The sequence below is a fragment of the Marinobacter sp. CH_CUG1437-1 genome, from assembly GCF_037029655.1.
Lineage (GTDB): Bacteria > Pseudomonadota > Gammaproteobacteria > Pseudomonadales > Oleiphilaceae > Marinobacter > Marinobacter salsuginis.
This window is the reverse complement of sequence record NZ_JAYMEW010000001.1, coordinates 1-57,671: the sequence shown is the minus strand read 5'-3', so window position 1 is coordinate 57,671 and position 57,671 is coordinate 1. Positions and strand designations below refer to the sequence as shown.

The window sequence follows — 57,671 nt, the reverse complement described above, 5'->3', positions numbered from 1 at the left end:
ACCGGTAATGATCACCACATGCACCTGGGAATCGGCGATCCAGTTCGATATCAATGCCCGCACCAGATACACATCGTCAGGCAGGATCCGGCGTGCCACCAGGTTGTGGCCGGTCTCGACCACGCTGTCCTCCAGAAACTGCCCGGAGGTGTCCTGTTCAGGCCCACGAGTATCGGACACGGTCAGCAGGGCAATGTTAAGGGGTTTCATCTCGGTGCTGGGTACACTGCTCATGGAAGGGCTCCAGATTCATTGAAAAGTGGTTATACGCCAGTATCGCCATCACAGCCTTTCAATGGAAGGGAGTAACCCATCAGGGGGAGGCGCCAAAGGCCTGTTGTGGCCGGTTTGGCGTGAAATTGCCGTTAATTTGTGCAGTGCACTTGACATTCGCCAGTCAGGTGGCCGATGATCGCTCTTGCCCGGCGAACGGTTGTTCCCACTCTCTGGCTAAAGTACCTTATTCCGGACTCCATCTACACCGGTTGCTCCAACTGGCCAGCACCAAGTTCAGCGTTTTACTACGATCAATACGTTCAGGGGCGCCCCTGTCATTCCAATATTCGTTTACTTCCATTCCTGAAAATCCAACAAACTATGAATCTTACTGAACTCAAGCAGAAATCCGTGCCCGAATTGCTCGATATTGCGCAAGAGATGGGCCTCGATAACCTGGCTCGTTCGCGCAAACAGGATGTGATCTTCACCATTCTGAAGAAGCACGCAAAAAGCGGCGAAGACATCTACGGCGACGGCGTACTGGAAATTCTGCAGGACGGCTTCGGCTTCCTCCGTTCCGCCGATGCCTCCTACCTGGCAGGACCTGACGACATCTACGTGTCTCCCAGCCAGATCCGCCGTTTCAACCTGCGCACAGGCGATACGGTTGCCGGCAAGATTCGCCCGCCCAAAGACGGCGAGCGCTATTTTGCCTTGCTGAAGGTCAGCGAGATCAATTTCGACAAGCCGGACAACGCCCGCAGCAAGATTCTCTTCGAGAACCTCACGCCGCTGTTTCCGGACGAGCGCCTGAAGCTCGAGGCCGGTAATGGCAGCACCGAGGACCTCTCTTCCCGAGTACTGGATCTGGTGGCGCCGATCGGTAAAGGTCAGCGCGGTCTGATCGTGTCTCCGCCCAAGGCCGGTAAGACGCTGCTGATGCAGAGCATCGCCCAGTCCATCACGCGCAACAACCCCGAGTGCCACGTGATGGTGCTGCTGATTGATGAGCGTCCTGAGGAAGTGACCGAGATGCAGCGTACCGTGCGCGGCGAAGTCATCGCCTCCACCTTCGACGAGCCGCCGGCCCGTCACGTTCAGGTGGCCGAAATGGTGATTGAGAAAGCCAAGCGTCTGGTCGAGCACAAGAAAGACGTGGTCATCCTGCTGGATTCCATCACCCGCTTGGCTCGTGCCTACAACACGGTAATCCCGTCATCTGGCAAGGTCCTGACCGGTGGTGTTGACGCCCACGCCCTGGAAAAGCCCAAGCGCTTCTTCGGTGCCGCCCGTAACGTGGAAGAGGGCGGAAGCCTGACTATTCTCGCCACGGCGCTTGTCAACACCGGCTCCAAGATGGACGAGGTGATCTACGAGGAGTTCAAGGGCACCGGCAACATGGAGATCCACCTGGATCGCAAGATTGCCGAGAAGCGGACTTATCCGGCCATCAACATCCGCAGCTCCGGCACGCGTCGCGAGGATCTGCTGATGAGCGAGGCGGATATCCAGCGGGTCTGGATCCTGCGCAAGCTCCTGCACTCCATGGACGACGATACCGCGGCCATCGAGTTCCTGCTGGACAAGCTCAAGGACACCAAGACCAACGACGAGTTCTTCCAGTCCATGAAGCGTCGTTGATGTCTTCCCAGTCAGAGCGCCTTGTGAATAACTGGTGATCTGCTGAACGAGGTGGGGACCTGCTTTCCCAGACTGTGTCTTGCCATGGATGGCAAGACCAAGCCCCCAGGGATGGGTTCACGGCGTGTCTGGGAAAGCAGGTCCCCACCTTGTTCTAACTCCGAAAAAAGCAGTCCAGCGAACAAAGACCTCCGTAGTACTGGCATATCTGAACGGAGTACCCGATGAAATACAACGACCTGCGAGACTTCATCGACCAGTTGGAAAAGCTGGGCGAGCTGAAACGGATCAGCGTTGAGGTCGACCCCCACCTGGAAATGACCGAGATCTGCGACCGCACCTTGCGGGCAGGTGGTCCTGCGTTGTTGTTTGAAAATCCCAAGGGCTATGACATGCCGGTGCTGGCCAACCTGTTCGGGACACCGAAGCGGGTAGCGTTGGGCATGGGGCAGGATAACGTCACAGCGTTGCGGGACATCGGTAAGCTCCTCGCGTTTCTCAAGGAACCGGATCCTCCCAAGGGTTTCCGCGATGCCATCGAAAAATTGCCGCTGTTCCGGCAGGTGATGCGCATGAGTCCGAAGGTGCTGCGGTCTGCGCCCTGTCAGGACGTGGTGATCGAGAAAGACCAGGTGGACCTGTACCAGATTCCGGTTCAGCACTGCTGGCCCGGCGATGCCGGCCCCCTGGTGACCTGGCCACTGGTGATTACCCGTGGGCCCCATAAAGAACGCCAGAATCTGGGCATCTATCGGCAGCAGGTCATCGGCCGTAACCGTCTGATCATGCGCTGGCTGAGCCATCGCGGCGGCGCCCTGGATTTCCAGGAATTCCAGAAGGCCAATCCGGGGCAGCCCTATCCGGTTGCCGTGGCCCTCGGGGCCGACCCGGCGACCATTCTGGGGGCAGTAACGCCCGTACCCGATACCTTGTCGGAGTACGCGTTTGCCGGGCTGCTGCGAGGCAGTCGGACCGAGCTGGTGAAGGCAGGTCTGAGTGATCTGCAGGTGCCGGCGAGCGCGGAGATTGTGCTGGAAGGCTTTATCTATCCGGACGACATGGCGCCGGAAGGGCCGTTTGGCGATCACACAGGTTATTACAACGAAGTGGACCACTTCCCGGTATTCACCGTAGAACGGGTCACCCATCGCAGGGATCCGATCTATCACAGCACCTATACCGGTCGCCCGCCGGATGAGCCGGCAATTCTCGGAGTGGCTCTGAACGAGGTCTTTATTCCGATTCTGCAGAAGCAGTTCCCGGAAATCGTGGATTTTTACCTGCCACCGGAGGGCTGTTCCTACCGTCTTGCAGTGGTGACCATGAAGAAACAGTACCCCGGCCATGCCAAACGGGTGATGATGGGCGTATGGTCGTTCCTGCGGCAGTTCATGTACACCAAGTTTGTGATTGTCACAGATGACGATGTGGATGCCCGTAACTGGGAAGACGTGATATGGGCGATTACCACCCGGATGGATCCCACCCGTGATACCACCCTGGTGGACAACACGCCCATCGATTATCTGGATTTTGCCTCCCCGGTCTCCGGCCTGGGTTCCAAGATGGGGATGGATGCCACCAACAAGTGGCCCGGTGAGACAACCCGTGAATGGGGTGAGCCCATCACCATGACGGATGATGTCAAAAAGCGCGTCGATGAGCTGTGGGATACCCTGGGCATTGAAAGTCCGGCATCCCGCCCCGACTGATATGGGCAGTAAACACAGGGCAGTGCGGATTTTGCCCTCTGGTATCGCTTTCACCACAGCACCGGAGGCAGATTTGCTCAGCGCTGCCGCGCAGGCTGGCATTGCAGTGCCGGCGGCCTGCCGCAATGGGGTGTGTGAAATCTGCGAGGCCCGATTGCTGGCCGGCAGCGTACTGAATACCCGAAACCAACAGACTATAGAGGTCGGCGAGCGCATGATGATGTGCCGAAGCATCGCGCTCACGGACCTGGAACTGGAGATATCCGCCGTTATGGCAGCTGGAAACAATCAGCCTGGCAAGTTTCAGGCAAAGGTCGTGGACGTACGTTCCATCAGTCACGATGTCTATCGCGTTGAGCTGCAGCTCCCGCGGCGTCGGGAACTGTCGTTTCACGCCGGGCAGTATCTATCGGTCAATCTACCGGATGCCGACCCCTGCTACTTTTCCATCGCCAGCAGCCCATCGGCCCAGAACATCGAATTGCACATTCAAGCGACCCCGGAGTGGGTGTCGGCACAGAAAGTCATTGATGCCCTGACCTCGGGCGGTGAAGTGACGGTGGAACTCCCCCACGGCAAGGCATGCCTGGCTTCGGCGCCAACGAAACCTCTGCTGCTGGTGGCCGCGGGTACCGGTTTTGCCCAGATGAAAAGCCTGGTGGATTACCTGCGGGAAACGTCCTACGATCAGCCGGTCAAGCTCTACTGGGGAGTGCGCCGGCACGAGGATATGTACCTTCGCGCCCTGGCACAGCAGTGGCAGGAGGAGTGGCCCCGTTTCACGTTCCTGCCGGTGGTAGGGGACGATGAAGACAACGATTGGGCAGGCCATCACGACCAGCTGGTTCGGGCTGTTCTGGCTTCCGGAATGGACTGGAACAATGTCGAAGTCCATGCCAGCGGTTCGCCCACCATGGTGTACACCCTGATGGATGCGCTGGTGGATGCGGGGCTGCCTGAAGAGGCGTTCTTCTCTGACGTGCTGGAATACGCGCCAAGGACCTGAATCAGGCCCTTGGCATCGGCAGTTCCGGCAATCCGTTATCCTTGGCCAGTCCCTGCATAAGCAGTTTGACGCTGGCCTCTTCCTCGCCCATGTGGGCATTCAGGCGGCTCAGCTCAGCCAGAGCCTCCCGGCTGCGCTTCAGCCGCAGGCTGGTTTCGAAATATTCCCGGGCCTTGCCCCAGAGTTCGTTGCGCAGGCTCAGTCGGCCCAGCGCCAGCAGAAGCTCGGGGTTGTTCGGCCGGTCTTTCAGCCACTGTTCTGCCAGCAATAACTGTTCATCTGGCTTCTGGCCTTTTACCCGCCCATAGAGGTTGATCAGTTCGTCACTCCAGTGGTTGCGCAGCACCTTACGCAACAGCGTTTCGGTCTGTACCTCGTCGCCAAGGCCGGCCAGCAGACGGGCATAATCCCGAATAGTGTATTCGTCGCGGCGCAGAAAGCCCGGGAGTTCATCCCAGAGCCGGGTTAGCGGTTCCAGCGACGCATCGGGGTCCTGTTGCTGCTGGCGCCGACAATCCTCGGCGGCACGCTCCAGCAGGTTGTGCCATACCTGACGCTCGAGATCATTGAGTTCGGCTTCCGACAGTACGCTGCGTTTGCGCAGCTCGGGCAGTAGCCGGGACAGTTCGCGCCAGTCCTCCAGGCGCAAATAGGTGTTTTTCAGCAGCTTGAGCACAAAGGGGTGATGGGGTGACTGTTTGCGCAGGCGAACCAGCGTGGCCAGGGCCTGCTCCAGCCGGTTGCCGGCCAGTTGCAGTTGGGCCTGGGTAATACCAACCGCCATGTCGGAGCCGGGGGTGCTGTCGAAGGCTTTGCGCAATAATTCATCCACCGCCTCGTGATCACCGGATTCGAACGATGCCTGGGCCGCGGCCAGATAATTGATCAGGGGCGTATCGGCATGGCTGGCGGAGGATGTCAGCAGTTTTCGGGCTCTCGGCCAGTTGCCTTCGGCCAATGCCAGAAGCCCCTGGGTGGTCCGCCGCCGGGCGCGGCGTTCGTTGCCTCGGGCAATCCAGCCAGCTACCAGGCCGGTGCTGGTTCTGAGTCGGCGGATAAGGTTGATGGTCAGCACGGTCAGCACGATGAGGGCCACGATCAGGCCCAGCCCCACCCAGAAGTTGGTCTCAATCAGGTAATGGCCCAGGCTGATTCGGATGTAGCCCAGATCGTATTGCAACCCGAGGGACAGGCCGGTGCCGATCAACAGCGCCAGCAGGATGATGAGTAACAGGCGAATCATGAATCGTCGCCTCCATTGCCACCGCCGGTATTATCCTCGCCATCTCCGTTGTTGGCGTTCAGGCGTCCGGCCAGCCGTTCCTTGAGGAGGTCCAGGGACTGACTGATGTCGGGCAGCTCGGGGTCCACGTTTTTCTGGGCCAGCTCGGCCAGGGTGTCACTCAGGGCTGCTACCCGGGGATTGCTGGCGTTGTACCAGTCATCAATGGTGGTCCGGGCTTTGGTCAGCGCCCGCTCATACAGGGGCTGATTGCCCCGCAGGACCGCCATCTCGGCCTCTTCCAGCATCAGCTGCAGGTTGAGGCGGGCATAGGCGCTCTGGTCCGGCGACAACAGGGGTTTTACCGGCTCGTCCATGCGACGCACAACCACCACTTGCATCAGGGTGGCTTTCACCTTGTTCCAGGCCTGGAGAAGGGCACCCGGCTCGCCGCCGGCGTCAGCTTCCTGTTCCGCGCCGGCGTTGACAATAAAGCCGGGGGCGTTTTCGCTGATCAGGGCCTGGTCGGTGAGCTGGTGAATGCTGTCGATGGCGGCTTCCAGTTTCAGGTAAAGACCGGTCCGATCCACGCCGGTAAGGCCCTTGAGCGCCAGGATTTCACGGGCGAGCTGCTGGCGCACCGGGTAAACACCGATGTCATCGGATTCCGCCAGTACTTCATCGGCCGCTTCCAGGGCCGACATGGCGCCGCGAATGTCTTTTTCGATCATCAACCGTTGATTGGCAATGCGCAGCAGGTATTCCGCCTCTGCCAGTAGCCAGTCTGTGCGTGTGCGGTTGCCGGCTTCCAGCAGTTCACGGGCGTTGTGGTCGATCTGGCGCTGCTGGGTGGCAATCAGCTCTCGCTGGCTTGCCAGTTTCTCTTCCAGGGACTGCAGACGCTGGCTCTGCTGGCTGCCGCGGTCGCCATATCGGTCTTCAAGCTGGGCGGTGTCCTGTTGCAGGCTCTGAAGTTTCTGCATCACGGCCTGGTGATTGTTCCACTGCTGCCAGCTCCAGAGGGCCAGGGCGACAGCGATAATCAGCGCAATGATGGCGACGAGCCCTATTGGCCACAGTTTCTGGCGGGCGGGTGGTTCCTTGGAAACGGTTGCGGGCAGTTGATTCGTAGTGTCTGTCACGGGCGTCCTTACTTGGCTTTTCCGGAGCCACCGTCCCGGCCGGCAAGTTGCGCTGCAACCGTGGCCACGATGTCGTTATCGGCAAGGCTTCCTGGTATACACGGATTTGTGAATCCCGCGGCCCGGGCCTGTTCGGCAACCCGATCTGCGGGAACAATCAATAACCTATCGTATAGATTATGGCTGCTATTCGCACATAGTGCGATGAGATTGTTCAAGGTTTCTCCGGACAGGGCGACGATGGCCTCCGGAGCAAAGGTGCCGAGAGTGGCCCGGATCTGCTCCGGCGAGTGGTCCGGGCGAAAGCGGCGATACAGAGGCAGGAGGGTGACCCTGGCGCCCCGGGATTCGAGTGTTTCCCGGATCAGTTCCCGGCCGGTTTCACCGCGGGCGAGCAAAACCCGTTCGCCTTCGAGGTTTTGCAGTGACGGAAGTGCCAGGAGCGCCTCGCTGGTCCAGCCCTCTGGCGGTCTGCGCGGACTGAGGCCGTGCTCGGCAAGCACCGATGCGGTGCCAGCGCCAACGCCATACCAGCGGATGCCCATGGGCAGCTGGGGCCACCAGGTGTCAACCTCCTCAAGCAGAAGGCGGGCGGCAAACGGGCTCACGGCGATCACATGGGAGAATTCATCCAGACTCAGGATAAGCGTCCGCCGCTCGGGTGTTTCCGGCAGAGGTTCCCGGTCAATCAGGGGCAGAATCTGTACGTCGGCCCCGGCGGAACGAAATCGGCTGGCCAGGCGCGAGGCCTCGGGTTCAGGCCGGCAGATCAGTATCCGCCGGCCGATCAGGTCAGGCTCAGGTTGGTGTGTGGCCATAGATTTCAGCCAGCACCTTGTCGGCACCGAGAGCCAGAAGGTCCTCGGCCAGTTCCCGGCCCAGGCGCTCGCCTTCGGCCCTTGGTGCGCGGCCCTCGACCCGGAAGATCTGGGTGCCATCAACGGCGCCCACCAGGCCCCGCAGCCAGATCGTGTCATCATCCTCAAGCAGCGCATAGGCGGCGATTGGAACCTGGCAGCCGCCCTCAAGGCGACGGTTCAGGGCCCGCTCGGCAGTGACACGATCCCAGGTGTCTTTGTGCTTCAGGGGTTCAAGCATGGCCAGGAGTTCCTGATCATCCACCCGGCATTCGATCCCGAGCGCCCCCTGGCCGACCGCCGGCAGCGAGACGGTGTCCGGCAGGCAATACCGGATGCGCTCGTGAAAGCCCAGACGCTTCAGACCTGAGCTGGCCAGCACAATGGCTTCGTATTCGCCGGCATCAAGCTTGGCCAGCCGGGTGTTGACGTTGCCGCGCAACACGCGGATTTTCAGATCCGGGCGATAGGCCCTGAGTTGGGCCTCACGGCGCAGGCTCGCCGTACCGACCACGGCACCCTCGGGCAGGGCGTCAACGTTGTCGTAGTGGTTGCTGACGAAAGCGTCGGTCGGGTCTTCGCGCTCACAGATCGCCACCAGTCCCAGGCCTTCCGGAAACTCCATGGGCACGTCTTTCATGGAGTGCACAGCCAGATCGGCGCGGCCGTCGAGCATGGCTTCTTCCAGTTCCTTGACGAACAGGCCTTTGCCGCCGATTTTGGCCAGTGGCACGTCCAGTATCTTGTCACCCTGGGTCTTGATCTTGACCAGTTCCACGGTGATGTTGTCGTGCAGCCTTTCCAGCTCGGCCTTGATGAATTCCGCCTGCCACAGCGCCAGTGCGCTGCTGCGGGTTGCAATGCGAAGGGTACGTTTGGACATGACACTCACTGTCGGTTCGAAAAAAATGTTCGCCAAGGTTACCTTGTGGCGGCAGAAAAGTCCCGTGGCGACTAACTCTGGGGAGCGCTACGGATTCAACCTGGCTGGTGTTCCTGAAGCCATTGGCGCACGTTGCTTGTATGGCGGCGGCTCACCGGCAGCTCGCCCTGACCATCCCTGAGCACGACCAGGTTGTGGCCATCCGGTGTCCGTTTCAGTGCCTGGATAAACCGGACACCCACCAGCGTGTTCCGATGGATTCGCAGCAGGGTGCTCGGGTAACTGTTTTCCAGCTCCTTCAGGGTATAGTCGCATACGGTTTCACCCCGAGTGTGGTGGATGGTGACGTACTTCTGATCCGCCTCGCAGTAGAGGATTTCCGACAGATCGATCAGCTCGGTGCCCCGGTGGGTGCGCACCGCCAGCTGCTCCTGGTTCTGTGCCGCCTGTCCGTTCAGGGCCTGCAGCTGTACCCGGTTGATCCTGCCGGCCCGGGCCAGGGCATCCGCCAAGGCCTCCTTGCGAACCGGTTTGAGCAGGTAGGCGATGGCCTGCACGTCAAACGCCTGGATGGCGTAATGGTCGTAGGCCGTGCAGAAAATCAGGGCAGGCGGATTGGCCAACTGGCTCAGGCGGCTGGCAGCCTCCATACCGTCCATGCCGGGCATTCGGATGTCCAGCAACAGTATATCCGGCTCAAGTTCCGCCACCTGCTTCAGAGAGCTGTCACCGTCGGCAGCTTCGCCACAGACCCTATAACCCGGGAGCGCCTCCACCAACCGGCGGATGCGCTCGCGGGCCAGGGGTTCGTCATCGGCGATCAGGACACTGCGGGTATCAGGCATGACTGGTCTCAATTTCCTAGTTCATGAACTCATGTTTTTGGGGCTTTTTGTTCGCCGGCCTTTTGCCGGGGCAATCTCAGGGTAACGGTATACACGTCGTTCTGGTGGCTGTGTTTTAACACCGCCGGTTCGCCAAACAGCGCCCGGAGCCGGGACTGTATGTTGGCCAGCGCCATTCGGTTGCCCTCGTGTTGCCGGTTATTCTGGTCCGGCTTTGGATTCTGTACCAGCAGGTAGACAAACTCGCCTTTGGCCTGGGCTTCAATTCGCACGGTGCCACCTTCCGGCCGGGGCTGGATGCCGTGGTAGATGGCGTTTTCCACCAGCGGCTGCAGCGTGAGCGGGGGAATGGCCTGTTGTTCGAGGCCCTTCTCAATCTGCCACTCCAGCCTCAGGCGGTCGCCCAGACGTAGCGCCTCAATGGCCAGGTAACGCTGGCACAGGGCCAGCTCCCTCGACAATGGAATCAGTTGGTCACCGGTGCGGAGGCTGGCGCGAAACAGTTCCGACAGATCCAGGACCGCCTCTTCCGCCCGTTCCGGGTTGGTGGCAATCAGACTGGCAATGGTATTCATGCTGTTGAACAGGAAGTGGGGCTGAATGCGGGCCTGAAGCGATGCCAGATGCGCCTGCATTTCCGCTTCACGCTGCTGTTGCCACTGGTGCTGCAGGTAAAAATAACGCAGCACCATGAGCACGATCAGCAGTGCCAGCAGCATTTTTTTGGCCACTCCCTGCCACACGGCCACGCCATCCTGAGGGTGCAGTACGCTGTCGGCAAACAGGCTGAACGCCAGCACATCCAGCAAAACAATTGCAACAATGGTGGTTGTCGCCCCAGAGACGGACATCCGCGCAAGCCGTGCGCGCAGGAGGCAGATCAGGGCAGCACTGGTGAGGGTGGTCCACTGCACGAACAGCGACAACAGCCCGAAGTAATTCCAGTCAATCCAGCCCCGCTCCGCCTGCACTATGGCGAGCACCAGAACCAGCAGTTCACTGGTGACCAGCAACAGAAACACGGCCCTCACCCGGCACAGGTCCGGAACGAAGAACTCGCTCGCAGTCATGTCTTTGTCCCCGTTACGGGGTGTCTCCTTTACCCGGGTCAGAATGGTATACTCCCGCCACGTTCAATGTACCCAGTTCCCGCCAGATGATGCCGGGCTGTCAGCAGGAAAGATAGACCATGACGGATCAGAAAAAGTCTGACCAGACCACAAGCTCTGAAAAACCCTGGGGCGGACGCTTCAGTGAACCCACCGATGCCTTTGTTGAAAAATTTACCGCATCCGTGGGATTTGACCAGCGCCTGTACCATCACGACATCACCGGCTCCATTGCCCATGCCACCATGCTGGCCGAGGTTGGCGTGCTCACCAGTAAAGAGCGGGACCAGATCATCGAGGGTCTGAACGGGGTCAAGGCAGATATCGAGGCCGGCAACTTCCAGTGGTCCGTGAGTCTGGAAGACGTGCACATGAACATCGAGGCACGCCTGACCGACCGTATTGGCATCACCGGCAAGAAACTCCACACCGGTCGCAGCCGTAACGACCAGGTGGCCACCGACATCCGTCTGTACCTGCGGGACGAAATCGATGTCATCGCCGAGGAACTGAAGCGCTTGCAAGCAGGCCTGCTGGACCTGGCCGAGCGCGAGGCGGACACCATCATGCCCGGCTTCACCCATCTGCAGACTGCCCAGCCGGTGACCTTCGGGCATCACCTGTTAGCTTGGTACGAGATGCTGGTGCGGGATGCCGAGCGCTTGCAGGACTGTCGAAAGCGGGTGAACGTGATGCCCCTGGGCGCGGCTGCGCTGGCTGGCACCACCTATCCTATTGATCGGGCCATGACCGCCCGCTTGTTGGGCTTCGATCGGCCCACCGAGAACTCCCTGGACTCCGTCAGCGACCGAGATTTCGCTATCGAGTTCTGTAGCTTTGCGGCGCTGTTGATGACACATCTGTCACGGTTCAGCGAGGAATTGGTGCTTTGGACCTCTGCCCAGTTCGACTTCATTGACCTGCCGGACCGGTTCTGCACCGGCTCGTCCATCATGCCCCAGAAAAAGAACCCGGATGTGCCGGAGCTGGTCCGGGGCAAGACCGGTCGCGTTAACGGCCATCTGATCAGTCTGCTGACCCTGATGAAGAGCCAGCCGCTGGCCTACAACAAGGACAACCAGGAAGACAAGGAGCCGCTGTTTGATACGGTCGATACCGTTAAGGGCTGCCTGAAAGCCTACGCCGACATGATTCCGGCGATTCGCTCAAAGGCCGATAACATGCGGGTAGCGGCCAAGCGCGGCTTCTCCACCGCCACCGATCTGGCGGATTACCTGGTGAAGAAAGGCGTCCCCTTCCGGGATGCCCATGAAATCGTGGGCAAGTCCGTGGCGTTCGGTGTGGCTGAAGGTCGCGACCTGTCCGATATGACCCTGGAAGAGCTGCAGCAGTTCTCCGATCGTATCGGCGCTGATGTCTTTGATGTGCTGACTCTGGAAGGCTCGGTCCAGGCCCGTGACCATCTGGGTGGCACTGCCCCGGACCAGGTGCGCGCGGCGGTTGGCCGGGCCCGCGCTCAACTGGGCTGAAGCGTTTCCCCGGGGCGGAACGGCTAGCCGCCGATTCGCCCCGTTGTCAGGTCCACTGCCGCGGGGGTGAGTTCGTCAAGCGGTTGTGGACGGAACAGCCGGTACCCCTGACCGTAATGTATGCCCAGGGTCCGGACCTTGCGCAGGGCGTCGTCGCTCTCGATAAAAGTGGCCACGGTGATTTTGCCGGCGGCCTCGGCAATCCGGTGCAGGGCTTCAAGCATCACCTGTTGCACCGGGTCCTCCTCCAGCTGCTGAACCATCCTCCGATCCAGTTTGATGATGTCCACCGGCAATCTGGCGGCCAGGCTATAGCTTTCAACCGACGCACCGGCGCCGTCCAGGGCGACACGGAAACCGGCCCGATGCAATGCGTCGCACAGAACGGCCACGTCATCGGGGTACTGGGTGGCATGGGCTTCCCTGATTTCCAGGCAGAAACAGCCGGGGTCGAACGCTGAATCACTGAGCGCATCGGCCATAAAATCCGCGAAGGTATCGTCCAGAACGCTGGCCAGGGACAGGTTGAAGCCGCAGTACTTCAAGCGCGGTTCCAGCAACGGCTGATTGCCCAGCCAAGTCAGGGTTTGTCGGATCACCTGGCGATCCAGCCGTTTGGCCAGGTCAAAGCGTTCCGCGATCGGCAGGAAGTCGTCGGGCTTCAATGATGCTTCATTCTGTGCGGTCGTCGGAATCCGGCAAAGGATCTCAATATGGTCGCCCCAGGTGGGGCTGGCCACCGGCCGCATTGCCTGGTATTCGAGAATCAGGTTGTGATTATCCAGTGCGTCGCGGATCTGCTCGACCCGTTTGCTGGCGGTGGATTCGTCGGTCTGGTGGGCAATGGCCCTGGCGGCGTGCACCCGGTTTCGCCCGGATGTCTTGGCGGTATGGCACAGATCTGCTGCCTGGCTCAGAAGCTGCTCCGGGTCTCCGGGAAGGTCGCTGTCCAGAATCAGTAGACCGCCTGAAGCGGTGGTCTGGAGCTTGTGCCCCTGCCAGTCGAAAACAAAGTCGCCGATCAGATTGAGGGTTTCCTGGGCAATCTTGCGGGCCCGGGCTTCCGGACAGTTCTCGATCAGAAGTGCGAAGGTGTCGCCGGCAAGTCGAGCCAGGGCATCGCGCTGGCGCACCCGTACGCCCAGGTTTCCGGCCAGTTCCCGGAGATAGCGGTCACAGGTTCCGCTGCCGGCCAGATCGTTGAAACGCTCGAATTCGTCAAGATCCAGGTAGAGCAGACTGTCGCAGGATTCCCGATGGGTCTTCTGCTCCAGGGTTCTCAGCAATCGGGCGATGAATGCCTTGCGGTTCATCAGGCCGGTAACCGGATCGTGGCGTATCCGGTATTCCTCGCTGGAGGCATGATTCAGCTTCGGTTCTATGCGACGGGCCACGTGCACGGCGCCGGTGACGTCGCCCTGGTCGTTGGTCAGGCGCTGGTAGTGGAATTCATGCACCGGCAACTCACGGGATTGCTGGGCCATGGGCATCTCAACCACAAAGCTGTCGCGTTCGAAGGCCCGGTGCCAGAGCCGCTCCATCAGCCTTCGTTCGTTCGGGAACTCGTTCAGGAGGTCGCTCAGATTATCGCCCACTTCGGGGTGCCGGCCGAAGGTCTCGTAAAACTGCCTGGCCCAGGGGGTATTGAAATGGAGCAGGTTGAATGAAGCATCGACGGCGACAACCAGATCCGGGGTGGCGCTGGTGGTGGCAGCAAGCATGGTGTTCGCATGCTGGCGGGCTTTGTCGAGTTGCATGTCGGCGGTCCGGTCCACCAGGGTGCCGCCGAGCCGTGGAATCCTGCCACCCTGCTTCAGTGCCCGACAACTGAGCGTCACCCGCCGCTGGTTCTGCCGCGAGGTGACGATATCAAGATCAAGGGAAAACGCCTCTCCCGTGCGGAGGCAGCGACGGAACATGGCTCGCACCCGGGGCTGTCCGGTCTGGCAGTAAAACAGCGCCTGCTCGGGGGTGATCTCGGCGCCAGGTCTCAGTTCGAGAAGCTGGAACATACCCTCGGTCCAGGTCATTTCATTGCTTCGAGTGTCCAGTTCCCAGATCCCGAAACCGGCACTGCTCTCGGCGGCCCGCAACAGCCGGGAATCCCTGTTGGAGCTGTCGCACAGGGTTATCGTGGCGCTGGCTGCCTTGTCGGAGTCTCGCATGTCCAGCCGCAGGGTTAGACTGGCGGTATAGAAAAAGCCCTCCTTGTGCCGGAAGGTCACCAGGACATTCTGGCCTCTCTCGATTCGATGGCGGTTGGCGGGTGCGAAGGGATCGTCCTGGCGTGACGCCAGTATGCGGTGCACCGGCTGCCCCTCCAGTTCGCTGGCGTCATAGCCGAGCACCGCCTCGGCCTGATGGTCGGCGAACAGCACTTTGCCTTCATCGTCGATGCGTAAAACAGTCTGGCGCTCAGACGCCGGGGACTGTTCCGATCGGTAGCGGCGGATGATGAATTCTTTCACAGCGGATGAGCCTCGCGCGTTCTCCAGCTTTTATTTTTCTAAAGGTTTTGCCACGATGCCGACATCATACTCATACTGATGCTGAAAAGAACCTCTCTGCGGAGCCGCCTTGACCGCCCACGTTGCCCCGATTTCCCTCGACTTTGAGGAGGGAATAGATCGCAAGACCCTCCGTCGTCTGAGGGACCGGTTTCTACTGGTCAATCAGCAGCGCTGGAATCGCGCCCATTCGGCGTTGTCCTATCGCCAGCAGATGGTGCTGGAAATTCTGCCCCTGGCGTTTCATCTCAACCATCCCGCGTTGCCCGGTTATCTGGACAGCGATTGCCCTTATGGTTTCAGTAATTACAAACCTTCGCCGGCCACGATCAATGCGGCGCGGCGGCTGGCCCGAACCTTTTCGCTGAAGGATGAGGGCAAGCGCAAGCCGGATCTGGACGCCGTATTCCTGATGGGCAGCCCGGGAACCCTGGGTCACTCCGTGGCCAGTGACCTCGATGTCTGGCTCTGCCACCGCAGCGATTTGCCGGAGCGGGGCATTCGCTGTCTTGAACGCAAGGCCACCAAGCTGACCCGCTGGGCGGAATCGTTTGGTGTGGAGCTTCATGTTTTCGTTTTCTGTGCCTCGGACTGGCGGGCCGGCCGACAGCGGGCGGAAGTAACCGGCGAAAACTGTGGCAGTGCCCAGCATTTCCTGCTTCTGGATGAGTTCTACCGGACCAGCATCCATCTGGCCGGCGCGTGGCCCATGTGGTGGCTGATTCCCCCGGAACAGGAGCAAAACTACGACGACTGCATGCGCAAGCTGGTCGATTTCCGGTTTGTGCGCGCCGAGGATTACATCGATTTTGGCCCGGTACCGGGGATCCCCGAGGCAGAATTTCTTGGTGCCGGTGTCTGGCAGCTGTACAAGGGAATTGACGCGCCCTGGAAGTCGATCCTCAAGCTGCTTCTGATCGAATGCTATGCGCGCACCACCGGCGAGGTCTTGTTGTCCGCCGAGTTCAAGCGGGCCGTGTTCCGGGGAGAGACCGATGCCGACAGCCTCGACCCTTACGTCATGCTTTACAGCCGCCTTGAAGGCTGGCTTGCCGGGCCAGAAGTGGCCTCGAGACTGGACCTGATCCGTCGGAGCCTGTACCTGAAAGCCGGTTTGCCGCTGACCCGGTCGGAGGCTTCAGGGGAGCAGTGGCGCGCTCGCCTGTTGCGCCAGCTAGTGACAGATTGGGGCTGGTCCGAGAGTACGCTTTCAGAGCTGGACGAGCGTCAGCGCTGGCGGGCGGAGGATGTCACCACCTTGCGCCGAACCATTGTCAACGAATTGACTCATAGTTACCGATTGCTGTCGAAAATGGCCAGGGAACATGGCCAGCGGGCTGCTATCAGTGCCAACGATATCAACCTCTTGGGCCGCAAACTCTATGCGGCATTTCAGCGCAAAGCCGGCAAAATTGAGCAGATCAACCCCGGACTGGCCCCTTCACTGGCCGAGGAAAACCTGGCGTTCCATCATCAATCGGAGCAGGGTGGCGATTCCAATGGCTGGCTCCTGTATCGGGATCTGGAAGATCCGGCCGATGCGTTCTGGCAACCCGTCATTCGTCGCTCGGGTAATCTGGCGGAACTGATGGTCTGGTGCTACTGCAATGGTCTGCTGACAAGATCGACACGACTGAATGTACGTTCGGGAACCAGCATTGCCTCGGTCAGCGAATTGCGGGAAATGCTGGACGCGCTGTCCGCGTTCCTGCCCTTTCCGGTTCCGCCGGCCGAGCGGGAGGCGCTGTCCCGGGGTGTTCGCCCCCTTAGAAACCTGCTGCTGGTCAACGTGGGTGTCGATCCCCAGGCGCACCTCACGGAAAAGGGGCTCCACAAGCTCAGCTCACGGCATGATTCTCTTGGTTTCAGTGGCGGTCGGGAGAACCTGGTGATCAGCATCGACCAGATCACCTTCAACAGCTGGCACGAGGTGAGTCTGCAACACTACGCGGCCGGCGATACCCTGATCCAGTGCCTGAAGAATATCCTCGCCTCGGTGGCAGCAAATCCGGCTGAACTGCCCGGCGTTCAGGTGCACTGCCACAACCGGGGCCACGGTTCTGCAATTGCCCGCCGGGTTCAGGAACTGTTTGCCGATGTGCTCAGACCCTTCTTCGCCGGCGGTGCCGGCCCGCATCCCCTGCGCTATGTGATCGAGATGGACCGACGCTACTTCCTGCTCCAGTTCAATGGCCTGGAGCCGGGATTCGTGGCCCTGGAGAGTTTTGAAGCGTTGATGGAGCACCTGGCAATGCCCCAGGAACGCTACCTGCCGGTGGTGTTCGATCGCTATGCGCTGCAGGAGGAGCCGGCCCTGCGGGCGGTTTGCCTGGCCAGCGAACCGGATAATATCCAGGTGTTCTACCGGATTATGGGCGAACGGGCGCGGCTCTGGGTGGTTGATGAGCTGGGTTCGGTGTTCAGCTGGGAGCAGGCGGTGACCAGCCGCCGGCACCTTCTGGTACCGGTTCTGCGGTTTCTGGATAACCTGATTGAGCGGAGGCTGCTGCGCCACACCGACTCGGCCGGAGTAGTTGCAGGCGTTCAGTGTTACGAAATTATCCGGCGTGACGGGATCTGGCGCGCCGAATACCGTCCCGAATCGGATTCGGGCGTACCCCTGCCCGGGTTTGAGGTTCAGGCCGTGGGTATCCATGAGGGGGACAGTCGGCTGCGATTCGACATCTTTTGCGGTGACCAGGAATTCAGCGTACAGGAGTATGGTGACCAACTGATTCCGGCGGTGGCCCACTACATCCGGTCCCTGCGCCAGAGTGACGAGGGTTACCCGGTGTACCTGACCGACGTCCATCTGCCCCACGACCTCGACCCGCGTGTCTATCAGCAGGACATCCAGACCAGTCAGTACCTTTATTACCGGTCTGTACTGGAGGACTCTTTGAACCGGCACCTTGCAAACGCGCGCTGACCTCGCGGCCCGGGGCGGGTGTCAGGTATACTGCGTCCATAGTGAACTCAGGGGTAGGTAGCCGATATGCGAGCGTGGACTCTGCCGATCATGGTGCTGGTGCTGGCTCTGACTGTGAGCGGTTGCGGCCAGAAAGGTCCGTTGTACCGTGACAGTCAGGCCGCATCTGCGAATTCTGCGGCGGATGCGACCCAGGACCCGTCAGACAGGGAAGAAAACCGCGAGTAGCACGCCGGCCTCCCGACCCCGTACAACGAATCAGGAAACTCATGGATCATTTCAACTACCGCGACGGCGAGCTCTACGCCGAGGATGTCCCTGTCTCTGCCATTGCCGATCGTTTTGGCACTCCGGCCTATGTCTACTCCCGCGCGACGCTCGAGCGGCACTATCGGGCCTACGACGATGCCCTTCGGGATCATCCGCATCTGGTGTGCTACGCGGTAAAAGCCAACAGCAATCTGGCCGTGCTGAATGTTCTGGCCCGGCTCGGTGCCGGCTTCGATATTGTTTCGGCCGGTGAGCTGGAGCGGGTGTTGAAAGCCGGTGGCGACCCATCCCGGGTGGTCTTCTCCGGCGTCGGCAAGCAGGAGTGGGAAATGAAGCGGGCGCTCGAGGTGGGCGTACGCTGTTTCAATGTCGAATCCGACACCGAACTGGACCGGCTCAATGCCGTGGCGGGCGAGCTCGGCGTGAAGGCACCGGTTTCTCTGAGGGTGAACCCGGATGTTGATGCCGGTACCCATCCCTACATTTCCACGGGTCTGAAAGAGAACAAGTTCGGCATCGACATTGCCGAAGCCCCACAGGTGTATGCCCGTGCCGCCGGTATGCCGAATCTCGAAGTGAAGGGTGTTGACTGCCACATTGGTTCTCAGTTGACCAGTGTGTCACCGTTCCTGGACGCCCTTGACCGTGTGCTGGCCCTGATTGATTCCCTGGCGGAGCAGGGCATTCACATCCATCATCTGGATATGGGCGGTGGCCTGGGTGTTACCTACAATCAGGAGCAGCCGCCGCAGCCATCGGACTATGTGAAAGCGCTGGCCGAGCGCATGGGTGACCGGAAGCTGGAGCTGATTCTCGAGCCGGGCCGTTCCATTGCCGCCAATGCCGGCATTCTGTTGACCAGGGTCGAGTTCCTGAAGTGCACCGAGCATCGGAACTTTGCCATCATTGATGCCGCGATGAATGATCTGATTCGTCCGGCCCTGTACAGCGCCTGGCAGGCGATCATTCCGGTCAGGCCGCATCAGGAAGGCGAGGAAAAGGCCTGGGATCTGGTCGGCCCGGTGTGTGAAACCGGCGACTTCCTGGGCAAGGATCGTCATCTGCGCCTCCAGGCGGGGGATCTGCTGGCAGTTCGCTCTGCCGGTGCCTACGGCTTCGTCATGAGTTCCAATTACAACACGCGGAACCGGCCGCCGGAACTGATGGTCGATGGCGACCAGGTGCATGTGGTTCGTCGCCGTGAAACTCTCGAAGACCAGCTCGCACCCGAGAGCTGCCTTCCTGAATGAGCGGGGGCGAGGAGATGACACAGCAACGCCGGAATCAGGGCCCCACGCTTCGGTTCACCAAGATGCATGGGCTGGGCAACGATTTTATGGTGGTGGATGCCATCAGCCAGCCGTTCCGTCTGCGGCCGGAGATGATCCGGGAACTGGCCAACCGGAATTTCGGGATTGGCTTCGACCAGCTGCTGGTGGTGGAGCCGCCCGGTCTGCCGGATGTCGATTTCCGTTATCGAATTTTCAATGCGGACGGATCCGAGGTGGAGCAGTGCGGCAACGGGGCCCGGTGTTTCGCGCGATTCGTTCGCGACCAGCGCCTGACCAATAAAAAAGTCATCCGGGTTCAGACCGCGAAAGGCGTGATTGAGCTTCGCGTGGGGTGCGAAGGCATGGTCATGGTTAACATGGGTGTGCCCGAGTTCAATCCGCCGGCGATTCCGTTTGCCGCCGACCGCCGCAAGGACGTCTACACCGTGGATGTCGATGGCCAGACAGTGGAACTGAGCGCCCTGTCCATGGGTAATCCCCATGGCGTATTGCTGGTTGAGGATGTGGAACAGGCGCCGGTGGAAACGCTGGGGCCCAAGCTCGAGCGCCATCCCCGATTCCCGGCCAGGGCCAATATCGGGTTCTTGCAGATCCTCGACCGCACTCATGTTCGCCTCCGGGTATTTGAGCGCGGTTCCGGCGAGACCCTGGCCTGTGGCAGCGGCGCCTGTGCCGCGGTTGTTGCCGGCTGCTTGCGTGGTCTGTTGGACTCCCGCGTGGAGGTGGAGTTGAGGGGTGGCAAACTGGTCATCGAATGGCAGGGTGAGGGGTCCCCTGTTATGATGGAAGGGCCTGCAACCAGTGTATTTGAGGGGCAGTTGAGGCTGCCGGGTGAATCTGGTGGTCGCCGCCGCAGGAGCGGTCGCCCCCATAAACAAAGATCCTGACAGCCAGGAGTACTCCATGACAGAACAAACGGCCCGACAGAAGGCCGGTGAGCTCACGCGGGAAGAGGTGGCGGACTACCTGCGAGCCAACCCCGATTTCTTTATCGATCAGGACGAACTGCTGCGCAGTCTTACCCTGCCACACGACAGTGGTCAGGCGATTTCCCTTGTGGAGCGCCAGGTGCATCTGTTTCGGGAGCAACGGGACACTCTGCGCAGGGAGCTGGTGGAGCTGGTGTCCATCGCCCGCCACAATGACCGGTTGTTCGAGAAGAGCAAGCGCTTACTGATGCAGGTGATTGAGGCTCGGACCCTCAACGACATGGCCTCGGCCATTGACGACAGCATCCGCGGCGATTTCGGCCTCGACTCTGCCTCCGTACTGTTGTTCACCGATGTCGAACTGCCCGAGGCCTCCCAGGGTGCATTGCATGTGGTGAGTCCCTCCGTGGCCCGTGAGCGACTGGGTAGCCTGCTGGAAGGCGAGAGGGCCGTATGCGGCCAGTTCCGTGAGAGCGAGCGGGAGTTTCTGTTCCCGGACCGGGAAGAACCGATTGCCTCCGTGGCGCTGGTACCGCTCAGACATGATGAGCTGGTAGGTGTGTTTGCGGTCGGCAGTTGCCAGCCGGGCTATTTTGACCAGAGCATGGGATCGCTGTTTCTGAGTTACATCAGTGATACCCTCAGCCGCCTCCTGCCCCCCATGGTGCAGCGGCACACCATGGCTGCGCCGGTCACCGATATGGCGACGGAGTCCCGCTAAGGTGTCAGCGGTTCCGGAGCGTCCTTCGGTGCCCCAGGAGCTTGTCGGGCCGCTGACGGAATTTATCCGGCATCTGGCTTCTGAAAAACGTCATTCCCCCAGAACCTGCGAAAGCTACCAGCGCGATCTGCAACGTCTGGCAAGCTGGCTGAGCCAGAGCGGGTTAACCGCCTGGCACCGGGTCACCAATCACGATCTGCGCCGCTATGTGGCAACGCTCAGCCGGGAGGGTCTGTCAGGCCGGAGCATTGCCCGGCACCTTTCCGCGACCCGACGTTTTTACCAGTTCCTGCTCAGGGAGAAACTTGCCTCGGATAATCCGGCGCTGGATATCCGTGCCCCCAAGAATGGTCGGCGCTTGCCTCGAGTGGCAGACGTGGATCAACTGAATCATCTGCTTGACTGCCAACCGGACGACCCTCTGGAGGTCCGCGACCTGTGCATGTTCGAGCTGATGTATTCCTCTGGGCTGCGGCTGGCGGAGCTGGCAAGCCTGGATCTCGATACCGTCGATCTGCGCGGTGGAGAAGTCCGTGTGCTGGGTAAGGGCGGCAAGGAGCGGCTGCTGCCCGTGGGGCGCAAGGCAATTGCCGCCATTCAGGCCTGGCTGCAGCACAGAGCCGCGCTGGCCAGTGACGGTGAAGCCGCGTTGTTTGTCAGCCAGCGGGGCGAGAGGCTCAGCCACCGCAGTATCCAGGCCCGCCTGAGCCGCTGGGGTATCAGCCGCGGCGCCGACCAGAAACTCCATCCCCACATGCTGCGACACTCCTTTGCCAGCCACATGCTTGAATCCAGTGGCGACCTGCGGGCCGTACAAGAGTTACTGGGGCACGCCGACATTGCCACAACCCAGGTCTATACTCATCTTGATTTTCAACATTTGGCACGGGTTTATGACCAGAGTCACCCCAGGGCGCGTCGCGATAAGTATCATGGCAAGACCAGTGACGAGAGTTCCTGAAACCGGCAACAGGCAGTTCAGGCGTTTTCAAACATCAACAGTACAGCAAGGATAGGCGGGAGCGCTTCATGGCATCGGATCAGTCCTGGAAGGATAAATACCTTCGGGAACTCGAGTCTGCAGAAAACCGGGAAAAGCAGTGGAAGGCCGAGCGTAATACTCTTGAGCGCATGTTGGTTCGAACCAGTCTGGCATCGGAAGGCCAAACGCCGGAATTGGACCGCCTGTTGGTGCGAATTCGCAAGGACCTGCGGAAGAACCGGGTGGATGTGGAAGCCTGGAAGGAATTGCAGGATCAGATTGACCGTCAGGTCGCCCTGCTCGATGAGCGTCAGACGGCCAACGACAGGAAGCCTTCCTTTTTCACCCGCAAGGCCCGGGAGCCAGAGCCACAGCAGCAGCAACAGACGGTCCCCGAATCTCAGCTCGAGAGCCCTGAACAGGCTGAGGCAGTGCCGGGCAATACCCGGGATATCGAGGACAATGCCCAGCGATTGCGCATTGCCCGCCGGGTAGGCCAGCTGTTGGGTCAGGTGCTGACCCAGGTCTCTCTGGAGCCCGCAGCCGAGTCACGGGCTCGCGCTCTGCAGCAGTCTCTGCTGGCCAGTAATGATTGGGATGAGCTGCGGGAAGGGCTGAACCAGGTGGCAGAGCTGGTGATAGCTGCCGTCACCCGGAGCAAACGCGAATTCGAGGCCTTTCTCAAACGACTGGACGAGCGCCTGGAGGTGCTTCGGGAGCATTTTGCTGTCCAGTCCTCGGCCCAGTCCGGTCGGCTGGATGCCTCCGAACATTTGGATCGCGAAATCCGTGAGGAAATCGAGCGGGTAGGTCAGCGGTTGCAGGAAAGTGATGATCTGCAGGATCTCAAACAGTCGGTCAGCCGTCACCTTGAATCCATCGGTCAGGCGGTCGGTCGCTTTCGAACCCAGGAGTCGGAGCGCGAGCGTGCTCTTTCCGAGCAGCTTGAGGCAATGCAAGAGAAAGTAGCCGCCATGGAAGCTCATTCCGAGCAGATGCAGGAGCAGGTCCGCAAGGAGCGATTGCGTGCCATGACCGATCTGCTTACCGAGTTGCCTAATCGTGAAGCCTGGCAGGAACGCCTCTCATTCGAGTACAACCGCTGGCAACGTTACAGTCATCCTTTGACCGTGGGTGTGCTGGATATTGATCTGTTCAAGCGGATCAACGATTCCTATGGCCACAAGGCGGGGGACCGGGTACTGCAACTGGTTGCAAGGGAGTTCAGAGAGCGCCTGCGCACCACTGACTTTGTGGCCCGTTTTGGCGGCGAGGAATTCGTGGTGCTGTTTCCAGAGACCGAGCCGGCAGACGCCAGCGTAGTCGTCGATAAATTGCGGGAGCATGTCCGCAAGCTGCCGTTCCACTTCCGGGGCGAGCCGGTGAGCGTGACCTTCTCGGCGGGTCTGGCAGGGTTTATTGCCGGCGACACCGAAGAGTCGGTGTTTGACCGCGCTGACCGCGCCCTCTATCAGGCCAAGGACGCGGGCCGCGATCAGGTCATGATCGGCGATAGCACCGCCGGTCAGTGACGCATCATCGCGTCCAGTTCGTCGATCACCTCTGCCCAGTCGCTGTCCTCCTCGAGGCCTTCTTCCAGGAAGTGGGACTGGCTTTCGGACCAGATGGGCGCGTCCTGGATGGCAACTTCGCTGGGCAGGGGCGAGTATTTTGCAACGAAATCCTCGATGCTTTTGGCGTCAGACGCCAAGCCAAGTTGTTCGAACAGGGTGCTGAGGGTGTGTTTGCTGGTATCCATGGACATTCGTCTCCCGATGACCGTTTGGCTGAATGAAATCAATGGCGTTTGCAGGTATTGTTCCCTGAAATGTAGCGGAACCCCTAAGGATATCCAGTGAAGGTTACCCTTGCCTTTGTACTATGCTGCCTGTTGGCGCTGTTTCAATCCCCGGTACGGGCGGAACCGCCACAAGCATCGCCGGCCCCTGTGCTCGGCAAGCAGGAGCTGAACTGGCTGGAAGACCAGGAGCGTTTTCGGATCGGCCTGCGGAGTGACCAGGTGCCGCTGGTTTTCGATACCGGTAACGGTGTCCTGGCCGGGACCTACATTGATTACCTCGCCCGCCTGTCGGATAAGCTTGGCGTCACCATGGAGCCGGTTGTCCTGGAATCAGGGCGGGAAACCGGCCCGGTTCAGAGTGAGCTGGCAACCGATGCGGTTCTGACCACCCGGATGCCCGGAATGCCGGTGGTCCCCGGCCAACGCTTTACCGACCCGTTGATGTCCCTCACTTACGGCCTGTTCGTCAGTGCTGGCGATGCTGCCATTCGTACCCTGGCCGATCTGGAAGGCAGCCGGATTGCCGTGATCGCCGGTGACCCGAACCAGTACCCCATGCTCGACCCGGTTGAAGAGTTCACGCCGGTTCCGGTTGGCAATGTCAGCGAAGCCGTTGGGCAGATTCTTTCCGGGCAGGCCGATGCTTTTCTCGCACCAGTGCCAGTGGTTTCGGATTACCTGCAGTCGGCCATGGTGAACGGTATTGGTCTGTCGGTTCTGCTCGACAACAGTACAGTAGATGTGGTGTTGCAGGTGGATACTGATCGCGACCGACTTTATCAGGTGCTGAACAGGGCCATTGCTGCGATCAGTCACCATGAACACCGCACCATCCGCCAGTCATGGCTTCAGGCCGACCAGCCGGCGATGGAGCGAAGCGGGCTCGAGCTCTCTGAATCGGACATCGACTGGCTCAAGCGCCATCCTGATCTGAAAGTCGCTTTCCGCTCGGACTGGCCCCCGTTCGAATATACCCAGGATGGCCGGCCTACCGGCCTGGTTCCGGACCTGCTGACACGGCTCGAAAGCGAGCTGAATGTCCGGTTTACCCGTGCAGTGGCGGGGAGCCGCATGGAGGCTGAAGAACAGCTCCGATCAGGTGAAGTGGATATACTCCCGGGATTGTCCCGAACACCGCGGACGGAAGACGCCTTTTTGTTCACCCGGGCCTACCTCACAGTGCCCATCGCTCTGGCCATCCGCGATGACGGACGCTTTATCGGGGACCTTCGCGAACTCCGTAGCGAACGGGTGGGTGTGGTGAACCGGCATGCAGCCCATGACTATCTGCTGATTAACCATCCAAACCTGGACCTGTATCCGATGGATAGTGTGGAGGAAGGTCTTCTGGCGCTGTCCAATGGCGATCTGGACGTCATGGTTACTCACATTCCGGCGGTCAGTTACACCGTTGCAAGGCTGGGGTTGTCGAATCTCAGAATCACGAGTATCACGCCCTACCAGTACGATTTGAGGCTGGCCGTGCGCAAGGACAGTCCGGAACTCCACCGGGTGCTGAACAAGGCGCTGGGCAGTCTCGAGGCCAGCGAAACAGAGTCCATCTACAATCGCTGGATCCACCTGGATATCGAGCAGGAAACGGATTACACCGTGGTTCGGCGGGTGGTGCTGATTGCCATTCTGGTGGTGCTGATTTTCCTGTATTGGAACCGGAAACTTTCACGGGAGGTGGATGAGCGTATCCGTTCCGAGAATGCTCTGCGCCGGAGCGAGGACGAACTGCGCGCCGCCAAACTGGAAGCCGAACGACTGGCCCGGGAAGCGGAGGCGGCCAGCCTGGCAAAGAGTGAGTTCCTGGCCAACATGTCCCACGAAATCCGCACGCCGATGAACGCGGTGATTGGCTACAGCGATCTGCTCAGCAACAGTGTTACCGACCCGCAGCAACGGAACTACCTGGATGCTATCCGGGCGGGAAGCCGAAGCCTGCTGATGCTGATCAACGACATTCTGGACCTGTCCCGGATCGAAGCAGGAAAGATGAGGCTCGACTATTCCGCGGTGTCGGTGCGTCGTCTCCTGGACGATGTTCGCCATATCTTCGATCTGCGGGCCCGCGAGCAGGGCATCACTCTGGAAGTGAGTGTCGACTCACGTATGCCCGCTGCCATGATGCTGGACGAGACCCGTCTTCGGCAGGTCCTGTTCAACCTGGTCGGCAATGCCATCAAGTTTACCCATGATGGTGGTGTGACGGTTCGAGCCACCGCGAAGCCGCTCAAAAAACGATCCGACAGCGTGGAACAGAGCACAGAGGCCCCGGAACGCCAGTTCTACAAACTGGTGGTCACGGTCAGCGATACCGGTATTGGCATTCCACCGGACCAGGTTGACCGGATCTTTGATGCCTTTGAGCAGCAGGAGGGGCAGAATACCCGGCGCTATGGTGGTACCGGTCTCGGATTGGCCATCAGCCGGAAACTGGCCCGGATGATGGGCGGGGAGCTGGAGGTGGAGAGTGAACCGGGCACAGGGTCGGTCTTTACGGTAACGCTGCCACGGGTAGAAGCGACGGTGGAGCAGGCGGAAGACGAGGGAGCGCCGAAGGAGTCCGAACGACTGCTGGCCCAGACCCTCAGCATGCAGGAACGGGGTTGGCTCAGGGAACAGCTGGCGGCTGACTTCGGTGATGAGTGGGAGTCCGTCAGGGAAAGTGGCGATCCGGAACAGATGAAAGACTTTGCCCGACGGGTGCTGGCCTGGGGCCAGCGGTTCCGCTCAAGGTCGGTGACACGATACGGGGAAAAGCTGCTGGCGGACGTTGAAGCGTTCAACCTGGATGCGGTCAACAGCGCCCTGGAAGCCTTCCCGAAACTGCTCGGTCGGGAAGAGTGAGCTACCGGGCGCCTCAGAGGCAGTCGAACTGCGAACGACGATCGAAAGCGACAGAGACCATGTCATAGCCGGAATCCGACAGCTGTCGGATCAGCTCGCGGTCCTTGAGCAGGGTCATACAGACCTTGTGTACACTGGCCTGAAGTTGTTCCGATTCCATCTCATTCGACGCCAGTCGGAAATCGACAATCAGGTACTTCCGGTCAACCGCGGCGCTGGCAGGGATATCCTGTCGTTCAACGCTCTCGTAACCGATATAAGTCGCCTGGGCTTCCGGGAACACCCGGCTCATGAGCACGTCGAGGTTTTCACCATGAGCGAGAGGTGCCGACAGCAACAGGGCTGCGACGACGAGGCGAAGCGAATGTTTTATAGTCATTGGAGGCCACTCCCTGGTGACAATCCGGTCAGTCTGTAACCAAGTGTAAAGTTTGGTTACTGTTGATTATTGCAGAGTCTGTCGCATTTTGCGTGATATGTGACATAAATTTTTCAATTGTTTGCACTCTCGATACAGTGATGGACGGGGTCTCGGGCTCCCTGTGCGCGACACGATCAACTATGATGTAAAAAAAGGACGTTAAGAGGAAAACGCATGTTTCAGCTTGTCTTTAAAGGGGAATGTGTTCCCGGAACGGATCTGGAAACCGCGCGCAATAACGCCCGCACGCTGTTCAAGGCCTCGCTTGAGCAGGTCGACCGTATGTTCAGTGGTCAGCCGGTGGTTATTCGTAACAAGCTGGAAGAGGTTCAGGCCGAAAAGTACCGTGCGGTTCTGAGGAAGCACGGCATGGTTGCTTACGTCCAGCCGATGGCTGACGCCCGCCCTGCCTCCAATACTGCACCCAAGCCTAGACCTGCGGCGCCGGCGGACCAGCCCAATCAGCAGCAGGAGTCTGTAGCTCCTCCGGCGGAAGCAAAGCGCGGTGGAGTCCCCGAAACCGAACCCGGTGATCGCCTGCCGGTGGCGGGCGAAAAGGTGGATACCATTCTCTCCGGCTCCGGCCTGAGCCTGGATCCGGTCGGAGTCACCCTGGCAGAGAGTACCGAAGTGGAACCTCCCATGTTCCAGCATCTGGACGAGTGGAGTCTGGCGCCGCCCGGCAGTGACCTGGGCGTAGACCGTGATCTGCCCCCGCCGGTGGTACCCGATGTGTCCCATCTCTCGCTGGCGGACGACGATTCCCCCGAGCGGAAATGAGCCAGCTGTGAATCGGCGCAACCGTTGGGCAACGATTGCGCCCTGGCTACTGACCGCGATCCTGCTTCTTCTGGCACCATTGGCGCCGGCTGAGGAACGGCCCCGGGTGGGGCTGGTGCTCAGCGGCGGTGGCGCCAAGGGGATGGCCCATGTGGGCGTGCTCAGGGTGCTGGAGGAAATGCGGATTCCCGTTGACCTTGTGGTAGGCACCAGTGCCGGTTCTGCGGTGGGCGCCCTTTATGCCAGTGGTATGCCGGTCAGTGACATCGAGCAGCGCTTTATCGAGATGGACTGGCTTTCCAGCTTTCGAGACGACCCTGGTCGAGTCTACAAACCGGTTCGGCGAAAGCAGGATGACTGGCGGTTTCCGGTGGTACCGGGAATTGGTGTTCGCGCCGATGGCCTGCATGTCGGTGGTGGGCTGATCGCCGGCCAGAACCTTGGGTTCATCCTCAACGAGTTGACGCGCAACGCTGCCCTGGTTGAGGATTTTGACCGGCTTCCCATTCCATTCCGGGCCGTTGCCACGGACCTGGAAACCGGCGAGCAGGTGGTTATCGGTGAGGGCAACCTGTCCGAGGCCATTCGGGCCAGCATGAGCATTCCAGGCGTTTATGCGCCAGTGGAGCGTAATGGCCAGCTGCTGGTGGACGGTGGCGTCGCCAATAACCTGCCAGTCAGCGTTGCACGGGAAATGGGCGCTGACGTCATCATCGCCATAGATATTACCGACAGCCTGATGCAGACCGACGAACTGCGGGGCGCCTTTTCCGTGGTCGGTCAGCTTACAACCATCATGACCCGACGAAACACCGATCAGCAGCTGGATTTGCTGGCTGAAGGTGATGTTCTGATACGACCGGACCTGGAAGGTTACACCTCTGCCGATTTCTACGATGCGCCGGTACTGTTTGAGCTGGGTGCCAGCACCGCCAGGGAGCATGGGGTCGAATTGCGGCCATTATCCGTCTCCCGCAAGGCGTGGGCAGCCTGGCGAGATAGCATAGCGGCGCAGGACGCCGGCGTAGAGATTATTTCACGCATCGACATCGAAGACAGTCGTCGGCTGGCCCGCGACTTTCTCAAAGAGCGAATCCGACAGAGAACCGGCGAGCCCCTGAATACCGCGCAGCTGGAGGCCGATCTCAAACGAATCTATGGCCTCGGCTACTACGAAATCGTGTCGTACTCCACGTCCTCGTCGCCCGACGGTACGGTTCTGACCATCCGTGTCCAGGAGAAGAGCTGGGGGCCAAACTATCTGTCTTTCGGACTTAACTATGAGGATAACTTTGACGGGGAAACCCGTTTCAATCTGGCCTCGTCCCTTCGCATGACCGAGTTGAACGAGCTGGGTGGGGAGTGGCAGACCGGTGTTCAGCTCGGCACCGAACCCTGGCTGCGCACCCAGTGGTATCAGCCCCTGGATTACGGCTATGAACGATTCCTGGTGCTCGGTGGCGAATATTCCCGGGATACCTTCAGCCAGTTCGACGCCTCGGGCACGCGAATAGCGGAGGTGGACGTGACCTTCCGAAAAGCGGATCTGGCTCTGGGTATGGAAATCGGCGGCAATGCCGAGATCCGGCTGATCTATGCCCGGGGCTATGCCACGGTGGATGAGCAGATCGGCCAGCCGGTGGCCCCTGAGGGGTCCGTGCATCAGGGTGGAATGGCCCTGCAACTGGTTCATGATTCGCTGGATGATTCCTTTTTCCCGCAGGCTGGTGGCTTCGCCGGCCTTCGGGGGCGTTTTGAGCGAGAGGGTCTGGGATCCGACCGGGAATTCGATTCGGTAACCGGTCTGGCGTTGGGTACCGAGAGTTGGAAGCGGCTGACGTTGACCGGGCTGGTGTATGCCCATGCGGTAACCAAGGGTACGCCAGGCATTGAAAACGCGGTTCGCCTGGGAGGTTTTCGCCGCTTGTCGGCGTACGCGCCCGGCGAAATTACCGGAGACAATGCCCTGATGGTCTCCGCCTATGCCAGCCAGACGTTTGGTGGGCCACTTCTGCCCTGGTTTGTGGGTGCCGGATTCGAGGCGGGCAATGCCTGGTCTTCGCTGGATGCTGCCAGCTGGGACAGCTCGGTTAAATCCTCCAGTGTGTTTGCCGGTGTGGATACCTTCCTAGGTCCGGTACAACTGGCCGCCGCCTACAACAACGAGGACAATTGGACGGCCTACCTCAATATCGGTTTCTCGTTCACCCAGCTGTTTTACTGAGGCCCATCACGCGGTCTTGTTGCCGGTCTTTTCGATGGCGGTGAGAACCTGCTGACACTGTTGCAGAGCGAAGCGGTGCAGTATTTCCGCCAGGCGGTCTTCATCCCGGTCCTTGATCGCGCTGATGGATTGCTCCATGTGCGACAGGTTGTCTTCAAGCACCTGGTTGCCTCCCTGTTGGAAGGCGACGAAGGCACAGCGCTTGGCCGACGGCCAGAGGTCATCAATGGCGGAGACAATAAAGTAGTTGTCGGCATAGGCCAGCGATGCCTTGGTGTATTCAATGCCCAGTTCCAGGAAGGCCATCAGATCGTTTTTATCGTAGCAGGCCTTCATCTGGTCATAGAGACTTTCCAGCCTGGCCATATCATCAGCCTGCCAGCTGCGAACCAGCTTGCGGCCAGTGTGGGTGAGATACAGTTCCAGGGTTTCGTAGAGGCTGCGAACGAAAAACTCGTCCAGGGGTGTCACGAACGCGCCCTTGCGCGGAACGTTCCGGACGAGGTGCCGCTTCTCCAGCAGCAACAGCCCTTCCCGGATGGATCCGTGGCTGACATCCATCTGCTTGGCCATGGCGCCCTCGTAGATCCGTTCTCCGGATCGGAGCTGGCCAAAGGCAATCAGGTTCTCAATGTGGCGGGCGACCTGTTCGGTCAGTGTTTCTCTGGGTTTGAAGGCATTCATGGTGATCTGTCGCTACTGCGTACTGGCTGAATCGTGTAGGCATAGTCGCACATCGGGTATTCCGGAGCCAGTGATCGGAAAGTCTAGAGCAACGGTGCCAGCAGGCGGACTGCACGGCAAGCCAGGCGGAAGAGTATGGAGCGGTCCTTGTAATCGCTTTCGGTCATCAGCCGGGAGCTTTCCAGATCCTGTTCCAGCATGGATTCGACGCTGCGAATGAAATGCGGTGCTGTGGTAATGGCGGTGATCTCGAAATTCAGTCGCATGGAGCGGTTATCCATATTGGCCGTTCCCACAGCCGCATAGCGATCATCCACCAGGATCACTTTCTGGTGCATGAAGCCCGGCTGGTAGCGATAGATGCCGATTCCGGTCTTGCAGGCCTGGACCAGGTAGGAGTAGGCGGCCAGACCGATCAGGCGGCTGTCTGATTTCTCCGGAATCAGGATCCTCACGTCTATGCCCCGAAGCGCCGCCAGTTGCAGCGCATTCATGATCTGGAAGTCCGGCACGAAGTAGGGCGAGGCGATCCAGAGCCGGGATCGGGCGTTGTTGATGCAGTTCAGGAAGAACAGGGTACAGGTTTCCCAGGTGTCGGCCGGGCCGGTTGGTAGCATCAGCACCTCGTCATTCCCGGGCTGATTGGCGACCGGCTCCCAGTCAAGGCTGGGAAAATCGTTGCTGGCCCAATTCCAGTCCTCCAACCACGCCAGCTGCAAGCCGGTAACGGCCGGACCTTCAATCCGGCAATGGGTGTCGCGCCAGGGCTCCTGATCCATGGCGGTGCCAAGGTACTCGTCTCCCAGGTTGATGCCGCCCACAAAGCCGACCTTACCGTCGCAGACCAGCAGCTTGCGGTGGTTCCGGAAATTGATCTGGAATCGTCGCCTGCGGATGTTACCGTCCCCGAACGAGGCAATCCGGGCGCCGGCGGCGGCGAGCTGCTTCAGGTAGTTCCTCGGTAGCCAGACGCTGCCAATATCGTCATACAGGAACCAGACCTCCACACCCTGGGCCAGTTTGCGTTCAAGAATCGATTTGATTCGACGGCCAACCCGGTCTGACCGCACGATGTAGAATTCCAGCAGGATGTAGTGCTCGGCGTCTTCCATGGCTTCGAACAGGGCGTTGAAGGTGGCTTCGCCGTCCCGCAACAGCGTGCATCGATTGCCGTCGGTAAACGGTTGGCGTCCCAGCCGGCAGAGCACCTGGAGTTCGTCTGTGAAACGGTCGCTGGTAGGGACCGGGATGGAGGTGGTCTGTTGCTCGAACCGGTTCAGCAGGTTGGTCAGTGACCGGTCTCCGAGACGACGAGCCTTCACGTAGCCACCGAAACGATTACGTCCGAACAGGACGAACATGGGGACCGCAACGTAAGGGACTGCGATCAGGCCAATGATCCAGGCGATGGCACCCTGGGTAGTGCGATAGGTCAGCAGAATGCGGTAGACGCAGGCGAATGCGCCCAGGTAAAGAATGCCAACGGCAATCGCAACCAGAGACAGGTCGTCCACTATCGCTCTCCTTTGCTGGTGTCCGGCTCCTGGTGTTCTGCCTCTGGGCTTGCCAGGTGTCTCGCACGGTACTCGGCCGGCGAGGTGCCGGTCCAGCGTTTGAACGCCCGGCTGAAGGCGCTGAGTTCAGAGAAACCGAGCAGGAAGGCAATCTCGCCGAGGGCATACTGATCCCCCGCCACATACCTGAGCGCCTTGTCTTGCCGGACCTGTTCCACCAGGCCCTGAAAGCTCAGACCCTCCTTTTTGAGTTTTCGGTACAGAGTCTGTCGGCTCATGTGGCACTGCCGGGCCAGCGTGTCGGCATCAATCTTTTCGGTTGCCATCTGCTTTGATATCAGCCGGTGAATCTTGCGGCCAAAGGAGCGACGGCTCTGCAGCCTGGCCAGCAGGGAATTGACCTGTTTCAGCACAGCTGAATAGACATACGGGTTACGGCGGGGAATCGGATGCCCCAGGTGCCGGCTGTTGAAGGCGAGTCTGGTGATGCCGCAGTCAAACCGGACTGGCCCGCCGAGAAGCTTTTCGTATTCGTGCGCGTACACGGGCGCCGGGTGGGCAATTTCCACCCATTCGGCCTGAATGCCCGGGTGGATGAAATGACGGGTGCGGGTGATAGACGCGGCGAGGGTGCGGTCCATATCCTGCCGGCAGTAATGTTCGGCCCTGTCTGGCTGCCAGCATAGGATGGCCTGGTCAGCGGTCTGCTCAAAGCTCAGGAATACCGACTCATTAATCAGCCGATGCAGGCGGACATATTGGGTAACAGCCTCACCCAGTGTGTCGCAGTTGAAGAATACATGCCCCACCAGTCCCATCCGTTCCGGATCCACAACCTTGCCGGCATGCAGTCCAACGCCAGGGTCGCCCGTAACATACTCTGCGTGCTCCCAGAGCCGGTAGTGGGCATCCGCGGGGACTCGACGGTCCGGGTCGGTAAGTTCCGACATCGTCAGCCCGGTCAGTTGTTCAACGTGTGGGGCATTGAACACGCCCTGTCGCTCAAGGTAATGAACCAGTGCCAGCGTGCTTGAGGCAGCGACCAGGGGAGTGCTGGTGGAATCCGGTTGGGCAGATGTCACGGTATACGGCCTGATAGTTAACGAGCTGTCATGAGGACTGATACAAAATGTCAAGTGTATGCAACCGCCTGTCAACGGTCACCCGTGGCTTGAACGATAACATCAGGGTATCAGGTTGAAGCAATGGAAAGGCAATCAGGAGGTGTTTTATGGAACAGGAAATCTTTGTACCCCATACCGAGCTTGAGCGGAAAAACGTCATCGAGCTTGCAGAGTACCTGAACAGCATCTTCTATTGCTGATTTCTCAGGCTTAACGTCTATGACCTTCATGCCGGGCTTTGCCCGGCTTTTTTTCGTCTTCGGAAAATGATCGTCAATACCGGTACTTGCTCGCAAGGCTGGCAGTGGTAATGTATCCGGTTTGAGAACGCAGACCAATCCGGAGACTGACTGCCCATGACTGTTGAGCTGAATCACCGTATTACCGGCGAAGGCCCGCCCCTGGTCCTGTTGCATGGGCTGTTCGGATCCCTCGACAATCTTGGTGGCATCGCCCGCCGTCTCGAAGATCAGTGGCAGATCCACGCGTTGGACGAGCGGAACCACGGCAGCTCACCGCACACCGACACCATGGATTATCCGGCCATGGCGGCAGATGTACTTGCCTATATGGATGCACAGGGGCTGGATAAGGTCAGTCTGCTGGGTCACTCCATGGGCGGCAAGGTGGCTATGCAGGTCGCCTTGCAGGCTCCTGAGCGTGTGGACAGGCTGATCGTGGCGGACATTGCCCCGGTTAACTACAAGCCACGGCATGATGCCATTCTGGAAGGGTTGACCAGCATGGATCTGACTGACGTACGTTCCCGACAGGATGCCGACAGACTGATGGCCGACTTCGTTGAAGAGCCGGGTGTGCGTCAGTTTCTCCTGAAGAACCTCGAGCGGATTCCCCGGGAAGCGCAGCAGGAGGGCGGGCCGATGTTCCGCTGGCGGCTGAACCTGCCGGTTATTGATGCGTGCTATGGGAATCTGGCCAGAGCGCCCGAGGGCGATGGCCCCTTCGAGGGCCCTGTGCTGTTTCTCAAGGGAGCCGACTCCGCCTACATCCAGGAAAAACACAGGGATGATATCCAGCGACTGTTTCCGCGGGCGCAGTTGCGTATTATCCAGGGTACCGGCCACTGGCTTCACGCAGAAAAGGCCGACTCGTTTGCTGCCCTGTGCCGCCGTTTCCTCAGTGCCGAAGACTGACAGCGCTCGTGTCAGGTATTTTCCTGCCCACCGGCCGGTCTGCTAAGGTAACTCAAACGCTGACACACGGAATTGATAGAACAACAGGCGGGCAGAGTGTATGAAATGGATGGTGGGGTTGCTGGTTGTTTTCCTGCTATTGGGCAGCTTCCTGCTGACACCTTCGCCTGTTGACAGTAAAGCGTGGAGTCCGCCCTCACCGCCGCCCCTCACCGGACCCATTGCGCCGAACGAGAGATTGAGGTTGGCGGACCTGCTGGCCCGCGGCCAGGTGTACGGTCCCGAGGATACGGCCGTCAGTGAGGATGGTGTGCTCTACACCGGCACCCAGGATGGTTATATCGTGCGGGTGTTCCCGGATGGTCGGGTTGAAAACTGGTTGTCCACCGATGGCCGGCCGTTGGGCATGGTGTTTGATAAGCAGGGTAACCTGATTGTGGCGGATTCCTGGCGGGGGCTGCTTTCGATCACTCCTGAAGGAGAGATTACCGTATTGGCCCGGGAAGCAGAGGGTACGCTGTTCCGGTTTACCGATGATGTCGATATTGCCGATGACGGACGAATTTACTTCACCGACGCCAGCTCGAAATTCCGTCAGCCGGAATACCTGCTGGATCTGCTGGAAATGCGCCCCCACGGCCGTTTGCTGCGCTACTCCCCGAAAACCGGCAAGGCCGAAGTCCTCCTGGCCAACCTGCATTTTGCCAATGGCGTTGCGGTGTCTCCTGCAGGTGACTACGTGCTGGTTAACGAAACCTGGAAATATCGCATCCTGAGGTACTGGATTCACGGACCCAAAGCCGGGCAGGCAGAGGTGTTTGCCGACAATCTGCCCGGTTTTCCCGATAACCTGGCGGTGGATGAGAAGGGCCGCTACTGGGTCGCATTTCCTACCCTGCGCAATCATAAAGTGGATGCCATGCACCCACGGCCCTGGCTCAAGGATCTGGTGGCAAAGCTGCCTGACAGCCTGAAGCCCACCCCGCAGGAATATGGTCTGGTGATCGCCTTCGACCGGGACGGCAAGGTTATTACCAGCCTCCATGACACCCGGGGAACCCATTTGCAGGAGATTACTTCGGTGAACCCCCACGATGGCAACCTGTACTTTGGTTCACTTCACAATGATCGTATTGGCCGGCTACCGTTGCAGGCCATTCCCGGTCTCGGAGAAAGCAACTGATGCAGCAGCACGACATTGCCTGGGATCTGCCCGCGCCTTTCACCATTGATATTACGGTGCGCGCTGAGGATACCGACAGGCTCGGACATGCCAATAACGTTGTCTATGTGCGCTGGCTTGAAGACGTCAGTTGGGCCCACATAGAGAGTCTGGGAATGACCTGGGCCCTGCATGAGAAAACCGGCAAGGCGATGGCCATCACCCGCACGGAGATCGATTACCTGGCCTCGGCCAATACCGGGGACCAACTGGTGTTGGGAACCTGGCTGACCGACTACGACGGTCGTTTCCGGTCTGCCCGGCAGTTCCAGCTGGTGCGTCCGTCGGATGGCAAAACCCTGGTCAGGGCGGTGTCCACTCACGCCTGTGTTGATATGAAAAGCCAGCGGCCCGCCCGCGCGCCGAAAGAATTTGCCGAGATCCTCGGCTCTGCTGTTGTGGCCGGAGGCAAGGGGCTCTAGGTCCCCCGAGCACTTTTGTGCTTTACTTCAGCTAGTCTTGTTCAAAGCCAATCCCGTTTAACCTGTTGTCCGGAGATCCCCATGGAAAATACTGCTGATCAGAATGCTGAAGCCACAATGCGCCATGTGATCTACGATCGATTTGGGGAGCGTGATGTCCTGCAGGTGGTAGAGGCTGACGTACCCGTTCCCGGAGACGAACAGGTGCTGGTCCGGGTGCACGGAGCCGGTCTCAATCCCATTGACTGGAAAACCCGGAAGGGGTTGGGGTTTGCGGCCAGGCAGATCGAGAATTCGTTGCCCTGGACACCAGGATACGACGTGGCCGGTGAGGTTGTCGGGGTTGGTGCCAACGTGACCACCCTTGCGCCCGGCGATCGGGTCATGGGGATGGTGGGATTTCCGGCCGGCGGTGGCGGTTATGCGCAGTACGCCCTGGCGGCGGCTGATGAGTTGGCTATCGTGCCGGAAGAGTTGGACCTGGTGTCTGCCGGTGCCTTGCCCCTCGCGGCGCTGACGGCTTGGCAGGCGCTGTTTGAAATGGCGAAACTGGAGTCTGGCCAAAAGATTCTGATCCACGCCGGCGCCGGTGGCGTTGGGCATTTTGCGGTTCAGTTTGCACTGGAGCGCGGTGCCCATGTCATCGCCACCGCTTCGGCCGGCAACCGGGATTTCCTGGCGGAACTCGGGGTGCACGAAGTGATTGACTACCGCACCACGGATATCGGCGAGGAATGCTATGGCCTGGACGTGGTGCTGGATCTGGTGGGCGGCGATACGGGTAAGCGCTCACTACACACCCTGGGTGAGCACGGAGTCCTTGTTACCATCCCCACCGTTACCGCCGATGACATCATCAGTGCGGCGGAGGAAATGGGATTACGCGCTCACGGAATGACGGTGCGTCCCGACATTTTTCACCTGGATGAGATTGCCGAGCTGATCGAGGACGGTGACGTCAAGGTGCACATCGAGAAGGCCTTTTCGCTTGAGGATGTTGCGCAGGCCCACGAACTGCTTGAAGGTGGGCACGTGCGCGGCAAACTGGTGCTAGATTGTCGATGAAGGATTTTCCCCGGCCGGTGCATCCTCGCCGGCTGATGGCTGTTCGGCTTCTTTCTCCTTGCGTTCCTTCCTGGCCTGGGGTGGTACCAGGCTGATCAGGATCCAGTCGTTTTCCGGCTTCAGGTCTTTCATGCTGCAAACCGGAGCGACGTGCTCCTTGCTGTCGAAGGTGAACAGTACCAGGGCCTGGTTCTGGTACTTGTTCAGGAACTCCTCGTAACCAAACTCTTCACTCAGTTGCGTGGTCTTCACCGTGAAGCCCTGACTCACCAGACTGGCCAGCTTGGCGTAGCTGACGCCGTCAAACAGGCCTCGGGTCATCTGGATCTTTTCAGCCGTCTGGTGGCGCGCCTTCTGATCCTGATCACCCTCTGCCAGACTGAACACACACTTGTTTCCGAACCAGTCCAGGAAGTGGTAGGTGGCCAGGGAATTCATGTGCTTGTAGGGGGAGATGACCAGCAGCTTGCCGATGCCTGTCAGGTCCAGATGAGTTGATGCATGCTCAGACACGGGGTTGCCGAAGTAAACCTGCAGGTTTTCCATGCGGGCCTGGCGTACGTTCTCCCAGTTGGTATCGGCCAGGGTCACCGGCACCTCATACTTTTTCAGGGCCGTGCCAATCATCCGGGCCACCGGGTTTGCACCCAGAATCAGGAAGCCGTATTCCGCCGGTTCCGCGACTCTCAGCAGGCGGGCTATCGGCCGGGCTGTCAGGCTTTGCAGGGTGACGGTGGCGATGATCAGCATGAAGACCAGGGGTACCAGAGCACCGGCGCTTTCATAGCCAAGCTTTTGCAACTGGAATGCGAACAGCGCCGACACCGCCGCGGCAACAATGCCCCGGGGGGCAATCCAGCTAAGGAAGAGCTTTTCGCGCCAGTTCAGGCTTGTACCGATGGCAGACAGGAAAATGCTCAGCGGACGGGCTACCAGCATCAGCAGGGCCAGCACGGCCACCAGGCCCCAGCCCAGCTCGGCAATGGCGGCAAACTCAACCCGTGCTGCCAGGATGATGAACAGGGCGGATATCAGCAGAACGCTCAGGGATTCCTTGAACTCCAGAATGCTCTCGATGGGCACCTGCTTCATGTTTGCCATCCAGATGCCCATTACAGTGACCGTCAACAGGCCTGACTCATGGGCCAATTCGTTGGAGATGGCGTAAACGCCGAGCATAAAGGTGAGGGTGCCGGCGTTATGCAGATACTGGGGAATCCAGTGCTTGCGCAACACGATGCCATTGAGATACCCGGCAATAGCACCAATCAGGAAACCCACCGCCAGGGTCTTGCCGAAGATATAGAGCGAGTGGCCAAACACGTTGCCCTGTCCCCAGGAGACAATCCCTTCGAACACCAGAACCGCCAGCAGAGCCCCGACGGGGTCAATGATGATCCCTTCCCAGCGAAGGATGTTGGCCAGTTTCGAATCCGGCCGAACCGAGCGCAGCAGCGGTGCGATTACGGTGGGCCCGGTAACGATGGAAATGGCGCCAAATAGCAGGGCAACAGCCCAGGAAACGTCCAGAAGCCAGCGTGCAGCCAGGGTGCCGATGATGCAGGTGACAATCGAGCCCACAGGAATCAGGTTGCGGACCATCTTGCCGTGGCCGCGTATTTCTTCGTAACGCAGGGTCAGGCTGCCCTCGAACAGGATGATGGCAACCGCCAGGGAAATAACCGGGAACAGCAGGTCGCCAAAAACCACTTCCGGGGCCAAAAAGCCCAGGACAGGCCCGGCGGCAATGCCACCTGCCAGCAGGAACAGGATCGCCGGCATGCGGACGCGCCAGGCAAGCCACTGGCAGAAAAGTGAGAGAACGCCAATGCTGGCAAGAAGCAGGACAGTACTGACTGGCATATTGGTTTCAGTTCCGTTGATCTATTGGTTGGCGCGTCTGGCGATCCGATTCAGAAGTCGGGAGGCCGCAAAAAAACCGAAGCTGGCGGTTACCGGACTGGCGGCGCCAAAGCCTGAGGCGCAATCCAGTCTTACCGGGCCGTCGGTGGCCGGTTTCTGAAGGCAGACTTCGCCGTCACCGGCAGGATACGTCAGCTGCTCCAGGGAGTATACGGCCTCAATACCAAAGCGACGCTTCGGGTTCCGGGAAAAACCGTATTCCCGGCGCAGCAGGTTGCGTACTTTGGCCAAAAGTGGGTCTTGGGTGGTTTTGCTCAGATCCGCCACCTGAATCTGGGTTGGGTCGATCTGCCCGCCAGCGCCGCCGGCACAGACCAGCGGAATCTTCCAGCGCTGGCAGTGGGCAATCAGGGCAGCCTTGGCCTTGACGCTGTCGATGGCGTCGACCACCCCGGTCATGTCCCCGGTGATCAGCTCGCTGACATTCTTGGTGGTCAGGAAGCCGAAATGCACCTGAATGTTTGCCGCCGGGTTGATCGCCCGCAACCGGTCTGCCATGGCATCGGTCTTGGTGCGCCCGTATTGGCCTTCAAGGGCATGGAGCTGGCGGTTGGTGTTGGATACACAGACATCGTCCATGTCGATCAGCGTGATTGTGCCAATGCCGCTTCTGGCCAGGGCTTCCGCGGCCCACGACCCGACACCACCAAGCCCGACCACGGTCACATGGCTGCTCCGAAAGGCTTCCAGGGCACGGCGCCCATAGAGTCGTTCGATACCGCCAAAGCGGAAAGCGTAATCGTCGGCGTTCATGGTGTCCCCGTGTTGGTCCGTTCAAAAGCCGGACAAAATCAAAGAGCGCAATTGTAACCCAGTGACCGCACAGACAAAAAAGTGGCCATAAAAAAAGCCACGCAGGGCGTGGCTTTCAAAATACCCAGTCCGACGGGGAGCTGGGCAGGACTAGTTCAGAGACACTAATCAACGTGATCATTATCAAGTCTCGGAGTGTCGCGCTGAAGGTCACAAGCTGTCATTGATCGGTCATTTCCGGCCAGAGTGTCTGGTCTCTGGCCGGAATCGGGATCACGCTGCCCAGTGATCGTCCGAGAACGCCATCAGGCTGTCCTTGCCACTCTGGATATCACCCAGCAGCCAGTCCACTTCCGGCAGCAGCTTTTCAAAGTAGAAGCGTGCAGACACTACCTTGCTTTCCAGCAGCGGCTTGTTGCCCTCGCCCGCGGCAAGCTGTTCGTTGGCCACGTTGGCCATCCGGGACCAGAGGTAGCCGATCACGGTCAGTGCCATAAGGCGCAGATACGGCGTGGCGGCAGCGCCCGCTTGCTCCGGATCCTTCGGTGCATTGGTGGCCAGCCACATGGTGGCGGTTTCCAGCGCTTTCATGGCGTTTTTCAGTTCTTCCCGGTGCGGCGCCTCCGGATTGTCCTTGAGGTATCCGCTCAGGGTTCCGAACAGGGTGCGCACCAGTTGACCGCCTTTCAGGCTCAGCTTACGGCCCACGAGGTCCATGGCCTGAATGCCGTTGGTGCCCTCGTAGATCCTGGCAATCCGGCCATCCCGTACCAGCTGTTCCAGCGGCCAGTCGGTGGTGAAGCCGGAACCACCCAGTACCTGTAGACCGGTGTTGGCGTTGTTGAAGCCCTCGTCCGTAAGGAAGGATTTCACGACCGGTGTAAGCAATTGAACCAGGTCATCGGCGGATTCCCGGACGGTTTCGTCCGGATGGGCAACCGACAGATCCAGCTGGTGTCCTGCGAACAGGGCCAGGGCGCGCATGCCCTCGTTAAGAACTTTCTGCCGCATCAGCATACGGCGCACATCCGGGTGTACGATGATCGGGTCAGCGGGGCCGTCCGGGTTCTTCGGGCCGCTCAATGAACGGCTCTGCAAACGCTCACGGGCAAAGCCAAGACTTTCCTGGTAAGCCATTTCCGCCAGGCCGAGACCCTGCATGCCCACCATCAGGCGTGCTTCGTTCATCATGGTGAACATGGCACGCATTCCGTCGTTCGGCTCGCCGACGAGCCAGCCCTTGGCGCCTTCAAAGTTCATGACGCAGGTGGCGGAGCCCTTGATACCCATCTTGTGCTCAAGGCCGCCGCAGAACGCCGGGTTGCGCTCACCGGATTCGGGCAGGAACTTGGGCACCACAAACAGCGAAATGCCTTTGGTGGTATCAGGTGCCCCAGGTAGTTTGGCCAGCACCAGATGCACGATGTTGTCCACCAGGTCGTGCTCGCCACCGGTAATCCAGATCTTGGTACCTTCTATGGCGTAGCTGCCGTCATCGTTCGGCGTCGCGCGGGTGCGAATCAGACCCAGATCAGTGCCGCACTGGGGTTCGGTCAGGCACATGGTGCCGGTCCACTCGCCGGAGATCAGTTTTTCCAGGTAGACCTTTTTCAGTTCGTCGGAGCCGTGGGCATGCAGGGCACTGATGGCGCCGTGGGTCAGGCCGGGGTACATGCCCAGCGAAAGATTGGTGGAACAGACCATCTCGTCCACCACAAACTTCAGGGTGTGGGGCAGGCCTTGGCCGCCGTATTCAAGTGGCGCGTCCAGCGCGGTCCAGCCGCCCTCAACGAATTTTTTGTAGGCGTCCTTGAAGCAGTCCGGAGTTGTCACTGAGCGGGTTTCCGGGTCGTAGGTGCAGCCCTCCCGGTCGCCTGCCTGGTTGGTGGGCTGGATGACTTCCGCGGCGAGTTTGCCGGCCTCGTCAATAACCGCAGAAATCAGATCCGGAGTGGCATCGGCGTATTTTTCCAGCTCATGCAGCCGGTCTGCGCCCAATACATCAAACAACAGAAAGCGAAGGTCATTCGCCGGAGCCTGGTATTGCATGGATACTCTCCTACGTGCGCTTTTTAATGGGGTTCTGCGCGGAATGGCAGGACCCCGAAGATGATTTGAACACTGGTTTCATACGGTTGTTTTAATTTGCTGGTTCACCGTTTTGCAGTCTGGATGACAGAATTTTCGTATGTCCTCCGGAACGCAGGAGGTTTTTCATGAAACGAGTAGTGATAGCCGGGGTTTCCGGCGCCATTGGGGGCGCTCTGGCCGCGCAATTGATCGAACGGGATTCGCAGATCCGTGTGATCGGCTTGTGTCGTGAGCCGGAGAGGGCGCCGGAGGTTTTGCGGGCCCATGAGCGAAGTACAGTGTTGCCATGGGATGCGCAGGATGCGGAATCGCCAGCGGCTGTTGCAAAGGCACTGGACTCGTTGCTGGACCGAAAGGAAGGTATTGATGGTTTCATCTATGCCGCCGGCTTGCTCCACGGGCCGGAGATGTTCCCGGAGAAGCGGCTTGAGGATCTGGACGCCGGGAGCATGGCGCGAGCGTTTGCCGTGAACGCAACCGGGTTCGGGTTACTCTCTCAGGCACTGTTGCCGTGGCTCCGTCATCGGGAATTCAAGCGGGTGGCGGCGATTTCCGCGAAAGTCGGATCGATTACCGATAACGGATTCGGAGGCTGGTACGCCTATCGCAGCTCGAAGGCGGCACTGAACATGCTGGTGCGAAACCTGTCCATCGAGTTGCCCCGACGGTGCAAACCGCTCGCCTGCGTGTCCCTGCATCCGGGCACCACCGAATCGGCGTTAAGCGAACCGTTCAGTCAATCCCTTGCAAAGCTGAAAGTGCATACTCCTGACGAAACGGCCGCCAACCTGCTGGCGGTACTCGACAGCGTTGAGGAGCACGATAACGGGCGGTTTATTAGTTGGGATGGTTCGGAATTGCCCTGGTAATCGGGGGTACTGATGGTTCAGCCAAGAAAAAAGGGGCGATGATAAATCGCCCCTTTTTTTACGTTCTGTAAAAGTCGGTGCAGCATCACCGGATGAACGGGTTAAGCATCCGCGTAAACGTGCCGGTGAGCTTGACCGGGGCACTGAGCACAGACAGGGTAATACAGTCTTCACAACCAACCGCAACCGGCTTGTGCTCGTCTTCGTCGGTCAATACCACGAAGTCCCACTGATTGAACACACCTTTCTGGTCAGCAAATGCGCCCTGCAGAACGATGGTTGTTTCCTCGCCACGATGGGTGTGTGCCGGAGCTTTCCCGCCTGCAGCGAGTTTTTGGAGAACAACCTGCTCTTTCTGCCCGGGGAACCGGTCCGTAATGTCCAGCACACTCACATCCCCAAGCTGACGTTTCCACGGCAAACTGTTGAGGTCTTCGCCAAGAAGCTTCTGAAGCGCGCTTACCCTTGGGACGGCAGGTGCTGCAGGCTCAACTGACGGCTCACTGTCGATCTTTGAAAGGATGTTGTCGAACATGCTCTCAGAGACAGTGACCTTCGGTTGCTGTTCCATCATCACAGCACCCAGACTGTCCAGCGTGTCCACACGGCTGCGGCAGTGGGAACACTTGTCCAGGTGGAGCTTGATGCACAGAGCATGGGGCTCGCTCAGGTTACCTGCGCTGTACTCCATCAGGCTCAGGCTGTCGGGGTGGTGCCGTGTCATACGTTCTGGTCCTGCAGTATCACTTTCAGTTTGTTCAATGCCAGCCGCACCCGGCTTTTAACGGTGCCGAGCGGGATGTCCAGCTCGTCCGCCACCATCTGGTGCGACTTGTTTTCCATATACACCTTGGCGATCACCGTGATCTGTTCTTCCGGCAGGTGGCTCAGGGATTCCCTGATGCGCCGCTCCGACATAAGACGGTGCAAGGACGTGACCGGCTCGTTCTCGTTTTCACCAGGAATCTGCCAAAGATCTTCCGTCTCAACCGGCATTTCGGCACTGGTGCGCTGCATCTTTCTCAACATGTCGATGCGCTGGTTACGAGCGATGGTGAAAATCCAGGTGGAAGCAGCGGCCTTGCGCCAATCGTAGAGGCACGAACGCCTCCAGATGGATACAAATACCTCTTGCACGAGCTCTTCCGCGTGGCTTGCCAGGCCGTTGGCCATGGCGTAGTACTTGATTTGCGGGCCAAAATGCTCGAACAGCGCGTGGTATGCTTCGCGATCCTGGTTCTTACCCACTTTCTGCAGCATCTGGCTCCAGGGGTCTTTCCGGCCCTCAGAGCTGGCTGGCTTTTGATCCAGTGTGGTCACCGGACGCTCCTTGACAGTCGCATGATTTGAGCTTGTTCTGGTCATCATTCTATGCACTCGTCCCGGGTTTGTCAGTGCCAACATTTACGGATCGGTTTGCCGGGTGGATCAGCCAGTTTGAAAAAAATCCGAAATCTGGCGCCAGCGACGGTCACCGGTCGTCTCGTCGGTGATTGCCGGAACCTGAAGGGCGGTCTAGTCTGGACAAGACACCGATACCGGAAGACCATCTCCCATGAATGCACCCGGCATTACCGGAAACCTGCCCGTTATCCGGGCCCACTATGCGGACATTCTCTGCCAGTTGGCGGAGGACCGTGGGCTGCAACGGTCCCGGTTATTGGCGGCCTCCGGAATCCGGCCTTCTATGCTTGGTCACCCGGAGAATTTCATTACCGTTGATCAGTTCAGCGCCCTGTGTCGTGAAAGCCTGGTCCAAAGCCGCGATCCGGCCCTCGGGCTTGAATATGGCAAACGACTGAAATTCACCACCCACGGCTCCCTTGCCCAGGCCGCCATCAGTTGCGACACCCTCGAGCAGGCGCTGACGGTGTTGATCAAATATTTCCAGATCCGTTTTGTTTACATGAAGCTGTCTTTCTTCGTGGAAGGCCGCGAGGCGGTGATACAGCTGGATCTTGCCCACAGTATCGAAGACCTGTACCGGTTCAATGTTGATGTGGTGATGGCGTCGTTGATGGACGTTAATCTTTTGCTGTTCGGACACCGGCTTCTGGATGGCGGGCGCTGCCTTCTGGATTTCCCGGAGCCTGAAAATGCAGCCGCCTATCGCCAAATGTTCGGCAGTCAGATCTCCTTCGCCAGCGGCGTGAATCAGCTTCGGTTCAAGCGGGTTTTTCTTGATTCGCCCATGTCCCTGTCGAACCCGGTGACCCGTCGGATTGCCGAGGCCCAGTGTGAAGAGGAAATGCGGTTCATAGAGGGCGCTACGTCGGTCTCGGACCGGGTAATACGCCTGCTCGAAACCGGGCGAAGCCAGCGTTTACCAGCGCTGGAGGAAGTGGCCGCGCACCTGAAGATGTCCACAAGGACGCTGCGCCGGCAGCTTGCAGCCGAAGGGGTTCGGTTCCAACAGCTGCAGGACTCGCTCCGACACCGCCGTGCCGTGGACCTGCTGCGGCGTAATGAGTTGACGATCGACGAGATTGCCGAGGCTCTCGGCTACAGTGATCCCTCCAACTTTGGCCGGGCCTTTCGCAAGTGGGAAGGCGTTGCCCCGAGCGCCTGGCGTCGCGGACATCAGAAACTCTGATTCTGGCTATTCTTCCAGGTAGGTGTAGCCATCCAGACCTGCGGCGAGCTCAGTCATGAGCGCTGACTGGGTCTCTGGTGCCATGCCAGAGGTGGCGAACTTGCTTCGATAGGCATCCATCAACGTATCCGGCTCGAAGTTCACATAGCGCAATACCTTGGCCACGGTATCGCCGTCGATGGGATCGCTGATCTGGTAGCCACTATCTGCCGTCAGGCGCACATCCACAGAATGGGTGTCGCCAAACAGGTTGTGCATGTCGCCCAGAATCTCCTGATAGGCGCCGGTCATGAAAAAGCCCATAAGCAGCGGCTCACCGGCCTTTTCCTCGGGCAGGGGCAGGGTGGTCTCGGTGCCCTGGCCATCCACGTATCGGTCGATGCGTCCGTCAGAATCGCAGGTGATGTCCTGGATGACTGCCCGTCGGTTCAGGGGGCGGTCGAGGCCATTGATCGGCATAACCGGGAAGATCTGGTCGATGCCCCAGACGTCGGGCAGTGACTGGAACAGGGAGAAGTTCACGAACAGCTTCTCCGCCAGTTTCTCGTTGAGCTCGTCGATGATTTCCCGGTGGGCGCGATTGCTGCTGTCCAGTTGATCCCGCAGCAGTCGGCAACAGCGGGTGTACAGCGTTTCGGCATCGGCCCGTTCCTGCAGCGAGAGCACCCCGTGGGCAAACTGGGCATGAACATCGGCCATGGCGTGCAGCACGTCATGGTAGATCTCTGCCAGCGAGCGCGGCGAGCTGGCATCTTGCAGGCTTTCCAGGTCGCGCCAGAGGTCATGCAATGGTGCCGACGCCGCATCGTCCGGCCGCTCCGGCGACCGGTTTTCCGGCGCTTCGCGGTCAATCACGTTGGTCACCAGCACCGAATGGTGGGCGGTCAGGGCGCGCCCGGATTCGCTGATCAGGTCCGGATGGGGAATGCCATGGCGATCGCATTCGGCCTGGAGTACGTGCACGACATTGTAGGCGTACTCGTACACGCTGTAGTTCATTGAGCAGCTGCTGCGGGAGCGAGTGCCCTCGTAGTCTACGCCCAGGCCACCGCCGATATCCACGGTGCCCACGGGGGCGCCCATCTGACGCAACTCGCTGTAAAAGCGGGCGCATTCCCTGAGCCCGGTCTGGATATCCCGGATATTGGCGATCTGGGAGCCAAGGTGGAAATGCAGCAACTGCAGGGTATGGAGCGCTCCTGCGTCACGCAGTGTGTTGACGACATCCAGCACCTGGCTGGCAGACAGGCCGAATTTGGACTTCTCACCACCCGTGTTCTGCCAGTTGCCTTTGCCGATGGTCGCAAGTCGCGCGCGCACCCCGATCAGCGGCGATACGCCGAGGCGCTCCGCTTCCTCCAGGATCAGTGGCAGTTCCGACTTTTTCTCAACGACGATGAACACCCGGTGGCCCAGGGTCTGGCCAATCAGGGCCAGGCGAATATACTCCCGATCCTTGTAGCCGTTGCAGACGATCACCGATCCTGGTTGCTGTGACATCGCCAACACCGCCATCAGTTCCGGTTTGCTGCCCGCTTCGAGGCCGATCTGGCCTTTCGAGGCGGCCGGCTCGGTGGCCAGCAGCTCCTCGACCACGCGTCGCTGCTGGTTAACCTTGATCGGATAAACCGCCGTGTAGCGTCCCTGGTAGGCGTGCTCTCCTGCGACCTTGTTAAAGGCATTACACAGTTTGTTGACCCGGTCGTGCAGGATATCAACGAAGCGAACCAGTACCGGCAGTTGAACGCCGGAGTCGGTGAGAGCCCGGGTCAACTCCGGCAGGTTGATTCGGGCGTCGCTGTGGCCGCGATCCGGGCGGATCAATACCTCGCCCTGATCATTGACACCGATATAGCCATCGCTCCAGTGGGCAATGTTGTAGACCTTGTGGGCCGGGGTGGCGCTGGCTTCGTTCATGCTTGCTATCCTGTCAGGAAACACTGGCCGCCATTGTATGGATTCCCACTCCGGGCTAAAAGCACCCGGTGCGGAAAAAACCTGGCCATTCACCGCGATTATCGCTTTAGCTCACGAGGGGGCACCCCTACAATACGCCCTTTCAATTCAGCCCATGGCCCACAGCGGGAGGCAAGACATGACAGCACTCAACGACGGCTGGTTTACCGAGGTATTCCAGGACCAGGGGACGGCGTTTTCCCTGCAGGTGAAAAGGAAGCTTCATGAGGAACAGACACCGTTCCAGAAACTGGAAATCTACGAGACCGAGACCTTCGGTAACCTGATGGTTCTGGATGGCTGCGTGATGCTGACTACCCGCGATAATTTCCTGTACCACGAGATGATGACCCATCCGGCCCTGTTCACTCATCGGGATCCCAGAAAGGTGGTCATTGTCGGCGGCGGTGACTGCGGCACCCTGAAAGAGGTGCTCAAACATCCGGGCGTCGAAGAAGCCTGGCAGGTGGAAATCGACGAGCGCGTCACCCGTATGTCAGAGAAGTATTTCCCGGAGCTGTGCGAAGCGAACAGTGATCCGCGCGCCAATTTCTTCTTCGGGGATGGCATCCAGTGGATGCGGGACATTGAGCCGAACAGTGTCGACCTGATCATCATCGACAGCACCGATCCGGTCGGTCCCGCCGAAGGCCTGTTTGCCCTGGATTTCTACCGGGATGCCATGCTGGCGCTGCGTGAAGGTGGCATCATTGTCCAGCAGAGCGAATCACCGCTCTTGCACACCGACAGCATCATCAAAGGCATTCACGACGACATGCGCAAGGCAGGATTCGAGCACGTGCAGACCTTGCCATTCCCGCAGCCGGTCTATCCGACCGGCTGGTGGAGTTGCACCATGGCCAGCAAGGAGAACCCGGTCAAATACTTCCGTGAGGAAGATGCCAACAATCGGCCATTCGTCACCCGCTATTACAATGCCGGCGTGCATCGGGGTGCGTTGGCAATGCCTCAGTTCATGGTGGACGCACTGGAAGATGAGGTTCGGCCGGAAGAAGCCTGAGTAAGGTCTGCAAACGAAAAAAGGGGCGCCGGATGGCGCCCCTTTTTTCGTGCTTCGTGTCAGGGTTTACTGCTTGCCGCTGACAAACTCCGGATAGGCTTCCATACCGCACTCGGACAGATCCACACCTTCGTACTCGTCTTCTTCGCTGACCCGAATGCCCATGACGGCTTTCAGGATGCTCCAGACGATCAGGCTGGTAACGAATACCCAGACGAAGATGGTGAGCATGCCGACCAGCTGACCCATGAAGGTAGCGTCTGCGTCGGACAGGAGAACCGCGAAGATACCCCAGATACCAACCACGCCGTGCACAGAGATGGCACCGACCGGGTCGTCAATGCGCAGCTTGTCCATGGTCACGATGGAGAACACAACCAGGGTGCCACCGATGGCGCCAATGATGGTGGCGAGCAGGGGAGATGGGTCCGCCGGCTCGGCAGTGATGGCAACCAGACCAGCCAGGGCGCCGTTCAGGGCCATGGTCAGGTCAGCCTTGCCGAACATCAGGCGAGCTACGATCAGGGCAGCAATCAGGCCACCGGCTGCAGCCGCGTTGGTGTTCAGGAACACGTTGGCAACTTCGTTGGCAACACCGATACCACCCAGCTTCAGGGTAGAGCCACCGTTGAACCCGAACCAGCCCATCCACAGGATGAAGGTACCAAGCGTTGCCAGGGGCAGGTTGGCACCCGGGAAGGCGCGGATCTCGCCTTTGGCGCCGTACTTGCCTTTACGGGCGCCGAGGAGGATAACGCCAGCCAGGGCTGCAGCTGCGCCGGCCATGTGAACGATACCGGAACCGGCGTAGTCGCTGTAGCTCAGCTCGTACATGCCGAATACCGCGTCGCCGTTCCAGGTCCAGGAACCCTGCATCGGGTAGATGAAACCACACATAACAACCGCGAAAGCAAGGAAAGCCCAGAGCTTCATGCGCTCGGCCACGGCACCGGAAACGATGGACATGGCGGTCGCAACGAAGACAACCTGGAAGAAGAAGTCGGAAGCGCCACTGTACTCACCCATGTCGCTGAAACCAGCTTCGGTAGAGGCTGCAATGACACCGGCAATGGCTGCGTCGTCCATCTCGGCCACAGTTGTGACGCCGCTCAGGAAGATGCCACCGTCGTACATGATGTCGTAGCCGACAATCAGGTACATGGTACAGGCGACCGCAAACAGGGCCACGTTTTTGGTCAGGATTTCGGTGGTGTTCTTGGCACGCACCAGGCCAGCTTCCAGCATGGCAAAGCCGGCGGCCATCCACATGACCAGGGCACCGCAAATCAGGAAGTAAAAGGTATCCAGCGCATACTGGAGTTCAAAAATGTGATTTAGATTGCTTTCCATATGAAGCCCTCCGCACGAGGCTTTTCAGGTTATAAAAATTTTTTGCGTTGGCTGTTCGAATTATCAGAGCTGGTTCAGACCGCTTCTTCGCCGGTTTCGCCAGTCCGGATCCGGATGGCTTGAGCCAGTTCAGTCACAAAGATCTTGCCGTCGCCGATCTTGCCGGTGTTGGCTGCCTTGGTGATGGACTCGATGACCTGGTCCAGCAGGTTGTCGCCAATGGCAACTTCCACCTTCACTTTGGGCAGGAAGTCCACTACATATTCCGCGCCACGATAGAGTTCTGTATGGCCTTTTTGCCGACCGAAGCCTTTGACTTCAGTGACGGTTACGCCTTGTACGCCAATCTCGGATAGTGCCTCACGGACATCATCCAACTTGAAAGGCTTGATGATCGCTGTCACAAGTTTCATTGCTTTCTCCTTGGTAAAGCCGTCCCAACAGTGAGGGCCCGTCGGCCGATTGTTGAGTTCGGGATGCTGCCACCTCGCACACCAATTGTGCGGATTGCGTACGAGAGCTTTAGCATCGGGTATGCCAACGCAAAAAATTACAATAAAAACAATTATATATGATATCCGCGTACCAGAATGGCGCAAAGTTGTGCACCAAAATAGAGCGGGTAGCTGACCAGTGAGCCAAATTGGAGCGGGCTCTCTGGCCGGGCAGCCCCCATTATAGGGTCCGCAACCTACAGTATGGCAGGGGCTGCGATGTGATACACTCCCGCAGACCGGCAACAGGCCCTGTCTTTTAGTCGAAGCCGGACATTTCAGTGATTCGTGAGGTGATGTGTGAAAGGTCCACAGGATATTTTTGCTCAGCTGCAGGGCCAGTTTGGCCAGTTCGTACCCGACATGGCCCGCGCTGCACGGGAAGATTTTGAAACCCAGGCCCGGGCGACTGTGATGGCCGTACTGTCCCGCCTTGAGCTGGTGACACGAGAGGAATTCGATGCCCAGCAGGCCGTCTTGCTGAAGACCCGTGAAAAGGTGGACGCGCTCGAGAAGCGGGTGGCCGAACTGGAAAATTCCCTGCCAAAACAGTAAACCACGGACACGCCCGGCAGGACGCCGGGCCAGCAGTTCCGCTCATTACCATGGAAGGTTGTCATGCTTGCTATCGTTCATTCCCGCGCCTCAATTGGCGTGTCAGCGCCGGCCGTTACCGTCGAGGTCCATCTTTCCGGCGGTCTGCCGGCGCTCTCGATCGTGGGCCTGCCGGAAACCGGTGTCCGAGAAAGCAAGGAGCGCGTTCGGAGCGCTCTCCTGAACGCCGGCTTCGAGTTTCCTGCCCGCAGAATCACGGCCTTTTTATAGACTACACTTCTTATTAATAGTTCCGAAATTCTCATCGCAGCTGAGATGACTTTCAATATATTCAGCCAGTTGTGGACCGATGGTGAATCTACGCGAATGCTGTTTTGACAGGTCGTATCTGACAGATTCCTTTTTGGAGGAAGAGTCGTGATTCATTTGGATTTGAATGACAGTCAAGAATGGAAGGCTTGGATAGTCGACGAATTCGAGAGTAAGTGGTCACTGAATTTGTCAGCATTTTGCGCTCTAGGTCCTGATGGTCGACGCTTCATTACGTTAGTGGCGCGTAATTTGTCAGGAAAGCGTGCAGCTAGCCAAAAAAGTCAGCTAACTAAAATAAACGCTGAGATTGGCGCCGCAGTCAGAGCCTTTCAATTGACGGCCCTCCCAAAAAGGGAGTCGGATTGGCAAGACCTGGTAGTTCGCTTTTATGAATATGCTCTGGGTCGAACAGATACGAAACGCACCCTCGCAAACAGGGTGAAAGACTGGAACAGTAACTTAGCACACCACCTTGAGACTCTAAGAGATGCACATGACCTCATTCCTTTGGGTGTAGAAATTCCTAGAGCCCGAGTGAGTGAAGCTGCTATAGCTCAAGCTCGCGAACTCACTCAACTCCTTGGACAACCCAAGCCCAGCCCCGAGACAAAGGCGATCGACAAAACCCTCGTGAGTGTTTCGATTGGTAGAACTGATGCTGAATATCTTGAGGAAATTCGGGACTCATTGAGTGAAAAAAGGCGGGTTTTGGAGGACGCACTTCTTAGGTGGTGGTGCCAGATCAAGGAGCACTTCGAGTATGGGGAAAAACTAGTACAGGAGACTAATCTCGATGCTCTTTTGGCTCAACTCTCGATTGGAAGCGCTGGGCCTGTCGAAAAGGCTATACGCTTAAACACCCGCCTGGCAGACGGAAGAACCGAGACTACTCTAGGGAACCTTCTATCACTTTTGCACCATTTTCACGGTAGTAATTGCAACGCTAAGGACTTCGAAAAGTCCACTCTGTATTTCCCCTGCCACGCCACCATTCGAGTTCCTGCCTCGGCTCCCTCACCAGTTTCAGTAGAGGTTTCCGTATTTGACAGAATCAGTTGGATGTTGGGTAGCCTAAATCATACAGACATTGCTGTCTGCGCAGCTCTGTTAATGATGAGGAATCCTACTTTTACTTCTCATTCGCTACTGTTGGCTAAGGTAAAGGACAAGAATGGCCGCCCTTACTTAGAGCTGAATAATTCCGGGCTTTCTTTCCGCATTGAAAAGCCTCGTGCGGTAAAAATGAGCGATTCCCTACTTGATGATGTCTCTTATGAGCTTGTAACAACGCTCATTCGAATGAGTCGTCGTTATCGGAAGAGAGTAATCGTTTCTAATCCAGCCGTGGGAAACCTTTTATTCCTTTGTCGGCCTTATCGAGCGGATCAGATCCACAGAGTCCCCAACCTTGCGCAGGTGCACAGAAAACTGCAGGGAACAAATGATGCGGGTAGAGACCACATTTATCAGTACTTCCCAGACCTTGATTCTGTTTTGCCTCGCGGCACGATATCTCTTTCAAAGATAAGAGCAACTGAAGGTGTCCTAGAATGGTTTAGAACAGGCTCCATTCAGCGAATGAGTAAAAAACTTGGGAATACAAAGCGAGTGGTCATAAATCATTACATACCGAGGCCCCTTCTTGATGCCTGGAATACTCGTCTTATTCGCCGCTTCCAAAATTTATTGTTAGCAGTCGCTGCTGCCGACGAAGACTTTCTCCTCGCCGTAACCGATTTTCAAGCCCTCGAAGATTTGCACTGTTTTCTTGCACAAATGTTAGAGCAGCATTCGACTAGTTCCTCTTCGCTAGGCAAAGAGCTTCATGAGCGCTTTTCAGTGCTATCCAATTGCGATCAGGGGGATTCCGCGTCGCGTGCCAACCTTACAGTATCTATTTCTGCTCGAACGCTGACGTATTTGTATCTCTACCAAGAAACCGTCTTAAAGGCTGGTGTTGGCGCGGCCATTTTAGATCAGCCAGACCCGGTTTCTGGCCTACATCCGAGATACTTTCTTGACTTGGCGGAGTTGCTCCGCCATCAACTTCCTAGTCACCGCAATTCTGATATGCGCGAGGCCCACTTCGCTGCCGAATCAAAAATGGGTGGTTTGATTAATAAGACCCAATGGACTGACCTGTTGTTAAGGCGTGTGAGGTCACAGCATGCGCAACAATAAAACGAATATGCCTTCGCACTTCAATGTCGATGAGAGAGCAACTCTGCTCGCATTGCTTGATCACGGGCGGCAAAGCCTGATGCCTTATGATGGTGCATGGAAGGCCGATTGGCTGCTGTCAGACGTGACTGCACCGATTTGGCCTTTACGTACCAGCGAAAGCCGATTCGTGAACGGTGCCTGGAGAAGAGTGAGAGTCTTACATTGGCGTGCAACTCTTCCTGATGGCAGCCTCCTTACTGACCCCGAAAATAGCTATATCCTTGGCATTGCCCAACGGGCGACATTCTTGGTCCGCTTTCTCTCAGGATTTGGCATAGACAGTAGTTTGGCCCTTGAGCAGTGGGCCGCTAGGATGAAAACCCTATGCCAGTGGCTATTCCTCAATGAGGCATTGTTCGCCCCAAGAACTCATGCATTCTCAAGAGTCAATACTGGCGCGATCAACGACTTTTTCTCAAGTTACATCTCGGGAGGGAAATCTAGGCTACTGCAGTTACCCGAACGCTGTCTTCGTTATTTCTACGAAAAAGCCCTCGGGCGCGAAGTTCAGTTATCCACGGATCAAAGATTGTTCCAGATACCACCGGCGGATACTGAAGCGATAACCGCTTGGCTAGAAAGTGAGAATTTTTACACACGGAAAAACAGTAGCAGGGATTGGAATCAACGATATATCGATCGAGGCTTGCTTGCCGATTGTCTTTCCTGCGGTTGGCAGGAAATGAAGTCGGACCGCATGAACTCCTTCCTGAGACAGTTTGAGCCTGAGCTTGTTCAAGCATCAAGCCAACTGCTGCTTCCAATCAATGGCTTTAACACCGAGTATCCCGGACATTGGATCAGAGACATTGACACCGTATTCAGAACACCGGTTTCTTTTACGCATGCATCTGCAATGCTATCGACTTGGAAAGACCTATTCCGACTTAAGAGGCACCTACCCGATGCGCTGCCCCCCACAGAGCACATTGACCTTTCAGCTCCGAAATATATGGTTGCGCATAAATCTTCACCGGTAAAGCACACCCCATGGGTTCCCCTCAAAACAGCTCTTCAGTATACGACCGAGGCTCTTCGCCTCCTGGTTACCGTCGGAGACGTTATAGTCGATTTTTACATTGAAGCCCTCCGAGCGTTTAGCGGACTAGGCCTTTTCAACGAACAAAGAGACTCATCTAGCGTTCGACGAGTCAAACGAGATAGCCGTAACGATTGGATAAGGCGTAGCGTTCCAGACCAACTTTCTGAGCTCAGAATAAGCGGCTGGACTACGGTTTTTGCGGCGCACTCGAGGAACGTACATCATTTGCTTCGAACCGCTCCTGCTCTTTCCGACATTTTGCAGGTGCTTGTAGGAGGGGTGGTAGTACTGATTGGGATTACCAAGCCTAGCCGAGGGTCTGAATTGCGGTCCTTGCGCAGAGATTGCGTGAGACTTGTTGAGGGCGACGGTTACTGGATTGAGCACAAAAATCGGAAGGCAAACGCCAACGACCATTTGCTAAATACTTCGAAGCCTATTCCTGCCGTTACCGCAAGAGCTATTAGTCTTCTGGGTCGATTGGGCGACGCGTTGTGTGAACTTTTTTCAGACAACGACAGCTATGCTCAAGAAAGCCTTTTTTATCTCCCAACCTTTCGGGTGACTGGCACACCAAACCCGAGAGTTCTGGACTCAATGGCTTTTATCGATTGTCTTGATGCTTTTTGTGATTATGTTGCTCTCCCTTCAGACTCTCACGGGCGGCGATGGTATGTCCGTCCACACGAACTCAGAAAGTCCTTCTTAATCACCTTCTTTTGGTGTTTCAAGTACAGCTCACTAGATGCGGCTCGCTGGGTTGCCGGGCACAGTAGTGCTGAACACGTTTACGCATATATTGAGGCAAATTTCCCGGGAGAAGAGCTGCCGCAGATCGAAGCTGAGTATGCTGCGAAACAGCTGAGGGACTGGAGTTCGGAAGAGCAATCTGGCGAAGAGGAAAACCTTGATCTCTTATACAGCGCAGTGTGTGACCATTTTCAAGTTTCAAACATATCGTTGATTGGCGAATCAGAGTTGGAAGATTGGCTTGTAATCGCCTTCTCAAAGGGAATTTATCGAATTGAACCATATGTGTCAATGGCCATTTATTTTGACCCACCTTTGGCCAATAAAATTGACCCACCTTTCATAGTCTAGCTTGTAACTTTCTGCTTCAGTCGATAGCTTTCTCCTCCCAACATAAAGATGTGTGAATGATGGATAACCCGGTCAATGATCGGCACCGCCACGTTGTCGTCGTGGAAGAACTCACCCCAGCTGGTGAAGTCCTTGTTGGTGGTCAGGATGATGGACCGGTATTCGTACAGGCTGTTGATCAGCTGGAACAGGTTGTACCGGGCCTGCCGGGTCATGGGTAGATAGCCCAGTTCGTCGATGATCAGCAGGTCGTACTTGGCCAACTGGCTGACCCGCTTTTTCAGTTCCCCTTTCATTTCGGCCAGTTCCAGTTCTTCCACCAGATCCAGGGCATTGCGGAACAACACCCGGTAACCAGCTTCCACCGCCTTGTGGCCGATCCCGATGGCCAGGTGGGTCTTGCCCACACCCGGCGGGCCGATGAACACCAGGTTGTTCCGCTCGTCGATGAACTGGAAGTCCAGCAAGGCATTTACCTGACGTTTGGTAATGGTGGTCTGGTGCCGGTAGTCGAAGCCCTCCAGGCGCTTCTCGGCAGGGAACGCGGCCATCTTCCGGTTCCGGCGGATGCGCTTGTCCTGGCGCTGAGTCATCTCATGTTCGGCAAGCCTGTCCGCGAAGCTCAGATAAGACATCTCGTTGGCTTCTGCCTCAGACAGCAGATTCGTTAATTCATCAGCGGCTGCGCTCAGACGCAGGCTGCGGTATCGGGCCACGGTTTGCTCAAGCTGGCTCATGGGTCACCCCCTGGCCACTGGAGTGGCCAAGACGCTGGTAGGCACTCAGATCCAATGCTTGCTTGGGTTGCGGTAACGGCTCCGGCTGTCGCTCCCGCAGAACGGCGGCCTGGGCCGCTTCCAGGTAGCTTTGCAGTCGTGTGGCGGTCATGCCGGGGCGCTCTGCCAGCGTCGTGATCAACACGGAATCCACGGGTTCGTGGCGCTTGAGCAAGTCGCGGGCAGCCACCAACTGATCCTTGTAGATCTTGGGCTCGGAGCGTTTGAGCTGCTGGCACAACCGATGCCCGACATCACTGCCGATCCGGGCGCTGATGTCGGCTTCCAGCTTGCTCACGCGCTGGGCATGATCCCGGTAGTGATGGGTGTTCTTGATCACCTTGCCCTTGTCCGTACACAGGCCATGACTGGCGATGACGTCGCCTGTGCTCAGGTCGCTGATGTGCAGTTGGCCGCCGGACTCCAGAACGCCCACCCGGGCCTGTTGCCAGGCCATGGGCACGGAGTATTTGTTGGCCTTCCAGGCGATCAGGCCGGTCTTGTCGGCTCTTCGTGTCTCCCGGGCCACAGACTGCACGCACGCCGGTGACAGATAGGCCGCCAGATGTTCTCGTTCATCCTGCTCGAACCGCTCCCGGGGTGGTTCTCCGGTGGTGCCGTGGATGCGGACATTGGCCACACTCTCAACCCAGTCCTGCACGTGCTGACACACGTGTTCCTGGTCCCGGAAGACCTCGCCGTAAAGGCAGTCCTGTTTGACGTATTTTACGCCGGCTTCCACCTTGCCCTTGCTCTCCGGGTCATAGCCTTCGCAGGCATGGATCCGGAACCCGGCGGTGGTGGCATACTCATGGAAACGTTGGTTGAGAGTCAGTTCCCGGTACTGCTCGTTGATCACCACCAGCTTGGTCTGATCGTAAACGCATTCCTCCGGCAGACCGCCAAAGTACCGCAAGGCTTCATCGTGGAGCTGGATAAAGGTCTGGGTATCCAGAGGGCGGAAGGCCAAGCCCACGTACATCAGCCGCGAGTAGGACAGCACGAACACCACGAAGTGCAGCGTGCGCTCTTCGCCACCGATCAACACACCACGTAACTCACCGGGGTCCACCTGGCACTGAACACCCGGCACATCGTCCAGAATGGGTTCGTAGTAGCGCATCTGGGCCGAGGCCACTTCCTCCTTGAGTGCTCGCACATAACGGCGAATGGAGCGATCTGAGGCCGGTAAGTCGCCGACCTTGGCCTGAAGCTTACGGGCAATCTTGACGGCGCTGAGCTTGGGAAATTGCTTGAGCAAATGCACCAGGTAATCCCGATGATCATCGAGGCGCTTGCTCCGCGAGGGATCTGCAAACTGCTCTGTGATCGCATCCACCTCCAGCCGCAAATACTTGCGTACCGTGTTCCGGGATAACCCCAGTTCCTGGCTGATGGCGCGGATCGACAGTCCTTTACCGTTATCGTGCAGTGCCTTGATCTTGTGTATCACAACCCACTCCTTCACTGACATGCCCCCGGCCATCGATAAAAGCGGGGGACAGTAGCTGGTTCTGTGGCCTGACGGCCACTCGGAGGTGGGTCAAAATTAATGGCCAGTAGTGGGTCACTTTAATTGGCCACTAACA

General features: G+C 58.6%; 47 protein-coding genes and 1 pseudogene (1 of these 48 running past the window's edge). 25 read left to right on the top strand and 23 right to left on the bottom strand.

Going from position 1 to position 57,671, the window contains the following annotated elements; all coding sequences use genetic code 11:
• On the bottom strand, window positions 1-234 hold the start of the coding sequence (gene moaB / locus WA411_RS00240; protein ID WP_069184723.1) for a molybdenum cofactor biosynthesis protein B. It extends 339 nt beyond the left edge of the window; the window shows 234 of its 573 coding nt (coding positions 1-234); its start codon is at window positions 232-234; the stop codon falls past the left edge of the window.
• Window positions 235-597: 363 nt separating this feature from the next.
• Here moaB and rho point away from each other — a divergent pair, with 363 nt between their 5' ends.
• From rho to WA411_RS00225, 3 genes are all read left to right on the top strand, one after another.
• Window positions 598-1,860 carry a transcription termination factor Rho gene (rho, locus tag WA411_RS00235; RefSeq protein ID WP_069184724.1) on the top strand — a complete coding sequence of 421 codons (1,263 nt, stop codon included), beginning with the start codon at window positions 598-600 and terminating at the stop codon, window positions 1,858-1,860.
• Between the two features lie 224 nt (window positions 1,861-2,084).
• Window positions 2,085-3,572, top strand: coding sequence for a 4-hydroxy-3-polyprenylbenzoate decarboxylase (gene ubiD / locus WA411_RS00230; protein WP_291905725.1), 1,488 nt, complete (start codon window positions 2,085-2,087; stop codon window positions 3,570-3,572).
• Window position 3,573: 1 nt separating this feature from the next.
• Window positions 3,574-4,578, top strand: a complete 1,005-nt coding sequence (locus tag WA411_RS00225; RefSeq protein ID WP_291905726.1) for a 2Fe-2S iron-sulfur cluster-binding protein — start codon at window positions 3,574-3,576, stop codon at window positions 4,576-4,578.
• Between the two features lies 1 nt (window position 4,579).
• Here WA411_RS00225 and WA411_RS00220 read toward each other — a convergent pair whose 3' ends face one another.
• From WA411_RS00220 to WA411_RS00195, 6 genes are all read right to left on the bottom strand, one after another.
• On the bottom strand, window positions 4,580-5,821 hold the full coding sequence (locus WA411_RS00220; protein ID WP_069184727.1) for a heme biosynthesis HemY N-terminal domain-containing protein: 1,242 nt from the start codon (window positions 5,819-5,821) through the stop codon (window positions 4,580-4,582).
• The gene (locus WA411_RS00215; RefSeq protein WP_153637292.1) at window positions 5,818-6,942 is read right to left on the bottom strand and encodes a uroporphyrinogen-III C-methyltransferase; all 1,125 of its coding nucleotides are present in this window, start codon (window positions 6,940-6,942) and stop codon (window positions 5,818-5,820) included. Before WA411_RS00215 ends, WA411_RS00220 begins: the two co-directional genes overlap by 4 nt.
• 8 nt (window positions 6,943-6,950) lie before the next feature.
• A complete protein-coding gene (locus WA411_RS00210; protein ID WP_069184729.1) occupies window positions 6,951-7,760 on the bottom strand; it encodes a uroporphyrinogen-III synthase in 810 nt (269 codons plus the stop codon).
• A complete protein-coding gene (hemC, locus tag WA411_RS00205; RefSeq protein WP_153637291.1) occupies window positions 7,741-8,682 on the bottom strand; it encodes a hydroxymethylbilane synthase in 942 nt (313 codons plus the stop codon). Before hemC ends, WA411_RS00210 begins: the two co-directional genes overlap by 20 nt.
• A 95-nt stretch (window positions 8,683-8,777) precedes the next feature.
• Window positions 8,778-9,527, bottom strand: a complete 750-nt coding sequence (locus tag WA411_RS00200) for a LytR/AlgR family response regulator transcription factor (protein WP_153634855.1) — start codon at window positions 9,525-9,527, stop codon at window positions 8,778-8,780.
• Between the two features lie 29 nt (window positions 9,528-9,556).
• The gene (locus WA411_RS00195; RefSeq protein WP_069184731.1) at window positions 9,557-10,597 is read right to left on the bottom strand and encodes a sensor histidine kinase; all 1,041 of its coding nucleotides are present in this window, start codon (window positions 10,595-10,597) and stop codon (window positions 9,557-9,559) included.
• A 119-nt stretch (window positions 10,598-10,716) separates the two neighbouring features.
• Between WA411_RS00195 and argH the strand changes: the two genes are divergently transcribed.
• A complete protein-coding gene (gene argH / locus WA411_RS00190; RefSeq protein WP_291905728.1) occupies window positions 10,717-12,126 on the top strand; it encodes an argininosuccinate lyase in 1,410 nt (469 codons plus the stop codon).
• A gap of 23 nt (window positions 12,127-12,149) precedes the next feature.
• Here the strand turns inward: argH and WA411_RS00185 are convergent, their stop codons facing one another.
• Window positions 12,150-14,594 (bottom strand): EAL domain-containing protein, encoded by a 2,445-nt coding sequence (locus tag WA411_RS00185; RefSeq protein ID WP_291905729.1) that lies wholly within the window; start codon window positions 14,592-14,594, stop codon window positions 12,150-12,152.
• A 109-nt stretch (window positions 14,595-14,703) separates the two neighbouring features.
• On the opposite strand from WA411_RS00185, the gene WA411_RS00180 reads away from it, so the two are divergent.
• The 7 genes from WA411_RS00180 to WA411_RS00150 all read left to right on the top strand — a co-directional run bounded on the left by WA411_RS00180 (window position 14,704) and on the right by WA411_RS00150 (window position 23,288).
• Window positions 14,704-17,562 carry a class I adenylate cyclase gene (locus tag WA411_RS00180; RefSeq protein ID WP_136631234.1) on the top strand — a complete coding sequence of 953 codons (2,859 nt, stop codon included), beginning with the start codon at window positions 14,704-14,706 and terminating at the stop codon, window positions 17,560-17,562.
• Window positions 17,563-17,628: 66 nt separating this feature from the next.
• Window positions 17,629-17,790 (top strand): LPS translocon maturation chaperone LptM, encoded by a 162-nt coding sequence (gene lptM, locus WA411_RS00175; protein WP_227514594.1) that lies wholly within the window; start codon window positions 17,629-17,631, stop codon window positions 17,788-17,790.
• A 41-nt stretch (window positions 17,791-17,831) separates the two neighbouring features.
• Window positions 17,832-19,082 carry a diaminopimelate decarboxylase gene (gene lysA, locus WA411_RS00170; RefSeq protein ID WP_222466036.1) on the top strand — a complete coding sequence of 417 codons (1,251 nt, stop codon included), beginning with the start codon at window positions 17,832-17,834 and terminating at the stop codon, window positions 19,080-19,082.
• 14 nt (window positions 19,083-19,096) lie between these two features.
• Window positions 19,097-20,011 carry a diaminopimelate epimerase gene (gene dapF, locus WA411_RS00165; protein ID WP_291905733.1) on the top strand — a complete coding sequence of 305 codons (915 nt, stop codon included), beginning with the start codon at window positions 19,097-19,099 and terminating at the stop codon, window positions 20,009-20,011.
• 16 nt (window positions 20,012-20,027) lie between these two features.
• Window positions 20,028-20,774, top strand: a complete 747-nt coding sequence (locus WA411_RS00160; protein WP_291905735.1) for a DUF484 family protein — start codon at window positions 20,028-20,030, stop codon at window positions 20,772-20,774.
• A 28-nt stretch (window positions 20,775-20,802) separates the two neighbouring features.
• Window positions 20,803-21,735: a tyrosine recombinase XerC gene (gene xerC, locus WA411_RS00155; RefSeq protein WP_222466184.1), complete on the top strand. Its 933-nt coding sequence runs from the start codon at window positions 20,803-20,805 to the stop codon at window positions 21,733-21,735.
• A 68-nt stretch (window positions 21,736-21,803) separates the two neighbouring features.
• On the top strand, window positions 21,804-23,288 hold the full coding sequence (locus tag WA411_RS00150) for a GGDEF domain-containing protein (RefSeq protein ID WP_291905737.1): 1,485 nt from the start codon (window positions 21,804-21,806) through the stop codon (window positions 23,286-23,288).
• Here the strand turns inward: WA411_RS00150 and WA411_RS00145 are convergent.
• Window positions 23,282-23,515, bottom strand: coding sequence for a DUF2789 domain-containing protein (locus WA411_RS00145; RefSeq protein WP_069184830.1), 234 nt, complete (start codon window positions 23,513-23,515; stop codon window positions 23,282-23,284). The two genes, WA411_RS00150 and WA411_RS00145, sit on opposite strands and share 7 nt — an antisense overlap.
• 96 nt (window positions 23,516-23,611) lie before the next feature.
• On the opposite strand from WA411_RS00145, the gene WA411_RS00140 reads away from it, so the two are divergent.
• Window positions 23,612-26,413 (top strand): ATP-binding protein, encoded by a 2,802-nt coding sequence (locus tag WA411_RS00140; protein ID WP_222466038.1) that lies wholly within the window; start codon window positions 23,612-23,614, stop codon window positions 26,411-26,413.
• A 13-nt stretch (window positions 26,414-26,426) separates the two neighbouring features.
• Here WA411_RS00140 and WA411_RS00135 read toward each other — a convergent pair whose 3' ends face one another.
• Window positions 26,427-26,792 carry a hypothetical protein gene (locus WA411_RS00135; RefSeq protein WP_136630840.1) on the bottom strand — a complete coding sequence of 122 codons (366 nt, stop codon included), beginning with the start codon at window positions 26,790-26,792 and terminating at the stop codon, window positions 26,427-26,429.
• A gap of 216 nt (window positions 26,793-27,008) precedes the next feature.
• Here WA411_RS00135 and WA411_RS00130 point away from each other — a divergent pair, with 216 nt between their 5' ends.
• Together WA411_RS00130 and WA411_RS00125 are read left to right on the top strand one after the other, a co-directional pair.
• Window positions 27,009-27,614 (top strand): hypothetical protein, encoded by a 606-nt coding sequence (locus tag WA411_RS00130; RefSeq protein WP_291905741.1) that lies wholly within the window; start codon window positions 27,009-27,011, stop codon window positions 27,612-27,614.
• Between the two features lie 142 nt (window positions 27,615-27,756).
• The gene (locus WA411_RS00125; RefSeq protein WP_418766801.1) at window positions 27,757-29,838 is read left to right on the top strand and encodes a patatin-like phospholipase family protein; all 2,082 of its coding nucleotides are present in this window, start codon (window positions 27,757-27,759) and stop codon (window positions 29,836-29,838) included.
• 6 nt (window positions 29,839-29,844) lie between these two features.
• Here WA411_RS00125 and WA411_RS00120 read toward each other — a convergent pair whose 3' ends face one another.
• The 3 genes from WA411_RS00120 to WA411_RS00110 form a co-directional block, all read right to left on the bottom strand.
• Window positions 29,845-30,522 carry a GntR family transcriptional regulator gene (locus WA411_RS00120; protein ID WP_136630838.1) on the bottom strand — a complete coding sequence of 226 codons (678 nt, stop codon included), beginning with the start codon at window positions 30,520-30,522 and terminating at the stop codon, window positions 29,845-29,847.
• 83 nt (window positions 30,523-30,605) lie between these two features.
• Window positions 30,606-32,036 (bottom strand): cardiolipin synthase, encoded by a 1,431-nt coding sequence (gene cls, locus WA411_RS00115; protein ID WP_291905746.1) that lies wholly within the window; start codon window positions 32,034-32,036, stop codon window positions 30,606-30,608.
• The gene (locus WA411_RS00110; protein WP_291905748.1) at window positions 32,036-33,118 is read right to left on the bottom strand and encodes an AraC family transcriptional regulator; all 1,083 of its coding nucleotides are present in this window, start codon (window positions 33,116-33,118) and stop codon (window positions 32,036-32,038) included. Before WA411_RS00110 ends, cls begins: the two co-directional genes overlap by 1 nt.
• A gap of 398 nt (window positions 33,119-33,516) precedes the next feature.
• Here WA411_RS00110 and WA411_RS00105 point away from each other — a divergent pair, with 398 nt between their 5' ends.
• The 4 genes from WA411_RS00105 (at window position 33,517) to WA411_RS00090 (ending at window position 37,023) form a co-directional block, all read left to right on the top strand.
• Window positions 33,517-34,314, top strand: a complete 798-nt coding sequence (locus WA411_RS00105; protein WP_291905750.1) for an alpha/beta fold hydrolase — start codon at window positions 33,517-33,519, stop codon at window positions 34,312-34,314.
• Between the two features lie 100 nt (window positions 34,315-34,414).
• Window positions 34,415-35,497, top strand: coding sequence for an SMP-30/gluconolactonase/LRE family protein (locus tag WA411_RS00100; protein ID WP_069184745.1), 1,083 nt, complete (start codon window positions 34,415-34,417; stop codon window positions 35,495-35,497).
• Window positions 35,497-35,958 (top strand): acyl-CoA thioesterase, encoded by a 462-nt coding sequence (locus WA411_RS00095; RefSeq protein ID WP_069184746.1) that lies wholly within the window; start codon window positions 35,497-35,499, stop codon window positions 35,956-35,958. The genes WA411_RS00100 and WA411_RS00095 overlap by 1 nt, the downstream gene beginning before the upstream one ends.
• 81 nt (window positions 35,959-36,039) lie before the next feature.
• On the top strand, window positions 36,040-37,023 hold the full coding sequence (locus tag WA411_RS00090; RefSeq protein WP_069184747.1) for an NADP-dependent oxidoreductase: 984 nt from the start codon (window positions 36,040-36,042) through the stop codon (window positions 37,021-37,023).
• Here the strand turns inward: WA411_RS00090 and WA411_RS00085 are convergent.
• The 3 genes from WA411_RS00085 to WA411_RS00075 form a co-directional block, all read right to left on the bottom strand.
• Entirely contained in the window at window positions 37,009-38,886 is a 1,878-nt protein-coding gene (locus WA411_RS00085; RefSeq protein ID WP_069184748.1) for a cation:proton antiporter, read from the bottom strand. The two genes, WA411_RS00090 and WA411_RS00085, sit on opposite strands and share 15 nt — an antisense overlap.
• Before the next feature lie 21 nt (window positions 38,887-38,907).
• Complete coding sequence (tcdA, locus tag WA411_RS00080; RefSeq protein WP_291905755.1) at window positions 38,908-39,699, bottom strand: tRNA cyclic N6-threonylcarbamoyladenosine(37) synthase TcdA; 792 nt, start codon at window positions 39,697-39,699, stop codon at window positions 38,908-38,910.
• Window positions 39,700-39,972: 273 nt separating this feature from the next.
• A complete protein-coding gene (locus WA411_RS00075; RefSeq protein WP_069184750.1) occupies window positions 39,973-41,748 on the bottom strand; it encodes an acyl-CoA dehydrogenase C-terminal domain-containing protein in 1,776 nt (591 codons plus the stop codon).
• 167 nt (window positions 41,749-41,915) lie between these two features.
• Between WA411_RS00075 and WA411_RS00070 the strand changes: the two genes are divergently transcribed.
• Window positions 41,916-42,659 carry an SDR family oxidoreductase gene (locus WA411_RS00070; RefSeq protein ID WP_291905759.1) on the top strand — a complete coding sequence of 248 codons (744 nt, stop codon included), beginning with the start codon at window positions 41,916-41,918 and terminating at the stop codon, window positions 42,657-42,659.
• Between the two features lie 85 nt (window positions 42,660-42,744).
• Here the strand turns inward: WA411_RS00070 and WA411_RS00065 are convergent, their stop codons facing one another.
• Window positions 42,745-43,383 (bottom strand): ChrR family anti-sigma-E factor, encoded by a 639-nt coding sequence (locus WA411_RS00065; protein WP_069184752.1) that lies wholly within the window; start codon window positions 43,381-43,383, stop codon window positions 42,745-42,747.
• Window positions 43,380-43,979 carry a sigma-70 family RNA polymerase sigma factor gene (locus WA411_RS00060; protein ID WP_064228420.1) on the bottom strand — a complete coding sequence of 200 codons (600 nt, stop codon included), beginning with the start codon at window positions 43,977-43,979 and terminating at the stop codon, window positions 43,380-43,382. The genes WA411_RS00065 and WA411_RS00060 overlap by 4 nt, the downstream gene beginning before the upstream one ends.
• A gap of 235 nt (window positions 43,980-44,214) precedes the next feature.
• Here WA411_RS00060 and WA411_RS00055 point away from each other — a divergent pair, with 235 nt between their 5' ends.
• Window positions 44,215-45,252 (top strand): AraC family transcriptional regulator, encoded by a 1,038-nt coding sequence (locus WA411_RS00055; protein ID WP_291905762.1) that lies wholly within the window; start codon window positions 44,215-44,217, stop codon window positions 45,250-45,252.
• 6 nt (window positions 45,253-45,258) lie between these two features.
• Here the strand turns inward: WA411_RS00055 and speA are convergent, their stop codons facing one another.
• Window positions 45,259-47,169 carry a biosynthetic arginine decarboxylase gene (speA, locus tag WA411_RS00050; protein WP_291905764.1) on the bottom strand — a complete coding sequence of 637 codons (1,911 nt, stop codon included), beginning with the start codon at window positions 47,167-47,169 and terminating at the stop codon, window positions 45,259-45,261.
• A 178-nt stretch (window positions 47,170-47,347) separates the two neighbouring features.
• Here speA and speE point away from each other — a divergent pair, with 178 nt between their 5' ends.
• Entirely contained in the window at window positions 47,348-48,229 is an 882-nt protein-coding gene (gene speE / locus WA411_RS00045; RefSeq protein ID WP_291905766.1) for a polyamine aminopropyltransferase, read from the top strand.
• A gap of 66 nt (window positions 48,230-48,295) precedes the next feature.
• Here the strand turns inward: speE and WA411_RS00040 are convergent, their stop codons facing one another.
• Both WA411_RS00040 and glnK read right to left on the bottom strand, forming a co-directional pair.
• A complete protein-coding gene (locus tag WA411_RS00040) occupies window positions 48,296-49,579 on the bottom strand; it encodes an ammonium transporter (RefSeq protein ID WP_069184756.1) in 1,284 nt (427 codons plus the stop codon).
• Window positions 49,580-49,653: 74 nt separating this feature from the next.
• Window positions 49,654-49,992, bottom strand: a complete 339-nt coding sequence (gene glnK / locus WA411_RS00035) for a P-II family nitrogen regulator (RefSeq protein ID WP_008173268.1) — start codon at window positions 49,990-49,992, stop codon at window positions 49,654-49,656.
• 381 nt (window positions 49,993-50,373) lie between these two features.
• Between glnK and WA411_RS00030 the strand changes: the two genes are divergently transcribed.
• From WA411_RS00030 to WA411_RS00015, 4 genes and pseudogenes are all read left to right on the top strand, one after another.
• On the top strand, window positions 50,374-50,628 hold the full coding sequence (locus WA411_RS00030) for an accessory factor UbiK family protein (protein ID WP_069184757.1): 255 nt from the start codon (window positions 50,374-50,376) through the stop codon (window positions 50,626-50,628).
• Window positions 50,629-50,691: 63 nt separating this feature from the next.
• Window positions 50,692-50,886 (top strand): annotated as a pseudogene (locus WA411_RS00025) (magnesium chelatase domain-containing protein); the annotation flags it as partial.
• A 159-nt stretch (window positions 50,887-51,045) separates the two neighbouring features.
• Window positions 51,046-53,121 carry a hypothetical protein gene (locus tag WA411_RS00020; RefSeq protein ID WP_291905770.1) on the top strand — a complete coding sequence of 692 codons (2,076 nt, stop codon included), beginning with the start codon at window positions 51,046-51,048 and terminating at the stop codon, window positions 53,119-53,121.
• Complete coding sequence (locus WA411_RS00015) at window positions 53,108-55,306, top strand: hypothetical protein (RefSeq protein ID WP_291905772.1); 2,199 nt, start codon at window positions 53,108-53,110, stop codon at window positions 55,304-55,306. Before WA411_RS00020 ends, WA411_RS00015 begins: the two co-directional genes overlap by 14 nt.
• Here the strand turns inward: WA411_RS00015 and istB are convergent.
• Window positions 55,303-56,043, bottom strand: a complete 741-nt coding sequence (gene istB, locus WA411_RS00010) for an IS21-like element helper ATPase IstB (RefSeq protein ID WP_291911398.1) — start codon at window positions 56,041-56,043, stop codon at window positions 55,303-55,305. The two genes, WA411_RS00015 and istB, sit on opposite strands and share 4 nt — an antisense overlap.
• Window positions 56,030-57,535 carry an IS21 family transposase gene (gene istA, locus WA411_RS00005; RefSeq protein ID WP_291911394.1) on the bottom strand — a complete coding sequence of 502 codons (1,506 nt, stop codon included), beginning with the start codon at window positions 57,533-57,535 and terminating at the stop codon, window positions 56,030-56,032. Before istA ends, istB begins: the two co-directional genes overlap by 14 nt.
• Between the last annotated feature and the right edge of the window lie 136 nt (window positions 57,536-57,671).

What these genes read in the sequence shown, in the direction of transcription:
- rho (WP_069184724.1), top strand. Translation starts at nt 598, where the DNA reads ATGAATCTTACTGAACTCAAGCAGAAATCCGTGCCCGAATTGCTCGAT.
- WA411_RS00220 (WP_069184727.1), bottom strand. Translation starts at nt 5,821, where the DNA reads ATGATTCGCCTGTTACTCATCATCCTGCTGGCGCTGTTGATCGGCACC.
- WA411_RS00225 (WP_291905726.1), top strand. Translation starts at nt 3,574, where the DNA reads ATGGGCAGTAAACACAGGGCAGTGCGGATTTTGCCCTCTGGTATCGCT.
- istB (WP_291911398.1), bottom strand. Translation starts at nt 56,043, where the DNA reads ATGAGCCAGCTTGAGCAAACCGTGGCCCGATACCGCAGCCTGCGTCTG.
- glnK (WP_008173268.1), bottom strand. Translation starts at nt 49,992, where the DNA reads ATGAAACTTGTGACAGCGATCATCAAGCCTTTCAAGTTGGATGATGTC.
- WA411_RS00130 (WP_291905741.1), top strand. Translation starts at nt 27,009, where the DNA reads ATGTTTCAGCTTGTCTTTAAAGGGGAATGTGTTCCCGGAACGGATCTG.
- hemC (WP_153637291.1), bottom strand. Translation starts at nt 8,682, where the DNA reads ATGTCCAAACGTACCCTTCGCATTGCAACCCGCAGCAGCGCACTGGCG.
- WA411_RS00160 (WP_291905735.1), top strand. Translation starts at nt 20,028, where the DNA reads ATGACAGAACAAACGGCCCGACAGAAGGCCGGTGAGCTCACGCGGGAA.
- WA411_RS00145 (WP_069184830.1), bottom strand. Translation starts at nt 23,515, where the DNA reads ATGGATACCAGCAAACACACCCTCAGCACCCTGTTCGAACAACTTGGC.
- WA411_RS00135 (WP_136630840.1), bottom strand. Translation starts at nt 26,792, where the DNA reads ATGACTATAAAACATTCGCTTCGCCTCGTCGTCGCAGCCCTGTTGCTG.
- WA411_RS00100 (WP_069184745.1), top strand. Translation starts at nt 34,415, where the DNA reads ATGAAATGGATGGTGGGGTTGCTGGTTGTTTTCCTGCTATTGGGCAGC.
- ubiD (WP_291905725.1), top strand. Translation starts at nt 2,085, where the DNA reads ATGAAATACAACGACCTGCGAGACTTCATCGACCAGTTGGAAAAGCTG.
- WA411_RS00105 (WP_291905750.1), top strand. Translation starts at nt 33,517, where the DNA reads ATGACTGTTGAGCTGAATCACCGTATTACCGGCGAAGGCCCGCCCCTG.
- WA411_RS00200 (WP_153634855.1), bottom strand. Translation starts at nt 9,527, where the DNA reads ATGCCTGATACCCGCAGTGTCCTGATCGCCGATGACGAACCCCTGGCC.
- WA411_RS00120 (WP_136630838.1), bottom strand. Translation starts at nt 30,522, where the DNA reads ATGAATGCCTTCAAACCCAGAGAAACACTGACCGAACAGGTCGCCCGC.
- WA411_RS00070 (WP_291905759.1), top strand. Translation starts at nt 41,916, where the DNA reads ATGAAACGAGTAGTGATAGCCGGGGTTTCCGGCGCCATTGGGGGCGCT.
- WA411_RS00125 (WP_418766801.1), top strand. Translation starts at nt 27,757, where the DNA reads ATGGCCCATGTGGGCGTGCTCAGGGTGCTGGAGGAAATGCGGATTCCC.
- WA411_RS00055 (WP_291905762.1), top strand. Translation starts at nt 44,215, where the DNA reads ATGAATGCACCCGGCATTACCGGAAACCTGCCCGTTATCCGGGCCCAC.
- WA411_RS00090 (WP_069184747.1), top strand. Translation starts at nt 36,040, where the DNA reads ATGGAAAATACTGCTGATCAGAATGCTGAAGCCACAATGCGCCATGTG.
- speA (WP_291905764.1), bottom strand. Translation starts at nt 47,169, where the DNA reads ATGAACGAAGCCAGCGCCACCCCGGCCCACAAGGTCTACAACATTGCC.
- lysA (WP_222466036.1), top strand. Translation starts at nt 17,832, where the DNA reads ATGGATCATTTCAACTACCGCGACGGCGAGCTCTACGCCGAGGATGTC.
- argH (WP_291905728.1), top strand. Translation starts at nt 10,717, where the DNA reads ATGACGGATCAGAAAAAGTCTGACCAGACCACAAGCTCTGAAAAACCC.
- WA411_RS00210 (WP_069184729.1), bottom strand. Translation starts at nt 7,760, where the DNA reads ATGGCCACACACCAACCTGAGCCTGACCTGATCGGCCGGCGGATACTG.
- WA411_RS00040 (WP_069184756.1), bottom strand. Translation starts at nt 49,579, where the DNA reads ATGGAAAGCAATCTAAATCACATTTTTGAACTCCAGTATGCGCTGGAT.
- WA411_RS00015 (WP_291905772.1), top strand. Translation starts at nt 53,108, where the DNA reads ATGCGCAACAATAAAACGAATATGCCTTCGCACTTCAATGTCGATGAG.
- WA411_RS00195 (WP_069184731.1), bottom strand. Translation starts at nt 10,597, where the DNA reads ATGACTGCGAGCGAGTTCTTCGTTCCGGACCTGTGCCGGGTGAGGGCC.
- lptM (WP_227514594.1), top strand. Translation starts at nt 17,629, where the DNA reads ATGCGAGCGTGGACTCTGCCGATCATGGTGCTGGTGCTGGCTCTGACT.
- WA411_RS00065 (WP_069184752.1), bottom strand. Translation starts at nt 43,383, where the DNA reads ATGACACGGCACCACCCCGACAGCCTGAGCCTGATGGAGTACAGCGCA.
- WA411_RS00150 (WP_291905737.1), top strand. Translation starts at nt 21,804, where the DNA reads ATGGCATCGGATCAGTCCTGGAAGGATAAATACCTTCGGGAACTCGAG.
- WA411_RS00085 (WP_069184748.1), bottom strand. Translation starts at nt 38,886, where the DNA reads ATGCCAGTCAGTACTGTCCTGCTTCTTGCCAGCATTGGCGTTCTCTCA.
- tcdA (WP_291905755.1), bottom strand. Translation starts at nt 39,699, where the DNA reads ATGAACGCCGACGATTACGCTTTCCGCTTTGGCGGTATCGAACGACTC.
- WA411_RS00095 (WP_069184746.1), top strand. Translation starts at nt 35,497, where the DNA reads ATGCAGCAGCACGACATTGCCTGGGATCTGCCCGCGCCTTTCACCATT.
- dapF (WP_291905733.1), top strand. Translation starts at nt 19,097, where the DNA reads ATGACACAGCAACGCCGGAATCAGGGCCCCACGCTTCGGTTCACCAAG.
- WA411_RS00075 (WP_069184750.1), bottom strand. Translation starts at nt 41,748, where the DNA reads ATGCAATACCAGGCTCCGGCGAATGACCTTCGCTTTCTGTTGTTTGAT.
- speE (WP_291905766.1), top strand. Translation starts at nt 47,348, where the DNA reads ATGACAGCACTCAACGACGGCTGGTTTACCGAGGTATTCCAGGACCAG.